Origin of the sequence: Pseudomonas yamanorum, assembly GCF_900105735.1 — a bacterium.
Taxonomy (GTDB): domain Bacteria; phylum Pseudomonadota; class Gammaproteobacteria; order Pseudomonadales; family Pseudomonadaceae; genus Aquipseudomonas; species Aquipseudomonas yamanorum.
Genome location: NZ_LT629793.1, coordinates 2,833,579 through 2,890,491, shown reverse-complemented (window position 1 = coordinate 2,890,491; position 56,913 = coordinate 2,833,579). Strand labels below are relative to the sequence as shown.

Genomic DNA, 56,913 nt, shown 5'->3' with positions numbered 1-56,913 from the left:
CCACCGTGACTGCTACATCTGCCATTTCCTGCTGCACACCGACAAGCCGCTGGTAGCCGATGACTTCAAGCTGTCGGTGATCGACCTGCACCGTGCCCAGGTACGTTCGAAGATTCCGTTGCGCTGGCGCAACAAGGACCTGGCCGCGCTGTACTTCTCGGCCCTGGACATCGGCCTGACCCGCCGCGACAAACTGCGCTTCCTCAAGGGTTACTTCCAGCAGCCACTGCGCCAGATTCTCGCTGAAGAAGCCGCCTTGCTGGGATGGCTGGAACGCAAGGCGGCCAAGCTCTACGACCGCAAGCAACGCTACGGGGATGCGCTCTGATGGCGGGTTGGAACCTGGAACCCGCTTACGCCGCCCTGGCGGATGACTTTGGTAGCCTGGAAGCAGTGTTCGCCCTGCAAGGCGAGCGGCTGACCCGCGATCCACTATCCGAAGTGATTCGCGTGGAGCGCGGTGGGGTCAACTATTACGTCAAGCGCTACGTCGGCGCGGGCAAGGGGTTGCGCCGCTACCTGGGCAAGCCACGGGTCAAGTCTGAATGGCAGAACCTCAAGCGCTTCGCCAAGTGGGGCATTCCCACCGCCGACGTGATCGCCTGGGGCCTGGAACGCAAAGGCCTGGCTTATCACCGTGGGGCGATGATCACGCGCGAGCTGCCCAAGACCGAAGATTTGTCGGCATTGGCCGAGCGCAATGACCCGCAACTGTCCGACCCGGTGTGGGTCAACAAGATCAGTCGCCAGCTCGCTGAATACACGCGGACCATGCACGACCACCGGTTTACCCATAACGATTTGAAGTGGCGCAACTTGTTGGTGGACGACCAGCAAACCCTGTACCTGATCGATTGCCCCAACGGCGATTTCTGGCGCGGGTTCTGGCTCAAATACCGTATCACCAAGGACCTGGCCTGCCTGGACAAGGTCGCCAAGTATCACTTGTCGGCCACCCAGCGCCTGCGCTTCTACATGCAATACCGTCAGCGCAAGCACCTGAGCGCGGCGGACAAACAGCGAATTCGCCACGTGGTGAAGTTTTTCGAGGGGCGAGAATGAGTGATTTCCTGGCGGCCGAAGATCGAGCATTGCTTGAGCGCAACGGCCTCGGCACTTTCGACGCGCTGTGGGCCAAGCAACTGGATGCCGTGGACGAGCCCAATACCAGCCGCGGCGGCTGGAGCAGCGTGTTTCGCCTCGAACTCGAAGGCCAGGGCTACTACCTCAAGCGCCAGAGCAACTACCTGACGCGCACCTTGCACCGCCCGTTTGGCGAGCCGAGTTTTGCCCGCGAGTTTCGTAACATCAGCCGCTATCGGCAGTTGGGTATTCCGGCGTTGCAGGCGGCGTTTTTCGGTGAGCGCAAAGTGGCCGGAGAGCATCGGGCGATGTTGCTGACCCGGGCGCTGGATGGTTGGAATGATCTGGATTCATTGCTGGAGCAATGGTCTGAGTTGAGCGACGTGCAGCAGCGGGCAATCCTGCTGGCCTGCGGTCAGCTTGCTCGTCAGTTGCACAGCGTGGGCCAGGTGCATGGCTGTTTTTATCCCAAGCATATTTTCCTGCAGGCCACCGGCGACGGGTATGCGGCACAATTGATCGACCTGGAGAAAACCCGCCCGCTGCTGTTTGGCTGGCGTGATCGGGTCAAGGACCTGGAACCGCTGTTGCGCCGTGCGCCGCAATGGTCGGACGATCAGGTGCGCCAGCTGTTGGCGGCGTATCTGGATCAGCCTGAGAGCAGCGCGTTGGTCGCCACTTGGCATCAGCGCCTGGCAGCCCGTCGTACTCACAAGGAGAAGCGCTGATGCGTTTGTCCGAACTGAAAAATGCCGGCCGTACACCCAGCCTGCCCTTGAGCATCGAGCTGGCGGACGCTGCCGGGCCTGGGCAGTTGCAATTGCTCAGTTTGCTGCGGGTATTGCCGGGCCAGCGCTATGTCGGCGCAGCCGTGTGGCGCGGGCGCCCGGTGCTGGCCAAACTGCTGGTGGGCAGCAAGGCGGCGCGGCATTTTCAGCGTGAACTCAGGGGCGTGCGGTTGTTGGCTGAGCAAGGCCTGACCACGCCGCTGTTGCTGGCCGATGGTCTGCAAGAAGGTGAGGGCGGTTGGCTGCTGTTCGAGTTTCTGGAAGGCGCCGACAGCCTGGCCGATGCCTGGCATGCCGTCGAAGCCTTGCCGCCGCTGGCTGACGAGCAGCAAGCGGTGCTCGCCGAAGCGCTGGGTGCAATTGCGCAGATGCACGCCAAAGGCTTGTGGCAGGAAGACCTGCACCTGGACAACCTGCTGCGCCAGGACGGCAAGCTGTATCTGATCGATGGTGCCGGGATCTGTGTCGAAGAGGCGGGCAAGCCGCTGTCGCGCAACCGGGTGCTGGAAAACCTCGGGGTGTTTTTCGCACAGTTGCCGAAAAACCTCGAGCCATTTACCGAAGAGCTGCTGGTGCATTATCTGCTGAGCAATGGCGAGCATGCCTTGCCGCTGGAAGCGCTGCAAAAGCAGGTACGTAAAGTCAGTGCCTGGCGCTTGAAGGATTTCCTGAGCAAGGTTGGCCGTGAGTGCACGCTGTTCAGTGTGGTGCGCGGGCCATTCGCTTTGCGCGCGACCCGTCGTGAGGAAGAGGCGTCGATGCTGCCAGTGCTGGAGCAGGCCGACGCGCTACTCGACTTGGGGCACCTGTATAAGACCGGTGGTGCAGCCAGTGTCGCCAAGGTCGAGGTGGGCGGTCGGCCCCTCGTGATCAAACGCTACAACATCAAGGGTTTTGCCCATTGGCTCAAGCGTTTCTGGCGGCCGAGCCGGGCCTGGCATTCGTGGCGCGAAGGCAATCGCCTGGCGTTCCTCGGTATCGCCACGCCCAAGCCGCTGGCGCTGCTGGAAAAGCGTTTCCTGTGGCTGCGCAGCCGGGCGTACCTGGTGACCGAGTACCTGCCGGGGCCGGACATCATCGAGCGGTTTGCACCGTACGTTGAAAGTGGCGAGGCGCCCGAGGCCGAATTGCAGGCCCTGGATTACTTGTTTGCAGAGTTGATCCGCGAGCGCATCAGCCATGGGGATTTCAAGGGGCATAACCTGTTCTGGCACACGGATCGCTGGGCGCTTATCGACCTTGATTCGATGTGTCAGCACACGTCCTTGAGCAGCTTCGCTCCGGCATATGCCAGGGATCGGGCAAGGTTTATGCGTAACTGGCCTGAGAGCAGTGCGTTGTATCGGGTGATTGACCAGCGGTTGCCAAAGGCAGTGGGGTAGGGGTTTTGGGGCCGCTGCGCGGCCCAACGGGAGCAAGCTCCCTCGCCACAAGTTCGATGGTCAGTTTCTAAAATGTGTACTCGGCGCCTGCGCCGGCGTACCACGAGCGTCCCGGCGCTGCTTCGTAATAGCGTCCGTTGCCGTCTCCGACAATCACCGACCCCACATATTGGCGATCCAGCAAGTTATCCAGGCGCAAGGTCTGGTGAAAGGTCCAGTGCTGCACCTTCTGCTCAAACCGCGCCCGCCAGTTGAATACGCTGTAGCCCGGTGCCGCGTGTTGCTGGTTGGTGTCTTCGACGTAGACCTTGCTGCGGTACATGCCTTCCAGGGCGGTGCTGACCCAGTCCCGGGGTTTCCAGTTCAGTTCGGCGAATAACGTGGTTTGCGGGACGCCGGGGAGGTAGTTGCCTTTGTCCACCGGTTTGCCGCCGCCGATGAAGTCGCTGTCGTAGGTGGCTTGCAGGCGGGTGTAGGCGATGTTGGTGCTCCACTGTTCGCTGAGCTGGCTTTCGATGCCCAGCTCGAAGCCGCGACGCAGGGTGCGACCGGCGTTCTGGTAGCTGGTGCGGCCGCCGATCGATTGATCCACCACCAACTCGTCCTCGGTGGTGATCTGGAAGACAGCGGCGTTGATCCGGGTGTCGCTCAGCTGTGCCTTCAAGCCCACTTCATATTGTGTGCTTTCGGACGGCTTCAGGCCGAAGTTAAACCCTTCGATATTGCCTGGCGCATAGGCCAACTCCGCCTGAGTCGGCGTCTCGAAACCCTTGCCGGCACTGATGTAGCCGTGCAGGTCGGGCGTGAAGGCGTACATCACGCTGACGGACGGCGTGTTCTTCTGGTAGGTCTTGTTGCCGCTGGAGTCGCCGTTACTCAGGAACTGGTCGTCGACGTCCAGTTCCATGGTGCTGTGGCGGACTCCGGCTTGCAGGGTCCAGCGGTCGATGGCCCAGTTGGCCTGGATGTAGGGGTCGAGGCTGCGAGCGGTGTCGATTTCATCCCGGCGTAGCTGGCCTTTTACGCCAAGGGTGTTGCCGCTGTAGTTCTGGTAGCCGTGGCGGCTGTCTTCGCTCTGGTCGAAATCCAGGCCGGTGATGATCATCAGCTCGCCCGGCACGCTGTCGATGGGCTGCATCCAGCGCACGGAGCCGCCGTAGAACTTGCGGTCGAATTGGACCACGCCGCCGCCGCGTTCGTTGGCGGGCGTTCCCTTGGGAATCGACAAATACTGAATCACACTCCGCCGCCCGGTATAGGCATTCACCTGCAGCGTTGCCTCACCAAAGTACCGCTCGTAATTCATCCCCACTTGCTGGTGGTCAATGCTCTTGCGGGTGTTGTACAGCTCGGCGGCGCTGCTGACCGAGCGCGGGTCAGCCTTGTATGCATCCCACGCCTGCCCAAGCGGATCCTGGGTGCCGTTTTGCTCCAGGCTGCTATAGATCAGTGCCAGTTTGCTGTCTTCATCCGGCTCGAAATTGAGCTTGGCAAAGGTCTGGTCGCGACGGGCGCTGCTGTGGTCGCGATAGCCATCGGTGTCCATGCGCGAGGCGTCCAGCACAAAACCTGCGCCGTCTGCCGCGCCTTCGGCGGTCAGATGGTTCTTGCTCAGGCCGTCACTGCCCACCAGCGTCTCGGCGCCGATGCGCGGTGGGCCTTCGCCGTTGCGGGAAAACATCTGGATTACGCCGCCCGCATTGCTGCCATAGAGCGTAGCGGCCGGGCCGCGCAGGACTTCGATGCGCTCGGCGGTGTCGAGGTTGAACGTGGCGGCCTGGCCCTGGCCGTCCGGGGTGCTGGCAGGGATGCCGTCGGCGATCAGCTTGATACCGCGCACCCCAAACGCCGAGCGGGCACCGAAGCCACGGGAGGAAATCTGCAAGTCCTGGGCGTAGTTCTGGCGGTTTTGAACCACCAGGCCAGGCACGCGGGACAAGGCTTCGGAGGCATTGATGCCCAGTTGGCCGTCGCTGATTTGCTCACGGCTGATGCTGTCCACGGAATAAGGCAGGTCAAACGACGGGCTGGCGCTACGCGAGCCGGTGACCACGCTGGGGTCGAGGACCAGCGGAGCCTCGTCGGCCAGGGCGCCGTTACACAGTCCCAGAAGGCCGGGAAGCAACAGGGCGAAGCGTTTGGGGGCAGCAACTTTCATGAGTAAACCAGCATCCATGACGCACAAAAGTGCGCGAGTTTAAAGATTCAGCCAGCTTTTACCATTTCGGAATCCTCCTACATGGCGCGGCGGTGCACGGGGTCTGGGGCACGAACAGGGCCAATGTTAGCGTTGCTGACCATTCAGAGGGCTGGCCATGACACTAAAAATGACTGCTGCGCTAAGCATTGGAATCCTTGTGTTGAGCGGCTGTGGAACGGCCAATACGGTATTGCGCGAGGATGCGGCAGCGGCACGTGAACTCAGAAAGCAAAAAACCTATTGTCAGTCGATTCCTCGTGTCTACAGTGGCGTCGCCTTCGATTTCTGCCTGCTGCATGCCGTGCCGGACCCTACTGGAATACTGGTGCCGTTCGTTCTATTGGATATAACGGTCTCGGGCATTGTTGATACAGTAGTCCTGCCCTATACGGTTTATCGCCAAGGTGCCGATGGCAACATCAGTATTTATTGGCGCCCGGGTTCATAAACGGATCCAGTAGGGTTATATGGGCCAGGGATGAACGCCCACACTTATGCCAAATGGAGTTGTCCGTGAGTCTTACAACCAAATGTCTTCTCGCCGCTGTACTGGTATCCACCACCGGTTGCGGCACCATCAACACGGTGTTTCGCCCGGACGCCGTTGCCAGCCAGAACCTCAAGGAATCGCGCAGTTACTGTGAAAACGTGCCGCGTATCTACAGTGGGGTGATCTACGGTTTTTGCACACTGAACGGCGCCCCCGACACCACCAAAGAGCACACGCGCGATGCCTCCGGCTCCCTGCCGATCTTCGCCGCCGAGCTGGTGGGCTCCGGCTTGCTCGACACCCTCGTGCTGCCCTACACGGTTTACCGCCAGAACAGGGACGGCAGCATCGAGATATTCCGCTAGGTCTGCAGTGACAACCGGTCGCCACAATCCCTAGATCATCCCGCGCCGTGTTTACGCTATAATCCCGCCCTTTAGCTGTTTCTCGCCCAGGCGAGAAGCACACTTTTTTCAGGCGTGACGCGCCTGCATGCAGACTAAAAGAGGCTAGACCCCTGTGGCATTGACGATTCTTGGCCTGTCCGGCGCCCTTAGCCATGATCCTTCCGCAGCCTTGTATATCGACGGCAAGCTGATCGCTGCCGCCGAAGAAGAGCGCTTCGTACGCGACAAACATGCAAAGAACCGCATGCCCTACGAGTCGGCGAAGTTCTGCCTGGAACAAGCCGGTATCAAGCCTTCCGACGTTGACGTGGTCGCGATTCCGTTCGCCCCCATCAGCCTGTTCGGCGAGGCCCGCTGGCACTATGCCAAGCGTTACTGGTACGCCCCGGACCGCGCCCTCGATGCGATCCTGATGGGCAACCGTCGCTACAAGCGCTATCGCAACAAGATCGTCTGGTGCCTGGAGCAACTGGGCTTCGATCCGAAGAAAATCAAGATCGAACCGGTTGAACACCACCTGGCCCACGCTTCCAGCGCCTACCACTGCTCGGGTTTCCAGGAGAAGACCGCGATTCTCGGGATCGACGGCAAGGGCGAGTACGCCACCACCTTCTTCGGCTACGGCGAAAACGGCAAGATCCACAAGATCAAGGAATTCTACGATCCGGACTCCCTCGGCGGCCTGTATGGCGCGATCACCGAGTTCCTCGGTTTCGAGATGCTCGACGGTGAGTTCAAGGTCATGGGCATGGCGCCGTATGGCGATGCCAGCAAGTACGATTTCTCGCGCCTGGCCTCCTTTGAAAACGGCGAGCTGGTGATCAACACCGACTACGCCAACGTCATCGGCCTGCGCCGCTACAAAGAGAAGGGCAAGGGGTTCTACTTCTCGCCGAAGCTGATCGAGTGGCTGGGTCCGAAGCGCGAAGGCGATATCGCCGACGAGCCGTACATCCACTACGCGGCCAGCATGCAGGCACTGTTCGAGAAGCTGGCGTTGCAGATGATCGACCATTACCTGGGCGACATCCTCAAAGACACCGGCAAGCTGGCCTTCGCCGGCGGCTGTGCACTGAACGTCAAGCTGAACCAGAAGATCATTGCCCGTGACGACGTCAAGGAGCTGTTTGTGCAGCCGGCGTCCGGCGATGCCGGCACCGCGGTCGGTGCGGCAGCCTACGTGTCCCATGCCCGTGGTGTACCGGTGGAGAAGATGGAACACGTCTATCTCGGCCCGTCCTACAGCAACGAAGACGTGATCGCCGCGTGCGCCAAGCACGAGAGCAAGCCGGTCTGGCGCAAGATCGAAAACATGCCCAAGCGCATCGCCAAGATCATGGTCGACGGCAACCCGGTGGCCTGGTTCCAGGGCCGCATGGAGTTTGGCCCGCGTGCCTTGGGCGGTCGTTCGATCATCGGTTGCCCAAGCGCCACCGGCGTGGCTGACCGGATCAACCACCAGATCAAGTTCCGCGAGCGCTGGAGGCCTTTCTGCCCGTCGATGCTCGACACCGTCGCGCCGCAGATGATCAAGGTCGATCACCCTGCGCCGTTCATGACCTTCACCTTCGAGGTGTCGGAAGAGTGGAAAACCCGCGTGCCGGAAGTGGTCCATGAAGATGGAACCTCCCGTGCCCAGGTGCTCAAGCGCGAATACAACCCGCGCTACTACGACATGATGAAAGAGCTGGAAGTGCTGACCGGCAACGGTGTGTCGCTGAACACCTCGCTCAACCGTCGTGGTGAAGCGATGATCTGCTCGCCGACTGATGCGCTGAACATGTTCTTCGGTTCCGACCTGCAGTACTTGATCATGGAAGACATCCTGGTGGTCAAGGACGGCGTGGACCCTTATGACGCTGTGGTCTAAATGCTGAACCGCTTCCAGGGCTGGCGTGAACGTGGCTGGACGCCTGTCGAGGCCGAGGTTTACTCCCAGGCCTGGCAGCGTTTTGGTGGCAGCGTGGCAACCCATCCGCAGATCGTCGAGCGGCTGGCGCACCTGGCGCAGATTCCGGTGCGTTACCTGGGCTGGGAGCAGGACGGCGAGCTGAAAGGTGCAATTGCTACCTGGGGGCGCGACCTGGCCCTGTCCAAGGACGTGCTCAAGCGCAAAGGCAAAAAAGGCCTGTTTGATCTGGGTAACGCCGAGATCATCCTGCCGATTGCCGCCGATGCGCAGTTGCCGCTGCGCCATCGCGCGCGTTATCTCTCTGCACTGAATGAGGGGCGCGTAAGCACCCTCAAGCCCCAGGCCGAGCAGTTGGCCATGGCGCGCACACCGGAAGAGCTGTCGAAGAAGTTTCGCTACAACCAGCGCCGCGAACTGCGTTTGCTGGAAGAGGCGGGCGGCGTGGTGCGGGCGGTCAGCGAGTTTTCCAGCAGCGAACTGGCGGCGATTTACTGCGACCTGTTCCAGCGGCGCTGGGGTTTCCCGGCCGCAGGGGCCGAACGTCTGGCCGAAGTGCTGGAGCTGCTCAAGGAGTTCCTGTTCGGCTCGGTGCTGTTTCTCAATGACGCTGCGATTGCCGTGCAACTGGTGTATCAGGTGCAGGCGCCGGAATGGGTCAGCGCCGAGTACGTCAACGGCGGTGTCGACCCGGAAACCAAGGCATTCAGCCCTGGCAGCGTGTTGAGCTTCCTGAATACCCAAAGTGCCTGGGAGCAAGCGCGAGCGAGCGACAAGCCGCTGCGTTTCTCCTTCGGGCGTTCCGATCGGGAATACAAGGAGCGCTGGTGCAACCCGGTGCCGGTGTTCAGCGTATGAGTCGCAAACAGCAACTGCTCAAGCAGCATCGGCGCAACAAGCGTATTGCGTTGTTGGTGGGACTTTTGCTGTTGGTGGCCGTCGGTGTGCTGGTGGCCTGGTGGTTGCCGCTGCTGCTGGCGGTGGTGCTGTGGGCCGCGCATGAAGCCTGGTTTGCCGACCATCTGTTCTACTCGCCTAAAGACGACTATGAGTACGCGTTTCCTGAAGGGAGCGAGTGCGCGGGTCTGCGTCTTGAAGCAGGGCGCCTGCTGTTGGACACGCCCTTGGTGGGCGATGAAACCCTGATCGTAGGGGTTGAGCTCAAAAGCTCGTGGCTGGGGCGTTTTCTCGACCCGGCGGTGGAAGTGTTGGGCCTGGATGCGCCAGACCGGCAAGTCTTCGAGCGAGGTGTCGCAGGGCGGCGCTATCTCAACCTGACAGGCATGGGCGAAGCGCTGTCCGGAGGTAAGCTGCGCTTGCGCGGGCGTTTCTGCCGGATCAAGGGGCAGCCGACGCTGTGGTTGTTCCGCCAGCCGGATTACCGTCACCAGCGCGTCATGGTCATTGCGCCCCATGCCGACGATGCCGAGCTGGCCGCCTTCAGCCTCTACAGCCAAGCCGATGAGAGCTGGATCGTCACCCTTACAGCGGGCGAAATCGAAGCCGATCACTATCAGCAAATGGGCATGCCCAAGGCCGATGCCGCACGCCTAAAAGGCCGCCTGCGTGCCTGGGATAGCGTCACCGTGCCGCGTTGGGCGGGCGTACCCGAGGCGCAGTGCGTGCAGTTGGGCTACTTCTGCATGCAACTGCCGGCGATGCAGGCCGCGCCAGATCAGCCCCAGGCTTCCCGGGAAGCCCAGTTGGACGATACGCGGCTGTTTCGCCAGTTCAATGCCCTGGCCTTGCCCGGGGATGTGGACGGTGCCCCAACTTGGAAAAACCTGATTGCCGACCTCCGGGCGTTGCTGCTCAAGGCGCGCCCTCAGGTCATCGTGTTGCCAACGCCGCTGCTGGATCCGCACCCGGATCACATCTGCGCCCACGCCGCGATCCTCGAAGCCTTGCAAGGCCTGGAGTGGCAGCCGGGTACATTGCTCGGCTACGCCAACCACCTGCATGATAATGATCGTTGGCCCATGGGCGACTCGGGCGCTGGCGTGGCCTTGCCGCCACGCTTTGATGCCACGCACGAACTGGTGCCTTGCAGCTTGCCGCTCACGCTGAACCAGCAGCAAGACAAGGCCATGGCCCTGGGCATGATGCACGACTTGCAGCCGCGGGCGCCGTTCAAGCGCCGCGTGCGCAGGTGGTTGCAGCAATTATTGGCGGGCCGTAGTCCATCGCCTTACGGAGAGAATGAATTCTTCCGCAAGGCGGTGCGCCGCCATGAATTGCTCTGGGTTTTAAAGCAGGATTGAGACCTTATTGAAGGCAGGCTTGCAGGGCCTGCCGCCCCTTTTTCGCCGGGCTGCGTGCCCGCAGCCAGATTGCAGCATGGAGAGTTATGAAACCTCGTTTCAAGGTTTTGCAGTTACAGCCGGACTACAACGTCAAGACCCACGACTTCGCCGACCTCGGCGAGCAGATCGTCAAGGCTTTGCCGGCTGAACGTTTCGAGGTCACATCCGGGTTCCTCAGCGGCCGTCCGCTGCCCGGCCAGCCCTTGAGCGTGGCTGAACACTCCCATTACTTCGAGTTGCCGGAAAAATCCCTCAAGGGCATCCGTTTCGGCGCTATGTGGCAGATCTACAAATATTGCCGCGAGCAGAAATTCGATGTGGTCATCTGTAACCGCTTCAAGTCAGTCAACATGATGCTGTCCCTCAACCGCTGGTTGAAGATTCCCCTGTGCATCGGCATCTCCCACGGTTTTGGCGAGTACGCCCGTGGCTACCGTCGGCGCCAGACCCAGAAGTGGGTCAGCCCGGCGTGGCGATTTGTCGGGGTGTCGGCCGCGGTCAGGGATTACCTGGTGGACCTCAACTGTGGGTTCACCCGTGAAAACACGACCTTTGTCACCAATGCTATCGACATCCCCCAGGCCGAGGCCTTGCAGTTGCCGCGGGATGAAGCGCGCAAGGCCCTGGGCCTGCCGCTGGATGCGCGGATGATTGGCGCCTTGGGCCGGCTGGTGCCGATCAAGGGCCACACTCATTTGCTGCAAGCCTTCGCCACCCTCAAGGACAAATACCCTGAGGCTCAGGTGGGCATCATCGGCTCTGGCCGCGCCGAAGCAGACCTGCGCGCCGACATCGAGCGCCTGGGCCTGACCGGCCGTGCGCACCTGCTGGGCTTTCGTGAAGATGGCATGAAGTACGTGCGCGGTTTCGACATCTGGACCATGCCCTCGCTGTTCGAAGGCCTGGGCCTGGCGCTGCTGGAAGGCATGAGCGGCCATTTGCCGGTCATCGCCTCCAACGGCCCGGCAATGTTGCCGTTGGTGGAAGGTGCAGGCGGGCTGTCCCATGACCCGGGCAGCGTCGAGCAACTGGCGGCGGCGCTGGACACTTACCTGGCGTTGAGCGACGAGCAGTTGCGTGCCAAGGGCGAGCAAGTGTTCCGCTATCTGGAAGAAAACCACACCCTGGACGAGTTCCGGCACAAGTATTTGAACCTGATCGAAACCGGTCTGCGTGAAGTAGGTAAAGCATGAGTCTGCAACAACCCCTGGTCACTGTGATCATCGCCTCCTACAACCATGGCCCGTATATCGAGCAGAGTATCCTCAGTGTGCTCGGCCAGACCTACCCCAACATCGAATTACTGGTGGTGGACGACGGTTCCAAGGACGACAGCGTGGAGCGCATCCAGCGCTTGCAGGCCGAGCACGGGTTTGATTTCCAGGTTCAGCAGAACCAGGGCCTGACCAACACTCTGAACGGCGCCATCGCCCGCGCCAAAGGCAGCCTGATCGTGCCATTCGGTTCCGATGACATCATGCTGCCCGAGCGTATTGCCACTCAGGTTGCCTACATGGAAGGCAAGCCGAAGGTGGGCATCTGTGCTGGCAATATCGAGTTGATTGATGGTGACGGCAAGCCGTACCCGGAGAAGAAGCAGCGCCGCGATTTGCCGTTTCGCAGCCTGGACTTCGATGACCTGTTCCTGGACCGCAAGCCTTTTCCGCCGGCACCGACCCTGATGATCCGTCGGCAGCCGCTGGAAGAAGTCGGCGGATTCGATCCACTGATTCCGCTGGAAGACTTGTTGATCGAGTTGAAGATCACCCACGCCGGCTACACCATCGACGTGTTGAGCGTGGTGATGGCGCGCTATCGGCAGCACGCGACCAATACGTACAAGAATCATCGCTACATGATCCAGAACATCCTCAAGACTTACGGGTTGTTCAGCGATCATCCGGCCTACGATCAGGTTCGCTACAACTTCCTGAACTCGATGTTCCTCAAGACCGCCGACCGCGACCGCCCGCTGGCGCGGGAGATCCTCAAGCAGATTCCCTTGAAGTTCTGGGGGCGCAAGACCTTGCGTGGGTTGGTGCGGCTGTATCTGGCGCCGCAGCGCAGCTCATAGGGCTTCGGCCTGGCCAGTGCGTACACCGCAATGGCCAGGGGCTTGGAACCTCAGCGGTTCACACCATCACTTGGCCGGGCTCGTGACCTGCGCGGCCGGACTGTTGAGCTTCAGCACCTGTTCACGAATCTTCGCCGTGGCGCTTGGCGAGGCAACCGACGCATAGCCCTTGGCCAATTGCTCGAAATGGGTTTCGAACAACCAATTGCGATCCTGTGGATAACGCTGCATGTGCCGCAGGTTGCGCTGGCGCAGGGCGTTGCGCAGGGCTGACGGGTAGATGCGCATGTCGGCCACGTCAATCAGGCCGAACTCGCCGTCATCCATCAACAGCACGTTGCCCAAATGCAGGGAGCGGAAGTACACGCCGCGCTCGTGAAGCTGGGCCATGAACCGGCCGAAACGCTCAATCAACGATTCCCGCAGGCTGCTGTCCAGGCTTTGCAGGGCCTGGCGCAGGGTCAGGCCGGGCAGCGGCTGATAACGTACGGCGCTGCTGGCATCCTTTAACTGGTAGAGATTGAGGATGACCGGTGATGGAATCCCCAATGCGCGCAGCTGCTCACTGTTGCTGGCAAAGCGCTCGGAATAGGGATTGAAGCTGCCGGAGGTGTACCAGCGACGAGGGCGGAACAGCTTGAGGAAGCTGCCATCCTCCAGGCGCAGGACCTTGGGCCCCAGTCCATCGGCTTCAATCACGTGGGCGTCGGCGCACAGCTGTTCGAAGTCTTGAGGTTTCAGGCGTTGAACCGGCATGCGCAGCAGGCTGCGGCGACGCTGGGCGATGCTCAGGCCGGCGATCAGCGCCAGCGGGATCCATAGCAGGAACCAGTGTTCTTTTGGCCGCGAGAGAATGCCGCCGCCTTCGGTCAGGCCGGCACCGATGCCGTAGGCCAGCAGGGAGGAGGCCAGGATGAACAACGGCTGCGCACGTTCCTTGAGGCTTTTGTACAGGCCCCAGCCGAGCATGAAGATCCACGGGATGAAGCCGATGATGCCGACGTAATAGAGTACCCCGAGGGCAAAGCTGTGGGGTTCACGCAGCTGATAGCTGTCGGGAAGCGTCAGGTACAGTTCTGAGTCGTAGCTGTGGCCGATCCAGGGGTGTTCGGCGATACGCTCAAGCGACATGCCCCAGATTTCGAAGCGGAACGAGCTGCCACGATTGGTGATCAGTTCGGGATAGAGCAGCAACAGCGCCGCAGCCCCCAGCGTCATACAGGTGATCAGCAGGGCCGCGCGCCGATTGCGAGTGGTGAAACTCATCCAGAGTACGGCGAGGACCAGGGCAACCAGCGGCGTTCTTGAGCCGGTGGCCAGCACTGCAGCGGCCATGATTGCCAGTGCCGGAACGCTGAACCAGAGTACGTGCGCACGCTTGGTGGTCATGCATACGTACAGCCAGTAGACGCAGAAGAATCCGAATACATGAGAGCTCAGTAGCGCATTATCAAGAGCCCCGCGCCCGCCGATCATTCGCGCGCCCTCCGCGAAGTGGGGGGCAAAAGCCACCAGGCTGCAGGCACTGGAGATCAGTGCAATCAGCGCGGCGCAGAAGAAGATCGGCTTGAACAGCTCGTTGCGGTAATGCAGCAACAGTCCCAAACCGGCAAACAACGTGAAGGTATTCGGTGGCCGCTTGAACAAGTCGGAGTCTATCGTGGGCTCAGGGCTCCAGAACAGGCTGATGAGCGCCCAGCCCGAGAAAACCACGAAGGCAATCGCCAGGGGCTCGCGCAATACCTGCTTGAGTTCCGTCGGGCGCAGGCACAGCAGCAACAGTGTCGGCGCGGCGAACAGCAGGTAGTAAAACCTGTGCAGCACATTTCGATTGGTAACGAAGAACAGCGCACTCAGGAGCAGCAACAAGCCAATGGGCAGAATCCACAGACAGAGGAAGTCGAAAACGCGGTTTGAGCCATATGTAAGGCGCTTGGATTGCATACAGAAAAGCCGTTCCAGAATAAAGAAAGCCGACCATACTAAAGTAGTGGCTATACAATGTCGCCCGTTGGGTCCAACGGGGCCGCGGTTGTGCTGCGTGCAAGTACAACAGAGAAGCTGTGCTAAAGTCAGCCTCCTTTTTCAAAACCGCCGCGTGATATGACCGACTCCAGTCCGAGCGCAAGCCCTTCGAGCTTGAAAATATACTTCCGTCTGCTCAGCTACGTTAAGCCTTATGCCGGCTTGTTCGCGCTGAGTATCGTCGGCTTTCTGATTTTCGCGTCGACCCAGCCGATGCTGGGCTACATCCTCAAGTACTTTGTCGATGGCCTGTCCAACCCTGAAGCGGTGTTGTTCCCCACGGTACCTGGCCTGCGGGACCTGCAACTGCTGCAGGCCGTGCCGCTGCTGATCATCCTGATCGCCGCGTGGCAGGGCCTCGGCTCGTTCCTGGGCAACTACCTGCTGGCCAAGGTTTCCCTGGGCCTGGTGCATGACCTGCGGGTGCAACTGTTCAATAACTTGCTGACCTTGCCGAATCGCTATTTCGACAATCACAACTCCGGGCACCTGATTTCCCGCATCACCTTCAACGTGACCATGGTCACCGGTGCGGCGACCGATGCCATCAAGGTGGTGATTCGCGAAGGCATGACGGTGATCTTCCTGTTCGCCTCGCTGCTGTATATGAACTGGCGCCTGACCTTGGTGATGATTGCCATCCTGCCGTTGATTGCAGTGATGGTCAGCACCGCGAGCAAGAAATTCCGCAAGCAGAGCAAGAAGATCCAGGTTGCCATGGGTGACGTCACCCACGTCGCCTCGGAAACCATCCAGGGCTACCGCGTCGTGCGCAGCTTCGGCGGTGAGGTGTATGAGCAGAAGCGCTTCCTCAAGGCCAGCCTGAGCAACACCAACAAGCAACTGCGCATGACCCGTACCGGCGCGATCTACACGCCGGCGCTGCAACTGGTGATCTACAGCGCCATGGCGGTGCTGATGTTCCTGGTTCTGTACCTTCGCGGTGATGCTTCTGCAGGTGACATGGTGGCCTACATCACCTTGGCCGGCCTGTTGCCCAAGCCGATTCGCCAGCTGTCCGAAGTCAGCTCGACCATCCAGAAAGGCGTAGCCGGTGCCGAAAGCATTTTCGAGCAGTTGGACGAGGATGTAGAAATCGATCGCGGCACCATCGAGCGCGACAAGGTCAACGGCCGTCTGGAAGTGCGCAACCTGAACTTCACCTACCCGGGCACCGATCGCCATGTCCTCAAGGACATCACCTTTACCGCAGAGCCCGGGCAGATGGTTGCCCTGGTGGGCCGTTCGGGTAGCGGCAAGTCGACCCTGGCCAGCCTGATCCCGCGTTTCTACCACCACGAGAGCGGTGAGATCCTGCTGGATGGCGTGGAAATCGAAGACTATCGCCTGCTCAACCTGCGTCGGCACATCGCCCAGGTGACCCAGCACGTGACCCTGTTCAGCGACACCGTGACCAACAACATCGCCTACGGTGACCTGGCCGGTGCACCGCGGGCCGATGTCGAGGCGGCGGCGGCCGATGCCTATGCCAAGGACTTCATCGACCAGTTGCCCAAAGGCTTCGATACCCAGGTCGGCGAAAACGGCGTGCTGCTGTCCGGTGGCCAACGCCAGCGCCTGGCCATTGCCCGGGCCCTGCTCAAGAATGCGCCATTGCTGATCCTCGACGAGGCGACCTCGGCGCTGGATACCGAGTCGGAGCGCCATATCCAGGCGGCCCTGGACAAGGTCATGCAAGGCCGCACGACCCTGGTGATCGCCCACCGCCTGTCGACCATCGAGAAAGCCGACCTGATCCTGGTGATGGACGATGGCCGGATTGTCGAGCGCGGTACCCACGGCGAACTGCTGGCGCAAAACGGTTATTACGCCCGCCTGCACGCCATGGGCCTGGACGCGCCGATCCCGGCCGACATCACCTGAAGTGCCGGAGTGAGGGGCCTGGCCCCTCACTCCATTACCCTCGCAACATCTTCTCTGCACACCCCGACAAGCCTTTGACAACCCTGTGGTAATATCGCGCCCCTGTTCATTTTGTATGTGGGTTGCTCCATGAAGTTGTCCATGCCGCGATTCGATCAAGCCCCTGTCTTGGTGGTCGGCGATGTCATGCTCGACCGTTACTGGCATGGCGGTACCTCACGGATTTCCCCTGAGGCACCGGTACCGGTAGTCAAGGTCGAGCAAATCGAAGACCGTCCAGGTGGCGCTGCCAACGTTGCCCTCAATATTGCCGCTCTCGGCGCCCCGGCCTCCCTGGTGGGTGTGACCGGCGACGACGAAGCCGCCGACAGCCTGGCTAACAGCCTGCGGGGTGCTGGTGTGCGTGCGTTGTTCCAGCGCATTCCCCACCAGCCGACCATCGTCAAGCTGCGGGTCATGAGCCGGCACCAGCAATTGCTGCGTATCGATTTTGAAGAACCCTTCGCCACCGACGCCCTGGCCCTAAGCGCCCAGGTTGACGAGTTGCTCGAAGGCATCAAGGTGCTGGTGCTGTCCGACTACGGCAAAGGCGCCTTGAGAAACCACCAGATGCTGATCCAGGCCGCCAAGGCCCGGGGCATTCCGGTACTGGCGGATCCCAAGGGCAAGGACTTCTCGATTTATCGGGGCGCGAGCCTGATCACGCCGAACCTCAGCGAATTTGAAACCATCGTCGGCGGTTGCGTCGATGAGCACGAGTTGGTGACCAAGGGTGCCAAACTCATGGCCGACCTCGACCTGGGCGCCCTGCTGGTGACCCGTGGCGAACACGGCATGACCTTGCTGCGCCCTGATCACCCTGCGATGCACCTGCCAGCGCGCGCCCGTGAAGTGTTCGACGTGACCGGTGCCGGCGACACAGTGATTTCTACCCTGGCGGCCTCCATTGCCGCCGGTGAAGAGTTGCCCCACGCAGTGGCCCTGGCCAATCTTGCAGCGGGCATTGTGGTTGGCAAACTGGGTACGGCTGCCATCAGCGCACCTGAGCTGCGCCGCGCCATCCAGCGTTCCGAGGGTTCGGAGCGTGGTGTGTTGAGTATCGAACAACTGCTGTTGGCAATTGACGATGCCCGTGCCCATAAAGAGAGCATTGTCTTCACCAATGGTTGCTTCGACATCCTTCACGCCGGTCACGTGACCTACCTGGAGCAGGCGCGGGCCCAAGGCGATCGCTTAATCGTGGCGGTCAACGACGATGCGTCAGTCAGCCGCCTGAAAGGGCCTGGTCGCCCGATCAACAGTGTCGACCGTCGCATGGCGGTACTGGCGGGCTTGGGGGCGGTGGACTGGGTGATCAGCTTTGCCGAGGGGACACCGGAAAACTTGTTGGCTCAGGTCAAGCCGGATGTGCTGGTCAAGGGCGGTGATTATTCGATCGACCAGGTGGTCGGTGCCGATATCGTCAGTGCCTACGGTGGCAAGGTCAAAGTGCTGGGGCTGGTGGAAAACAGCTCGACCACCGCGATTGTGGAAAAAATCCGCAGTAACTGATTGTGGGAGCGGGCTTGCTCGCGAAAGCGGTGAATCAGCGGGCAGATGCGGTGACTGACACACCGCATTCGCGAGCAAGCCCGCTCCCACATTTGACTGCCGCGACCTGGCGTCCGGTTACGGGTTGGCTTTTTTCTTCGGCACGATCTTGCGCAAGATCTGCCGCGCCTTACCCGTCAAACGCTTTAATTTCGACTCTTTCTCTGGCGCACTCAATCCTTGCTGGCGTAGCCAATCCTTCCAGCGGATCCGCTCATCACGCACCACCCAGCCTTCCTGTTGGGCAAAGCTCTCTGCCAGATACAACCCTCGCGTACTCGCCGGATACAGCTGATCCTTCTTCAAGGTATACAGCTCTGCACACGGCTGTCCGTCCTTGAGCGGCATCAGGTACAGGTCCGGGCGTTGCCGGTCCAGGCGGGCCACCAGTTGGTCACCCTCCAGGCGCTCGTCCACATGAAACAGGCTCAGGGACTTTGCTTCCTTGGGCACTTCCAGGCGCAAGTCATAAATCAACTGAAGCGAAGCCGTCGGCAGGTGCACGTAAGCCCGTGGCCGTTCAATCAACTGCATGGTGGCGCAGCGCACCGGGCGCGCGGCCCCGGACAGCGGTGAGAGACGAAACGGCAACGCTTCGCGGTAGTGCAGGGCAGACGAGTAGGGGGCCGGAAGCCACGTGTCGTTGAAGCGCCCGCCCAGCCAGCCTTCCGGGGTTTCCAGCAGGCATTCCTCGGCGATTTCCTGGATGGCGGTGTGCAGTGGCAGGTTCAGTTCGTGGGCCGGCACATAACCGGAGATCAGCTTGAGCACAACGTCGCCACGGTCTTGCCGACGCTGGCGCACCAGCACCCAGTAATCACGGTTCTGCCAATGCAGCGTCAGGCGCACCGAGACACCAAGGTTGGCCAGTTCCAGCACGAAACGCTCAGTGTCTTTCACCTCCACCGGCTTGCGCCGCTGCAGGGTCTGGGCGAAGTTGAGCGGCATGCCGACGCTCTGGTAACTCAAGCCTTCGGGCGTGGCTTCGACATGCAGCGGCAGTGTTTTAAAGTTACTCGGGTTTTTTCTAATGAGCGTTCGCGCCATGTCGGCTCCTTCTTGCGTCGGGGTCGGCCGCGTCGGCGGCATCAGAGTTGGCGAATGACCTTGGCAGCGGTCGCTACGTTATGGGCGAGGTGCAGCGGATTAATGGTCCCGACAATAGCACTGGCGACGCCGGTTTGCGCAAACAACAACATGAAACTGGCGTAAATTGGATCCACTCCTGATTCCAGGCAGACATGGCCACTGGCTAGTGCCTTTTTCACCAGGATGCCTTTGCCGTGGGCGGCCGCATAATCAATGACGGCTTTTTCGGCCTGTTCGTTCAGATTGTAGGTGACCATGGCGCAATCGCCTTGTTCCAGAGCCTTTACGCCGCCCTCTACGGTTTTGCCGGAGAAGCCGAAACCACGGATCTTGCCCTCACGCTTGAGGACCGCCAGGGTCTGGTAAACCTCGCAGTCGTTGAGGATGTGCAGGTCGTTGCCGTCGGAGTGCACCAGCACCAGGTCGATAAAATCCGTTTCAAGTCGTTTCAGACTGCGCTCCACTGAAAGCCGGGTGTGGGCCGCGCTGAAATCGTGATGGGACACTCCCTCGGCGAACTCCTCACCCACCTTGCTGACGATCACCCATTCCTGGCGCTGGCCGCGCAACAGCGGGCCCAGGCGTTCTTCGCTGCGGCCGTAGGCGGGGGCGGTGTCGATCAGGTTGATGCCCAATTGCCGGGCCTGGCGCAGCAGCATCCGCGCGGCATCGTCATCGGGAATCTGGAAGCCGCTGGGGTATTTCACCCCTTGGTCACGCCCCAGCTTGACGGTGCCCAAACCCAGCGGCGAAACCAGCAGGCCGGTACTGCCCAGCGGGCGATGAAGGTCATGCAGGGTCGGCAGGGTCATGGCAGCAGTTGCTCCCAGGCAGGTTGGGCGATGGCGGGTTTTGGCAGTTCGGGGAGCGTTTCCGTGGCACTTGGCTTGATGCCGTCACGTTCCAGTGCGTTGATCACCCGATCAGCGAAGTCCGGCGCCAATGCCAGCTTGGTCGGCCATCCCACCAACAGGCGATCCTGCTCGGCGAGGAAGGCGTTGTCCGGGCGGGTCAGGCCAGATTGCAACGGTTCGGCGCGGTCTACGCGCAGGGTTGCCCACTGTGTTTGGCTCATGTCGATCCAGGGCAGCAGCTGCGCCAACTCCTTTTGTGCGGTGGCGATCTGCTGTTCCGGGGTACGGGCGACACCTTCGGCCTCGGCGATATCACCGCCCAGGTACCACACCCAATTGCCATCGGCGGCGGGGTGCGTGGTCACGGTGATGCGTGGCTTGGTGCCGCCACCCAGGCAATGGGCATAGAGCGGCTTCAGGCCGGGGCCCTTGGCGATGATCATGTGCAGCGGTCGGCGTTGCATGGCGGGTTGGCTCAGGCCCAGGGCGCTGAGCAAATCCGCGGTGCCGCCACCGGCGCTGAGTACGATACGCTGGGCGCGGATCTCGCGGCCATCGACCTTCAAGCCTGCCAGCGTGCCGTCTTCCATTAACGGCTCGATCTTCTCCCCGGCGAGCAAGCCGTCACCGGCCAGTTGCGCCAGGCGTTCGATCAGGCTCGGGACATCGATCACCAGTTCGGCCAGGCGGTAGACCTTGCCCTTGAAGCGGCGGTCTTGCAGGGCCGGTGGCAGGTCATCGCCCTTCACTTGATCCACGCGGCCGCGCACGGCCTTGCTCGCGAAGAAGCTGGTGAGGTTGCCGGCGATGGTGCCCGGCGACCACAAATAGTGGGCTTCGGACAGCAAGCGAACACCGGAAAGATCCAGCTCGCCGTTGCCCGCCAAGGCTTCGCGCCAGCGGCGGGGCATGTCGGCGATGGCTTCGGAGGCGCCGGTCAGGGCACCATGCAATGCGTATTTCGCACCGCCGTGGATGATCCCCTGGGACTTCACGCTTTGCCCGCCACCGAGGGTGGCGCTTTCCACCAGTATTGTGGAAAACCCCTGGCGGCGCAGGCGCGCATTGAGCCAGAGGCCGGCAACTCCGGCGCCGACAATCAGAACGTCGGTGGAAATAACGGATGGCATGCAGCGACCTCAGTGTTCAAGACAGGCTGCGCAGTATACAGGCTCATGAAGTGAATCTTCGCCCCAACGCTCCCTAATGACAGGCGCACCGTAGGAGCTGTCGAGTGAAACGAGGCTGCGAGTTTCAGCCTCAGTTGAGCCTCATGTGAACGCTCAGTGCCCGGCCGTTTTCGAGAACAACTGAATCACCACCACCCCAAGCACAATCAGGCCCATCCCCAGCATCGCCGGGATATCCAGTTTCTGCCCATAGATAAACAATGCAGCGATGCTAACCATGACAATGCCCATCCCGGCCCACACCGCATATGCCACGCCCACCGGTACGGTGCGCACCACCAGCGTGAGCATCCAGAAGGCCACGCCGTAGCCGACGATCACCAGCAATAGCGGGATCGGCGTGCTGAACCCCTTGATCGCTTTCATGGAAACGGTAGCGATCACTTCCGAGCAGATGGCAATGGCCAGGTAATAGTAGGCGGCGTTCATGGGTAAATCCTCGGTACAGGGTCGCTTGATTAGGTCGGCATTCTAGAGATTTACCAGATGCGGTAAAGTCATTACCTATCCGATTTAAAGATGGGTTGAGCCATGAGCGTGCAGTGGAATCTTGAGCAAATGCGCCTGTTTGTCAGTGTCGCCGAGCAGCGTTCGTTTTCGGCGGCGGCGCGAGACCAGCGCAGGGCGCAGTCGGCGGTCAGCAGCGGAATTGCCCTGTTGGAGGCAGACCTGGGTGTGTGTCTGTTCGATCGCAGCAGTGGCCGTCAGCCCCGATTGACCGAGGCCGGCACGGTATTGCTCGAAGAGGCGCGGGAGGTCTTGCGCCAGTGCGAGCGCCTGAATGGCCGCGCCTTGTCGTTGATGCGTGGGGAGGAAGCCTGCCTGCGCCTGGCCCAGGATGAAGCCATGCTCTATCAGCCGGTGCTTAATAGCCTGGAAAGATTGGCGGGAAAATTTCCGAATCTGGAGGTGCAGCTTTCCAGCAGTGCTCAAGGCGATGTCGCGCGCAAGCTGGTGGAGCGCAAGGCGGACTTGGGGATGTTGTTCTATCACGATCAAATCCCCGAAGCTCTGGAGCGTCGGGTGGTGGGCAGCGTTGAAATGGTCACCGTGTGCGGCGTCGGGCATCCCATGGCCAAGGAAGCGTTCGTCGATTGCCAGCGGCTGGCGCAGTATCGCCAACTGTTGATGTCCACGCAGACCAGCGTTTACCCCGGCAGCGAGGCCGCGAGCCCGCAGGTATGGCGCGCCGACAGTTTCTACGTGTTGGCGGAATGGCTGGCCCGCGGCCTGGGTTGGGCGTGGTTGCCGCGGCATGTGGTGCAGTACCCGACCTACCAGAACCAGATGGTTGAACTGAACAGCGAATGGACCCCGCCGGCGCTGGTGGTGGAACTGGTGTGGCGCCGCGATGAGCCCCTCGGCCCGGCCGCGCGTTTCTTCGCCGAACGTTTTGCCGAGTGCTTGCAGGCGATCGACTGAAAAAGCCGATAAACTCCGCCGCCATGAATAGAACTCTCTACAGCTGTCTGTTTTACCTGGCGCTGCCGTTGGTGGCTTTACGTCTGTGGCTGCGCTCACGCAAGGCGCCGGCTTATGCCAAGCGCGTGGGTGAGCGCTTTTCCTACGGCTTGCCGGTGATGCAGCCTGGCGGGATCTGGGTGCACGCCGTGTCAGTCGGCGAAAGCATCGCCGCCGCACCGATGATTCGTGGCCTGCTGGAGCGTTATCCACAGCTGCCGATCACCGTCACCTGCATGACGCCCACCGGTTCCGAGCGCATCCAGGCGTTGTTCGCCAACGAACCGCGCATCCAGCACTGCTACCTGCCGTACGATTTGCCCTGTGCGGCCCAGCGTTTTCTCGATCGTGTGCAGCCGAAACTGGCGGTGATCATGGAGACCGAGCTGTGGCCCAACCATATACACCAATGCGCCAAGCGCGGGATCCCCGTGGCATTGGCCAATGCGCGCTTGTCGGCCCGTTCGGCCAGGGGTTACGGACGTTTCGCCAAGCTGACCGCGCCGATGTTGGCGGAAATGAGCCTGTTCGCCGTCCAGACCGAAACCGAGGCCGAGCGTTTTCGCAGCCTGGGTGCACGGCCCGAGACGGTCGAGGTCACCGGCTCGATCAAGTTCGACCTGACCATCGACCCGCAACTGCTGGAGCGCGCCGCCGCCTTGCGTGAGCAATGGCAAGCCAGCGAACGCCCGGTATGGATCGCCGCCAGCACCCACGAAGGCGAAGATGAAGTGGTACTCGCTGCCCATCGCCAGTTGCTCGCCAGTTATCCCAATGCCTTGCTGATTCTGGTGCCACGCCATCAAGAGCGTTTCAACCCGATGTTCGAGCTGTGCCAGCAGCAGGGTTTCGCCACGGTGCGTCGCTCCAGTGGCGAGGCGGTAACGGCGCAGACTTCCGTGTTGCTGGGCGACACCATGGGCGAGTTGCTGTTCCTGTATGCCTTGGCCGACAGCGCCTTTGTCGGCGGCAGCCTGGTCGCCACGGGCGGGCATAACCCGCTGGAGCCGGCGGCGCTGGCCAAACCGGTGATTTGCGGGCCCCACGTGTTCAACTTCCTGGAAATCAGCGCAATGATGCGCGACGCCGGCGCGTTGCAGGAAGTGGACGATGCCGAGGGGTTGGCGGTGGCGGTGCAGCGCTTGTTCGAGCTGCCGCAGGACGCGCAGAAGATGGGGCAGGCGGGGCTGGCGGTGATGCGCGCCAATCAGGGGGCGTTGAAGCGTTTGCTGGATGGGTTGGGCAGACTGCTTAACCCCTGACAACACAAAATCAAATGTGGGAGCTGGCTTGCCTGCGATACAGGCACCTCGGTACATCAGTCGAACCGAGGTGATGCAATCGCAGGCAAGCCAGCTCCCACATTGTTTATGTGTTGTCTTTAATAACCCGGGTTAGCCTTCAACTGCTCCGCAGCCGCCTTGGCCAGGTCCGGTGGCAGGAAGTCCTTGTCCGGGTTGTAGTCTGCCTTCAAATACCGCGCCAAATCCTGCAAGTCCCCGGGGTTCAATGTGCCCGCCGCCTGCTTCAACCGCAGGTTGTCGAGGATGTAGTCGTAGCGGCTGTTGTTGTAATTGCGCACCGAGGTGTACAGCTGGCGCTGAGCGTCCAGCACATCGACGATGTTGCGCGTACCCACCTGGTAACCGATTTCCGTGGCTTCCACCGCGCTCTGGTTGGAGATGATCGACTGACGGCGCGCCTGCACCTGCTCCACATCGGTGTTCACCGCGCGGTGCAGGTTACGGGTGTTTTCCACCACCTGGCGACGCAGGCCTTCGCGCTGCTGCTCGGTCTGGCCCAGACGGGAATAGGACTCGCGAACCTGCGAGCTGGTAAGGCCGCCGCTGTACAGCGGGATCCTCAACTGCAAGCCTACGGTGCGTTGCGACACGTCACCGTGATACGGCTGGCCGAAAGCGCTCGGGTTACTGAAGCCCAGGGCGTCGTTGTCACCTTTTTCATATTGCGCCACGGCATCCAGGGTCGGCGCGTGGCCGGCCTTGCGTTGCTTGAGGGTTTCCTCGGCGGCGGTGACCGCGTAGTTGCTGGCCAGCAGGTTCAGGTTCTGGCGGCCGGCGGTTTCGACCCAGGCCTTGGCGTCGTTCGGCGACGGCGGCAGCACCGGCAGCGTGTGAACGATGCCCTGGATCGAGTTGTACTGGCGGTTGGTCAGGGTGATCAGCGCTTCGAAGGCGTCGTCCACCTGGCGCTGGGCCAGGATCCGGTTGGCGCGGGCGGTGTCGTAGCTGGCCTGGGATTGCAGCACGTCGGTCTTGTCCGACAGGCCAACGTCAAAGCGTTCATTGGACTGGTCCAGTTGGCGCTTGAATGCGGCTTCTTCGGCCTTGGTCGAGGCCAGGTTGTCCTGGGCACGGAGTACGGCAAAGTAGTTTTCGGCGCTTTGCAGGATCAGGTTCTGTTCGGTGGCCGAGAGTTGCAGTGCAGCCTGTTCATTGACTGCTTCGGCGGCTTGCAGCTGGAACCACCGATCAGCGCGGAACAGCGGCTGGCTCAAGGTCGCACGCCAGGAATGGGCGTCGCGGTTGACCGTGGCGGCGGGTTGGTCCAGCTGGGTGCGCACATTATTGATGTCGGCACCGGCCGAGAGGTTCGGCAGCAAGCCGGCGCGGGCCTGGGGCACCACTTCTTTCTGCGCGCCGTATTGGGCGCGGGCAGCGGCCAGGTCGGCGTTGTTGTCCACCGCTTCCTGGTAGACGCTGACCAGGTCGGTTTTGGTCGTCAGGGGCGCTTCAGCTGCCCAGACCAGTCCGTTGGTCGCACAAGACACGGCGAGAGCCAGTGAAAGTTTGCGCAGCATGAGGCGATCCCTAGAGTAAATATTACGGCGATAATTTGGAGCCCAAGGCTAAGGCGGCCCATTCCTGGCGTCAAGACCTTGAGCAGTCACCGAGTGTAGTGGCGCTATCACGGCACAACAATCCTGTAATTACGCCATTCATCACGATGAATACACCGCCGTTGGCAATTTGCCTGCTCCATGGTCTAGACTGGCCGCGTTCTTGTCGGGGTGCCTTGTTGGAAGGCTGAGATCGGTAAATACCGGATCCCGTTGAACCTGATCAGGTTAGCGCCTGCGTAGGGAACAAGATTTCTCGTCACCCGGCGAGTCCTCTTGTGCTTCGTCCGGGATGTTGTTCGACAATCGAACAGCCCGTGCGCCGAGCACAGCACTGTCACAGTGCGTCCATCCGTCACAGGTTCGCTCCGACAAAAATCCACCACCTGGATAGTTGGAGAGCCCGTGATGAGCATCGAATTAAAAAGCCAAAAATCAAAAAACACCGTGCACTTGAGCGAATCGGCCAAGGTCGACTCCGGTTCCGTGCAGCCGTTTACCCGCTCGCAAAAAATCTACGTCCAGGGCACCCGTCCGGATATCCGCGTGCCGATGCGTGAAGTCAGCCTTGATGTGACCCCCACCGACTTTGGCGGCGAAATCAACGCGCCCGTGGTGGTCTACGACACCTCAGGCCCCTACACCGACCCGAATGTGATCATCGACGTGCGCAAGGGCCTGGGCGATGTGCGTTCGCCGTGGATCGAATCCCGTGGCGACACTGAGCGCCTGTCGGGCTTGAGCTCGCACTTCGGCCAACAGCGCCTGAGCGATGCCGAGCTGACCGCGCTGCGCTTCGCCCACGTGAAGAACCCGCGCCGCGCCAAGGCCGGGGCCAACGTCACCCAAATGCACTACGCCCGCAAAGGCATCATCACCGCCGAGATGGAATACGTTGCCATCCGCGAAAACATGAAGCTGGAAGAAGCCCGTGCCGCCGGCCTGCTGGACCAGCAACACGCCGGCCACAGCTTCGGCGCCAGCGTGCCGAAAATCATCACCCCGGAATTTGTGCGCGAAGAAATCGCCCGTGGCCGCGCGATCATCCCGGCCAACATCAACCACACCGAGCTGGAACCGATGATCATCGGCCGTAACTTCCTGGTGAAGATCAACGGCAACATCGGCAACAGCGCCCTGGGGTCGTCCATCGAAGAAGAAGTGGCGAAACTGACCTGGGGTATTCGCTGGGGTTCGGACACGGTGATGGACCTGTCCACCGGCAAGCACATCCATGAAACCCGCGAGTGGATCATCCGCAACTCGCCGGTGCCGATCGGTACCGTACCGATCTACCAGGCCCTGGAAAAAGTCGGCGGCGCCGCTGAAGACCTGACCTGGGAGCTGTTCCGCGACACCCTGATCGAACAGGCCGAGCAGGGCGTCGACTACTTCACCATCCACGCCGGCGTGTTGCTGCGCTATGTGCCGCTGACCGCCAAGCGCGTGACTGGCATTGTCTCCCGTGGCGGCTCGATCATGGCCAAGTGGTGCCTGGCGCACCACAAAGAGAACTTCACCTACACCCATTTCGACGAAATCTGCGAAATCATGAAGGCCTACGACGTCAGCTTCTCCCTGGGAGATGGCCTGCGGCCGGGTTCGATTGCCGACGCCAACGACGCCGCACAATTCGGTGAACTGGAAACCCTCGGCGAACTGACCAAGATCGCCTGGAAGCACGACGTGCAAACCATGATCGAAGGCCCGGGCCACGTGCCGATGCAGCTGATCAAGGAGAACATGGACAAGCAGCTGGAGTGCTGCGACGAGGCGCCGTTCTACACCCTCGGCCCGCTGACCACCGACATCGCGCCGGGTTATGACCACATCACCTCGGGCATCGGGGCGGCGATGATCGGCTGGTTCGGTTGCGCCATGCTCTGCTACGTCACGCCGAAGGAACACTTGGGCCTGCCGAACAAGGATGACGTAAAGACCGGGATCATCACCTACAAGATCGCAGCGCATGCGGCGGACTTGGCCAAGGGGCATCCGGGGGCGCAGATTCGTGACAACGCATTGAGCAAGGCGCGCTTCGAATTCCGCTGGGAGGACCAGTTCAACCTGGGCCTGGACCCGGACACGGCGCGTTCGTACCACGACGAAACCTTGCCGAAGGACTCGGCCAAGGTCGCGCATTTCTGCTCGATGTGCGGGCCGAAATTCTGCTCGATGAAAATCACCCAGGAAGTGCGTGAGTACGCGGCCAACCAGCGCATTGAAGCGGTGGATGTGGACGTGGCCAAGGGACTGGCAGAGCAGGCGGAGCGGTTCAAGCAGGAAGGTAGTCAGCTGTACAAAAAGGTCTGAACCCGATGATCGTTCCCACGCTCCGCGTGGGAATGCATCCCGTGACGCTGCGCGTCACAAAAGCGGACGCAGAGCGTCCAAAGCGGCATTCCCACGCAGAGCGTGGGAACGATCATGTCCCTCTGAGATAGCACCCTTGAGCATTCAACCCAGCACCTATTCCCCAGACATCGCAGTCCCCTTGGACAAACGCGTCTTCGGCGCCCGCGATCTCTTTTCCCTGTGGTTCTCCCTGGGCATCGGCCTGATGGTCCTGCAAACCGGCGCGCTGTTGGCGCCGGGACTGGGCCTGTCCGGCTCGTTGCTGGCGATCTTCCTCGGCACCCTGGTCGGCGTACTGCTGCTGGCCGCCGTCGGCGTGATTGGCAGCGACACCGGCCTGTCGTCCATGGCCGCTCTGAAACTCAGCCTCGGCACCAAGGGCGCAAGCCTGCCGGCGCTGCTGAACCTGCTGCAACTGATCGGCTGGGGCTCGTTCGAAATCATCGTGATGCGCGACGCCGCCAGCCTGTTGGGCGCCCGCGCGTTCAGCGAAGGCAGCCTGCTGACCAGCCCATTGTTCTGGACCCTGGTATTCGGCGCCCTCGCGACCTTGCTCGCCGTCAGCGGTCCGCTGACTTTTGTGCGGCAGATCCTGCGTAAATGGGGCATCTGGCTGCTGATGGCCGCCTGCCTGTGGCTGACCTGGAACCTGTTCGCCAAAGCCGACCTGGCTGCACTCTGGGCTCAGGCCGGTGACGGTTCGATGCCATTCGCCGTGGGCTTCGATATCGCCATCGCCATGCCGCTGTCCTGGCTGCCACTGATTGCCGACTACTCACGCTTCGGCAAACGCGCGAAAAACGTGTTCGGCGGCACGGCGCTGGGTTTCTTTATCGGTAACTTCTGGCTGATGAGCCTGGGCGTGGCCTACACCCTGGCGTTTGCGCCGAGCGGTGAAGTGAATGCGTTACTGCTGGCATTGGCCGGGGCTGGCCTGGGGATTCCGCTGCTGCTGATCCTGCTGGATGAATCAGAAAACGCCTTCGCCGATATTCACTCGGCGGCGGTGTCCAGCGGGATTCTGTTGCGCTTGAAAGTCGAGCACCTGGCGTTGGCCATCGGCGTTATCTGCACGCTGATCGCCTGCTTCGCGCCGTTGGCGCAGTACCAGAACTTCCTGCTGCTGATCGGCTCGGTGTTCGCGCCGCTGTTTGGCGTGGTGCTGGTGGATCACTTCATCCTGCGCCGCCGTGGCCATGGGGTTGCCGCCAACCTGCGCTGGCCAGCATTGCTGGCGTGGCTTGGAGGGATCAGCACCTATCACCTGCTGGCGAATCTGTACCCGGATGTCGGCGCGACCCTGCCGGCGCTGGTGCTGGCAGGGCTGTTGCACTTCATCCTGGGCCGGGCCTTCAGTGGCGTGCGGGCACCAGCTCAGGCTTGATCACACCGGTCAGGCGCGCATAGGGGATGGTCATCTCGATCAGCCCCAATGCGTAGGGCGCGATGGTGGTCACGTTGTACTTGAGCACCACGCCATTGCTGGTCAGCGCCACATTCGGGGTTTTCTGGAACGGCCAGTTCTTCACGAACTCCGGGTCGCGGTCCATCTGCGAGTTGATCAGCCAGTTGTTGTGGGCGACTTTGGCGGTCTTCCAGAATGCATCTTCCTGGCCCGGCAACAGCATGTCGGTCAGGCTCAGCTCTTTGTGCAGCAGGCGTGAATAGTTGATGAAGCCGCGGCCCGGCTCGCCGTGGGCGGTGCCGGTGTCCAGATAGCTGGACACTTCGATGATCACCAGTCCGTCATGCTGCTCACGTACCTTGGCCTGCAAGTACATGCTGTTGCGGTCAGGGGACTCACGCAAGAACTTGTCGCGGTAGGCGTTCAGGGTGGCGGGCATGCTCTGGCCTGGCGAGGTGCGGGCCATCTGCAGCAGGCGCTGCTCGATGATCTGGTCCAGCTGCGGCTCGGACGGGAAGTGCACGGTGTCGATATTGACCAGCGGGCAATCCGGGCTGCTGCAGCCGGGTTTGATCTGCTCGGAGGCGTCGGCGGTGGTGTCCAGCGGCTTGAGATAGCTCGGTTGGAGCAGGCTCTGGCAAGCACCCAGGGTCAAGGCGATACAGGCCACGGAGGCGATTTTTAAAAGCGACATGTGTGTCCTTCATAAATCGAGGAAAGGTGAAAATGTGGAGCTTCGACTCCCGACAAGGCAGTCAGTTCGCCACTAAGCTGATTAGAGTGAGTTTGACGCCCGCCGTCTATCCCGGCAACCGGAAAGGGGCTGCATCAAGGGGCTCGAGCGCGTTAGGATGGCGCGATGTCGAGGCCGCCTCGATACCGCAAGGCAATAAACGAGGGTTGATATGACGGACACAGCGAAATCGACGCCGAGCAAGGTCGAGATTGTTCAGCGCGACAATGCCTACAAGGGCTTCTACAAACTGGATCGGCTGAAGCTGCGGCACGAGAAGTTTGATGGTGGCATGAGTCGTGAGCTCAATCGCGAAGTCTTTGTTCGTCATGACGCCGTGTGTGTGCTGCCCTATGACCCGCAGCGCGATGAAGTGGTGCTGATCGAGCAGTTTCGCATAGGCGCCATGGGCCGTACCGACAACCCGTGGCTGATCGAAATGGTTGCCGGCCTGATCGACAAGGATGAGCAACCGGAGGAGGTTGCACACCGCGAAGCCGAAGAGGAAGCTGGCCTTACATTCTCCGCACTCTGGCCGATCACGAAGTACTTTCCGTCGCCGGGTGGCAGCACCGAATTTGTCCACTTGTTCCTGGGCCGTTGCGAAAGCGCCGGGGCCGGTGGCGTCCATGGACTGGAAGAGGAAGCTGAAGATATCCGCGTCACCGTCTGGGCCTTTGAAGACGCCCTGCAAGCGGTACGTGACGGTAAAATTTCCAACGCAGCGAGCATTATTGCCCTGCAATGGCTTGCGCTTAATCGCGCGGAAGTGAGGGGGTTATGGCAGTAAAGGCACGGGAGCGATATCGGGTTGACCTGATCGGGCTGCAAGCAGCCTGCGAGGCCAACTATGCACGGCTCATGCGGCTGCTGCCGGATATGCGCCACACCCCCGAGGCGCGGCGTATTGCCGTGACCCACGGCGATCAGATGCTCGGCGTGCTGACCCTGGAAGTGATCGTGAACTGCCCGTACACCACCACCCTGCGGGTGCGCCAGGAGCACAGCCTGCCGTGGCTGCCGGTGCCGCAGCTGGAAGTGCAGGTGTACCACGACGCGCGCATGGCCGAAGTGATCAGCGCCGAACATGCACGACGCTTTCGCAGCATCTATCCTTACCCCAATGTGTTCATGCACCAGCCCGATGAGAAAGCACAGCTCAATGTGTTCCTCGGTGAATGGTTGAGCCACTGCCTGGCCCTGGGCCACGAGTTCGAAGTCGTTCGATAGATGTGAACTGTGTCCGCTTCACGGGTTTCCTCTTTGTGTCCTGCCCCAGCATAATCGCCTCAAATGTCCATTCCTGTGATCACGCCCTGGGAGAACGCCTTGCCGAGCGTATCCGCCTTGAACCCTGACGCTTCGGCGTTGCTGGTGCAGTTGTCCGATAGCCACCTGTTTGCCGAGGCGGACGGCGGGCTGCTGGGCATGAAAACCCGCGAGAGCCTGCAACGGGTGATCGACACGGTGCTGGTGCAGCAGCCGCAGATTGATCTGGTGCTGGCCACCGGGGATTTGTCCCAGGACGGCACGCTGGAGTCCTACCAGGCGTTTCGTGACATGACCCGGCAGATTGAAGCGCCAGCGCGCTGGATTCCGGGGAATCACGATGAGCCGCAGGTGATGCTGCAAGCGGCGATCAACAGTGCCTTGCTGGAGCCGGTGGTGGATGTGGGCAACTGGCGCATCACCCTGCTGGACTCGGCGGTGCCCGGCTCGGTGCCGGGGTATTTGCAGGACCAGCAACTGCAGCTGTTGGCGCAATCGTTGAGTGAGGCGCCGACTCGGCATCATCTGGTGTGTTTTCACCATCATCCGGTGTCGATTGGGTGTGCTTGGATGGAGCCCATCGGTTTGCGTAATCCTGAGGCGTTGTTTGCGGTACTGGATCGGTTCCCGCAGGTGCGGGCGGTGCTTTGGGGGCATGTGCATCAGGAAATTGACCGGGAGCGTAATGGGGTGCGTTTGTTGGCTTCGCCTTCTACCTGTATTCAGTTCGCTCCAGGGAGTGAGGATTTCAAGGTGAGCGAGCAGGCGCCTGGGTATCGTTGGCTGCGGTTGCATGCCGACGGGCGGTTGGAAACCGGCGTGGAGCGGGTGCAGGGCTTTGCGTTTCAGGTGGATTACGGTAGCAACGGCTATTGAGATTTCCCTGTAAACTGCGCCTCTTTGGCTGACCCACAGAGGACCCGGAATGTCCGCATCGATCTTGTATATCCATGGCTTCAACAGCGCTCCCGCCTCCAACAAGGCCAGCCAGTTGATCACCGTGATGGACAGCCTCGGTCTGGCCGACCAGTTGCGCGTGCCGGCCCTGCATCATCACCCCCGCCAGGCGATCCCCCAGTTGGAGGCGGCTATCCGTGAGCTCGGAAGGCCACTGCTGGTAGGCAGCTCCCTCGGCGGCTACTATGCAACCCATCTTGCCGAACGCCATGGCCTCAACGCCTTGCTGGTCAACCCGGCAGTCAGCCCTCATCGGATGTTCGGCGGATACCTGGGCACCCAGAAGAACCTCTACACCGATGAGACCTGGGAACTGACCCACGATCACGTTGCAGCCTTGGCCGAGCTGGAAGTACCGGCGCCTCAGGACCCCCAGCGTTATCAGGTGTGGTTGCAGACCGGCGATGAAACACTGGATTATCGGCTCGCCCAGCAGTATTACCGGGCCTGTGCCTTGCGCATCCAGGCCGGTGGCGACCACGGTTACCAAGGCTTTGCCCAGCAGTTACCGGCGCTGTTGAGTTTTGCCGGCATTGGCGCAGATCAGTACCAATCCTTCGATTTCACCGCATTGTGAAACCGCAGGTTACTTTTTAATCGAACGACTCACGACGAGACCCCATGGCCACTCCCAGCGCTAGCTCTTATAACGCCGACGCCATCGAAGTCCTCTCGGGCCTCGACCCGGTGCGCAAACGCCCCGGCATGTACACCGACACCAGTCGGCCGAACCACCTTGCCCAGGAAGTCATCGACAACAGTGTCGACGAAGCCTTGGCCGGGTACGCCAAGTCGGTACAAGTCATCCTTCACGCCGACCATTCCCTGGAAGTGTCCGACGACGGTCGCGGCATGCCGGTGGACATTCACCCGGAAGAGGGTGTGTCGGGCGTCGAACTGATCCTCACCAAGCTGCACGCCGGCGGCAAGTTCTCCAACAAGAACTACCAGTTCTCCGGTGGCTTGCACGGTGTGGGTATTTCCGTGGTCAACGCCCTTTCGAACCATGTGCGGGTCAAGGTCAAGCGCGACGGCAACGAGTACCAGATGACCTTCGCCGATGGCTACAAGGCCACCGACCTGGAAGTGATCGGCACCGTCGGCAAGCGCAACACCGGCACCAGCGTGTACTTCGCGCCGGACCCGAAATACTTCGATTCACCCAAATTCTCCATCAGCCGCCTCAAGCACGTGCTCAAGGCCAAGGCTGTCCTGTGCCCGGGCCTGCTGGTCAGCTTTGAAGACAAAGGCACCGGCGAAAAGGTCGAGTGGCATTACGAAGACGGACTGCGCTCCTACCTGGAAGACTCCGTCAGCGAATTCGAACGCCTGCCGAACGAGCCGTTCTGCGGCAGCCTGGCGGGTAATAAAGAAGCGGTGGACTGGGCCTTGCTGTGGCTGCCGGAAGGCGGAGACAGCGTTCAGGAAAGCTACGTCAACCTGATCCCGACCGCCCAAGGCGGTACCCACGTCAACGGTTTGCGCCAGGGCTTGCTGGATGCCATGCGCGAATTCTGCGAATACCGCAGCCTGCTGCCCCGCGGCGTGAAGCTGGCGCCGGAAGACGTCTGGGAGCGAATCGCGTTCGTCCTGTCGATGAAGATGCAGGAGCCGCAATTCTCCGGCCAGACCAAGGAACGCCTGTCGTCCCGTGAGGCTGCGGCGTTTGTTTCCGGTGTGGTCAAGGACGCTTTCAGCCTGTGGCTCAACGAACACCCTGAATTGGGCCTGGCCCTGGCAGAGCTGGCGATCAACAACGCCGGCCGCCGCTTGAAGGCCAGCAAGAAAGTCGAACGCAAGCGCATCACCCAGGGCCCGGCACTGCCGGGCAAGCTGGCGGACTGCGCCGGGCAAGACCCGATGCGTTCCGAACTGTTCCTGGTGGAAGGTGATTCCGCCGGTGGCTCCGCCAAGCAAGCGCGGGACAAGGAATTCCAGGCGATCCTGCCCCTGCGCGGGAAGATCCTCAACACCTGGGAAGTCGACGGCAGCGAAGTGCTGGCCAGCCAGGAAGTGCACAACATCGCCGTGGCCATCGGTGTCGACCCGGGTGCGGCAGACATGAGCCAGTTGCGCTACGGCAAAATCTGCATCCTCGCCGACGCCGACTCGGACGGTTTGCACATTGCGACCTTGCTCTGTGCGCTGTTCGTCCAGCACTTCCGCCCTTTGGTGGATGCCGGTCACGTCTATGTCGCCATGCCGCCGCTGTACCGTATTGACCTGGGCAAAGAGATTTTCTACGCCCTGGACGAAGCCGAGCGCGATGGCATCCTCGATCGCCTGGTGGCCGAGAAGAAACGCGGCAAGCCTCAGGTCACCCGATTCAAAGGCCTGGGTGAGATGAACCCGCCGCAATTGCGGGAAACCACCATGGACCCGAACACCCGGCGCCTGGTGCAATTGACCCTGGAAGATTTCGCCGCTACCTCGGAAATGATGGACATGTTGCTGGCGAAGAAACGCGCGCCGGATCGCAAGAACTGGCTGGAGTCCAAGGGCAACCTGGCCGAGGTTCTGGGCTGATGCGCAGCGGTTTCGCCCTGGCGATACTGTTGTTGAGCGGGTTGGCGGCCACCTCGGTGGCCGCAGCGCCTGCGGCTGAGCTGAAGCTGTTGTCGGAACACCCGGTGGAAGGCATGCGCGGCGGTAACCTGTCGGGCCTGGCTGTATGCGGTAAGGCGTTGTGGACGGTATCCGACCGCGACGACGACCAGATCTACCGGCTCGATATCAGTGCCGATACCTGGCAGGCCGAAACGGTGAAGATCAATGTGCCGCCGGTGCCGGAATCCGGCTTGCCCTTTGGCTTGCGCTCACGCACCAAGGCGGCGTCGTTGATTCGCGGTGGCGACCTGGATTTTGAAGGCATCAGCTGCGATGCGGCGGGTAACCGTTACATCGTCAGCGAAGCCCACGCGGCGGTGCTGCAAGTGCCGGTGACCGGTGAGCCTGAGTGGTTGAAGATCGCCCCGGGCATGGTGCGTGAGGCGCGGGCCAGTGGCATGTTGCTGCACTTCAACGCGTTGTTCGAAGGGTTGGCGGTGAACCCTGAAGGCACTCAAATCTGGCTTGCGGCCGAACGTGAGCGGCGCGGGCTGATTTCCATCAAGCGTCCGCAAACCCTCTGGGATTGCGACGGCCCTTGTGTATTGCTGAGTGAGGCCGGCCAGGAAATGCAGCCGGCTCAATTCCCGGGGGCCAAGGCGGTGTCGAAGGACTTTGCCGACTTGGCACTGTTCAATGGCAAGCTGTTTACCCTGGAACGCAATGCGTTTCAGGTGTGTCGCCGGGACGCGGTCACGGCCAAGGTGGAGTTGTGCTGGTCGTTTGCCGATGAAGCGCTGACGCCGAATCGGCGTTACGCCCAGGCGTATGGCTTGGCTGAAGCCCTGGTGGTAGACGCAGACGGTGCCTGGATCGGCATCGACAATAATTTCAAGCCGCGCGCCGATGGTGAAAAACGGCCGATGGTCTATCGTTTCGCCGCCCCTGCCGGTGGCTGGAGCTCCAAGCCATGAGCGCCCAGCCACCCGGCAAGCGCGCCGGACGGGTGTTGATGTTCGTGGCCTGGGGCGCCGGCCTGTTTTTGGCCACACGATTTTTTGGGCAGTGGGAAGCACGTCAGGAAAATCCCAATGCCGTAGTCACCTCGGAGCAACACGAGGGTTACATCGAAGTAAAACTGCTGGGCAACGGCCAAGGGCATTTCGTCGCCACTGGCCAGATCAACGGTCAGCCGGTGCAGTTCATGCTCGACACCGGGGCGACCGACGTGGCGGTTCCGGCCGAAGTGGCCGACCGTCTCGGGCTTAAACGCGGCATGCCGGTTGGCGTGAGTACGGCCAACGGGCGAACCCAAGGCTTCCGGACCGAGCTGGGCCGTTTGCAACTGGGCGATATCGTCCTTCAGGACGTGCGCGCCATAGTGGTACCGGGATTGGGCGACGAACAGGTATTGCTGGGCATGAGTGCTTTGAAACAACTTGAATTTACCCAGCGCAGCGGCACCTTGCTGCTGCGCCAGACCAAACAATGATGAGGCCCGCATGAGTGACATCCTTGCAGACAGCTTAGACGGCGTTGAACGCCGGTCGCTGGCTGACTTCACCGAAAATGCCTACCTCAACTACTCCATGTACGTGATCATGGACCGTGCCTTGCCGCATATCGGCGACGGCCTGAAGCCCGTACAGCGGCGCATTATCTATGCGATGAGTGAGTTGGGCCTGGACGCTGACTCCAAGCACAAGAAGTCGGCGCGTACCGTCGGTGACGTGCTCGGTAAATTCCACCCCCATGGCGACTCGGCGTGCTACGAGGCCATGGTGCTGATGGCCCAGCCGTTCAGCTATCGCTACACGCTGGTGGATGGCCAGGGTAACTGGGGTGCGCCGGATGATCCCAAGTCCTTCGCCGCCATGCGTTATACCGAGGCGCGCTTGTCGCGGTATTCGGAAGTGCTGCTCAGCGAACTGGGCCAAGGCACGGCCAACTGGGGCCCGAACTTTGACGGCACCCTCGACGAGCCGTTGGTGTTGCCGGCACGTTTGCCGAATATCCTGCTCAATGGCACCACCGGCATCGCCGTGGGCATGGCCACTGACGTACCGCCCCACAACCTGCGGGAAGTGGCCAGCGCGTGCGTGCGCTTGCTGGATGAGCCGAAGGCTACGGTCGAGCAGTTGTGCGAGCACATTCAGGGCCCGGACTATCCGACCGAAGCGGAAATCATCACGCCTCGCGCCGATCTGCTGAAAATCTACCAGACCGGTAAAGGCTCGGTGCGCATGCGCGCCGTGTACCACATCGAAGACGGCGACATCATCGTCACCGCGCTGCCGCACCAGGTGTCCGGCGCCAAGGTGCTGGAGCAGATTGCCGCGTTGATGCAGGCCAAGCCGTCGAAGCTGCCGCAAGTCGCCGACTTGCGTGACGAGTCCGACCACGAGAACCCGTGCCGCATCGTGATCATCCCGACCAACAGCCGGGTCGACCACGAAGTGCTGATGCAGCATCTGTTCGCCAGCACCGAGCTGGAGTCCAGCTACCGGGTCAACATCAACATCATTGGCCTGGACGGCAAGCCGCAGTTGAAGAACCTGCGGGCACTGCTGGTGGAATGGCTGGAGTTCCGGGTACAGACCGTGCGTCGCCGCCTGCAATTCCGCCTGGATAAGGTCGAGCGCCGCCTGCACCTGTTGGACGGTTTGTTGATCGCCTACCTCAACCTGGATGAAGTGATCCACATCATCCGTACCGCCGAGCACCCGAAGGCCGAGCTGATCGCGCGCTTCGAGCTCAGCGAAATCCAGGCTGACTACATCCTCGACACCCGTCTGCGTCAGTTGGCGCGTCTGGAAGAGATGAAGCTGCGGGACGAGCAGGACGCGCTGCTCAAAGAGCAAGCCAAGCTCCAGGCCCTGCTGGGCAGCGAAGCCAAGCTGAAGAAGCTGGTGCGCACGGAGCTGATCAAAGATGCCGAAACCTATGGCGATGATCGCCGTTCGCCGATTGTCGAGCGTGCCGAAGCCAAGGCCCTGACCGAAACCGAGCTGCTGCCCAACGAGAAAATTACCGTCGTTCTGTCGGAAAAGGGTTGGGTTCGCTCGGCCAAGGGGCATGATATTGACGCCACCGGCCTGTCGTACAAGGCTGGTGACGGTTTCAAAACCGCTGCGGCGGGGCGTTCCAACCAGTTTGCGGTGTTTATCGACTCCACCGGTCGCAGTTATTCAGTGCCGGCGCATACGTTGCCGTCGGCGCGGGGGCAGGGCGAGCCGTTGACCGGGCGCCTGACACCGCCACCGGGTGCGAATTTTGAATGCGTGCTGCTGCCGGACGATGATTCGCTGTACGTCATCGCCTCCGATGCGGGCTACGGGTTCGTGGTCAAGGGTGAAGACCTGCAGGCCAAGAACAAGGCGGGCAAGGCGTTGTTGAGCCTGCCGAACAACGCCAAGGTGATCCTGCCGCGTCCGGTGGAAGACCGTGAAGGCAATTGGCTGGCATCGGTTACCACCGAAGGGCGCCTGCTGGTGTTCAAGATCAGCGATTTGCCGCAGTTGGGCAAAGGCAAGGGCAACAAGATCATTGGTATTCCCGGGGAGCGGGTGGCCAGTCGCGAAGAGTACGTGACCGACATCGCGGTGATTCCGGAAGGCTCGACCCTGGTGTTGCAGGCCGGCAAGCGCACGTTGTCACTGCGCCCTGACGACCTTGAGCACTACAAGGGTGAGCGGGGTCGTCGCGGTAATAAACTGCCGCGCGGCTTCCAGCGGGTGGACGCTTTACTGGTGGAAACGCCGGTTTAACGCGATATAGAGCGCCCGATCTACGATTTAACCCGTAGATCGACGCTTTCGCGCTGGAGTCATGGCGCATATTCACGGATGATATGGCCTTTCCAGCGCCGGCGTGGCTGAGCGCGTTTAGGTTATTTTTGAGTATTACATTGTGGTTCGCCTTGTGGCAGCCACCTGGATGGGATGATGACTGCTCCGCGCCTTCCTTTATTTTTGTTGCTCGCTGGCGTTTTGGGCCTGGCGGGTTGCAGCACACATCAACCTGTGTCGCTGTATCAGCTGGACAGTGGAAGTCCGGCTCAGCCTGCACAAAGTGCCGGCATGGCAGTATTGCTTGGCCCGGTTGTGGTGGCCGACTACCTGCAACGTGAAACCCTGCTGCAACGTCAGAACGACGGCAGCCTGCAAGGTTCCACCGATGGCCGCTGGGCCGGTAGCTTGTCGTCCGACATCAATCAGTTGATGTTGCGCCAGGTGGCGGGCCATCTGGACAGCCAACGTGTGGTATTGGCCCCGGCGCCGTTGGGTTTTGCCCCGGACGTACAGGTACTGCTGACCATTACGCGGCTGGACTCGGGCGTTTCGCAGCCCGCTATCCTCGACGCGCAGTGGCGCTTGATCGACCGCCGTGGCCAGGTGCGGGATAACCGCATCGTGCACTTGCAGGAAGAACACGCCGGCAGCACCGCGTCCCAGGTCCAGGCCCAGGGTGTGTTGTTGCAACGTTTGGCTGAGCAGCTGTCCGTCGCTCTCAAGCCACTGGCCAATCAGCCGGCGGTTGCAGAGGCACCACGCAAACAGGCCCCGGCGCAGCCCAAGGCTGCGGCACCGGAAAAGCCGAAGATGCCGATGGCCGTGCCAATTCGTACGGATATGGAAGTGTTCAGGTTCTGACCTGAATACAGACCAACAAAAAGGCCCGCTGATGAGCGGGCCTTTTTGTTTATGCGGGATCTGAGTCGTTCGCAGATCAAGTGTGGGAGCGGGCTTGCTCGCGAAAGCGGAGTGTCAGTCACCAAATGTGTTTCTGATACACCGCTTTCGCGAGCAAGCCCGCTCCCACAGAAGTTCAGCGTTGTTCTTTAGTTCTTTGCCCGCGTCTCATGCATTCGCGCCAGCTGGCGCTCAAGCATCGACGGGTAAGGCTCCATCAACCGCTCCACACAGCACGCACCTTCAGGGCTGGCAATCGGGCGGATCCGCGCACGCTGGCGAATCAGCACGTCGTCACTGATCTTGCGTTCCACCAGCAGCAGGTTGCGGCTGTGTTGCGACAAGGCCAGGGCGTCCTGGGCAATCTCGGTCAGCAGCAGATCAATCTGGCTCATGCCATACAGATCGTCGCCTACCGTAAGGCCCAATTGCAGCTGCAAGGTGATGCCGCTGTCGGCCACTTCGATCTGCAGCGCATGGCCCAGGGCCCGCAGCAGCTCACCGCAGCAGATGGCGTTGGTCAGGTAGTCTTCGCCGCTGTCTTCGCTGTGGAACAGCATCAGCGTGCTGCCATCGTTCAGGGTGTGCAGCTCGCTCTGATACAGCGAGGCCGCCTGGTCGAGGCAATCACGATAGCGCTCCAGCAACTCGGTCAGGCGTGCCCGCGGCAAGCGGCGCAGCTGGTCCTGTGCACCCAACTGCACGGCCAATACGGCGCTGTGCTGGGGCTGGGTGCTGCGCACAGGAGCCGGCTGCGGCACGGTGGTCGTTGGGGCTGAGTTGTCGCGAAGATCGGCGAATGGGTCTTCTTCGTCCAGTTCGTCTTCTTCGGCCTTGATCACATGACGGGCTGCCGGCTTGAGACCCGCCACCGGTGCGGACTCGTCGAAGCTCGGGTCGCGCAGGTTGCGCACTTCAAACTCGGGCTCGTCGTCTTCGTACTCGGTGTCGTCGAACTCGGGCTCGGGTTCAACCTCGGGCACCACGGGCTCCGGCGCGAAGCTGGTGTGCAACTGGCGGGCGAGGTCGCCGATTTCGTCCTGGCGGTCGGTGGCCGGGGTGTGCTCGTCGATATCCCGCAGCCAGATGCGCAGTTGCATCAGTGGCGTGGAGATATGCCGGCCCAGGCGCAGGCTCAAGGCCAGGGACAGTGCCAGCAGGATCGCACTCAAGATACCCATGCTTTGCAGGCTGATGGTCATCGGCTGCTGGAACTGTTGCATGTCCAGGCTGATGCGCAGTTGGCCGGCCTTCACGTCCTGAAACGTGATATTGCTCTGGTACAGACCCTCGGCTTCACCCAGCAGGCCGTTTTTCGGGCGTTGCCCGGCTTCGGCCATGATCCGGTTGTCCACGCTATAGATAGCGGCGTGGGCCACCAGCGGGTTCTTGGTCAGGTTGTTGAGCAGCACGTTGAGGCTGAGGATGTCGTTGGACACCAACAACTCAGTCGCCGAGGTGGCGGTCTGGGTGGTCAGGCTCTCGCCCAGGGCGTCGGCTTGCTCGTGCATGGCCTGCTTGAACTGCAAACCCATCACGCAGGCGTAGATGACCAGGGCCAGGGCGACCAGGATCACGTTATGGCTGGCAATGCGTAATGCGATCGGTACACGGCGGTGGCGCAGTGCCCGGAAGATCAGCAGGAAGAAGTTATCGGTTTTTACTGGCGTGGGCCGGTTCACTTAAGCTCGGCTCTTTAGTCCGTGAAGTTGACGCGCAGTATAGCGACAGGCCCAAGACCGGCAAAGCGCTGGCTGTGCCCGATGGTCACTGAAAGTGGGTAGAATGCGGTTTTTTTCCAGCTCGGGGGTGCGCTTTGCGCGAAATTGTCCTGATTAACATCACCGGTGAGGACCGTCCGGGTCTCACCGCAGCCATTACCGGTGTTCTGGCCCAGGGTGGTGTGAACATTCTCGACATCGGCCAGGCGGTGATTCACGACACGCTGTCGTTCGGCATCCTGGTGGAAATTCCCAGCACCGAGCAGGCGTCGTCTGTGCTCAAGGACATCCTGTTTACGGCGTATAAGCTGGATCAGCAGGTGCGTTTCACGCCGGTGTCCGAAGAGGATTACCAGAGCTGGGTGGCCGGCCAGGGCAAGAAGCGCCACATCGTGACGCTGTTGACCCGCAAGGTGACGGCGGAGCAATTGCAGCGTGTCAGTTCGATCACGGCTCAGTACGGTTTGAATATCGACCATATTGACCGTCTGTCGGGTCGCATGCCATTGGACACGCCAGCGGACAAGGGCAAGGGCTGCATCGAGTTCTCCGTACGCGGTGAGCCGGCAGATCCTCAGGCCCTGCGTGCCGAATTCCTGAGTGTTGCCCAGGAGCTGAACGTCGATATCGCCTTCCAGGAAGACTCGCTGTTCCGCCGCAATCGCCGCCTGGCGGTGTTCGACATGGACTCGACGCTGATCGAAGCCGAAGTCATCGACGAATTGGCCAAGGCTGCGGGTGTGGGCGAGCAAGTCTCGGAAATCACCGAGCGCGCCATGGCCGGTGAGCTGGATTTCCGTGCCAGCTTCAAGGAGCGCCTGGCGCTGCTCAAGGGCCTGGATGTGAGCGTGCTGGACTCCATCGGCGCCTCCCTGCGCCTGACCGAAGGCGCCGAAACCCTGTTCGCCGAACTCAAGCGCCTGGGCTACAAGACTGCGATCCTGTCGGGCGGCTTCACCTACTTCGCCAAGCAACTGCAAGCCAAGCTGGGTATCGACTACGTGTTCGCCAACGAGCTGGAAGTGGTGGACGGCAAGGTGACGGGCGTGGCGGTGGAGCCGATTGTCGACGCACAGCGTAAGGCTGATCTGCTGCGGGAATTGGCACACAAGGAAGGGTTGCGTCTGGAGCAGACCATTGCGGTCGGCGACGGGGCGAATGACTTGCCGATGCTGGCGATTGCCGGGTTGGGTGTGGCGTTTCGCGCCAAGCCTCTGGTCAAGCAATCGGCCAAGCAGGCGATTTCGACCCTGGGGCTCGATGGGGTGTTGTACCTGCTGGGCTTCCGCGACCGCGACGGTCAGCTCTGAAGATCGTTCCCACGCTCTGCGTGGGAACGCCGCCCTGGACGCTCCGCGTCCGATTTTGAGGTTGGGACGCGGAGCGTCCCGGGATGCATTCCCACGCGGAGCGTGGGAATGATCGCTAGGTCAGGCTTTCGGCAAACCCATGCCCTGGCCCATCTGCACCGGCGTTCCCGCCTGCAGTTCTTCCGACCAGTTCACCTGGTTCGGCCCAAACAGCACGATCGCCGTCGAACCCAGCTTGAAGCGTCCCAGCTCCGCGCCTTTTTCCAGGTGGATCGGCCCGCGGGCAGCCTCGTCGTAACGGAAGGTTTTCAGCTCGCGCTTCGGCGGCGTAACCAAGCCGGCCCATACCGTCTCGATCGACGCTACGATCATCGCGCCCACCAGCACCACGGCCATCGGGCCGCGTTCGGTGTCGAAAATGCAGGCAACACGCTCGTTACGTGCAAACAGCTCCGGCACGTTTTCGGCGGTGGTCTGGTTTACCGAGAAGATGCGGCCGGGGATGTAGACCATCTCCCGCAGGGTACCGGCCAGTGGCATGTGCACCCGGTGGTAGTCCTTCGGCGACAGGTAGACCGTGGCGAAATCACCGCCCATGAACGGCGCAGCCACGGCCGAATCGCCACCGAGCAATTCCAGCACACTGAAGCTGTGGCCCTTGGCTTGGAACACCCGGCCATGTTCAATCGGGCCCAACTGGCTGACAGCACCGTCGGCCGGGCTCAGCACCGCGCCTGGCGTTTGATCCAGCGGGCGGGCACCGTCTTTCAGGGCGCGGGTGAAGAAGGCGTTGAAGTGCTCGTAAGCGGTCACGTCTTCAACCAGGGCCTGGGACATGTCCACTTGATAGCGCTTGGCGAACCAGGTGGTGAACGCATTCTTGAACCAGCGCACGCGGCATTCGGCAATGCAGCCGGCCAGACGCGACAGCAGGTGGTGGGGCAGCAAGTACTGGCTGAGGATGAACAACTGCTTTTTCATTAACTGTCCTTAAACCTTAAATCTCAACGGGGGTGTCGGGGTGGTTGCCCCATTCGCCCCAGGAACCGGCATAACCTTTGACTCGCGGATAACCGAGCGCCTTGGCCACCAGGTAGGTGAAGCCAGAACGGTGGTGAGTCTGGCAGTGGGTGATGATTTCTTTGTCGCGGGTCAGCCCGAGGTCTTCGAGGATCTGCGGCATGTCGCGGCGGATGCGCAGCTGGCGCGCCTTGTCCATGCCGGCGGTCCATTCGAAGTTCACCGCGCCCGGGATGTGTCCGCCCTTGGCCGCGAGGACTTTCTCCCCGGAGTATTCCAGCGGGCCGCGGGCATCCCAGATGCCCAGGTCGGCAGCGCCGAGGCGGCTTTGCAGGTACTCGCGGGTGGCGGTGGGTTCTTCATGCAACGTCAGGCTGACCGGGCCGCCGGCGCTGGCCGGTACCTCGGTGGACAGCGGGTATTTTTCATCCAGCCACGCCAGCAGGCCGCCGTCGAGGTAGTGGTATTTCTTGTGGCCGATGACGTCGAGCATCCAGATGAATCGCCCGGCCCAGCCACCGCCTTCGTCGTCGTACACCACGTAGGTGGCATCCGGGGTGTGGCCCAGTTCACCGAACAGTTTTTCAAGATCAGCCTTGCCTGGCAGCAGGCCCGGCGCCGGTGGCTGGCCCAGTTGGGTGCGCTTGGGGTCGACAAAGCGTGCGCCGGGGATATGCCCTTCGGCGTAACGCGCGGCGCTGGTGAGGTCCACCAGGATCAGGTGTTCGGCATCAAGGCGACCGAGCAGGTCACTGGGCTCGATGACCAGCGGCAAGCCAGAGAAGTCAGGCATGTGAGGTCTCCTGGGCATAAAAGTTGGGCGCTAAAGGAGGGCGATTGTAGCGCAAGCTTCAGGCGCTGCGGTTGGTAAAGCTGTGCAGGGCCTTTTCGATGCATTGGGCGGTTTTGCCGAAGGCTTGCACGGTGGTTTCCGAGAACGGCCCGCCACCCTGGTCGGCCACCATCAGCATCACCACCCGGCCATTGCAGCTCAGGGAGCGCAGCAGCAGGTGTTCGCCTTTGAACAGGCGGCGCAGTTCCGGCGGCAAGAGTGCCGAGAACTGGGCGTGATTTTCAGGGTTGAGGCGCACCTGGGCGGACTTGGCCAGCAGGCGTTGCAGCAGGGTGCTGTGTGTCGCGTCGAGGCTCAGGTGGTCGGCGTCCTTGGGCAGGCCGTCGACTTGATGCACGCGCAAGGTGCTCAGGGTTTTGTCCGCCATCAGCAGCATCACCCGTTGCATGCCGCAGGCCACCAGGGCCTCCTTGGCGCAGGTGGTCAGGTGCATGGCGTTGGCAAAGCGGCTCGGCTCCACCAGCAATTCGGTGCAGCGCTTGCGCCAGATCGCCAGGGATTCGGCGGTGGGCGGCGGTGCCGGCAGCAAGCCGTGGTGAACACGCTGCACATCCCAGGGCCAGATCAGCGACAGCGCCGGGTGCCAAAGATCGCGCATCAGGGTAGTGCGGGCGCTGATCGCTGCGTGTTGGTGAGACTGCTGCTGCACTTCGGCCAACGGTTGCTGTAGATAAAGCGCAGTGAGGTATTGCCAGCGTTGGGTGTGCGGGCAGGTCCACGACTCCTGTGCCGCCAACGCCAGGCCGTTGGCCAACAGCACGGTGTTGGCCGGCTGGTTCAGCCAGCGGCGCAGGTTCGGGTCGGCATCCAGCAACTGCTGTTGGCGCAACGGCTCGTCTTCGCGGGCAATGCGCAGCGCCTTGGCCAGCAACCGCTGTTCCGTCAGCAGCAACGTATAACCCTGGGACACCCAGATCGGCAGGCGCCAGGCTTCGGTCAACCCCAGGCACAGGTCCAGCAGGCGCACGCCGAACAGTTCCTGTTCGACTATGCGGGCCGATTCACCCTTGTGGATCACCCGCAGTTCCCATGCTTCCAGCAGTTTGGGATAGGCAATCGCCATCGGCCACAGCGGCGAAAGGAGCAGCAGGCTGCCCCAATGAATGTCTTGCCACAGGCGCGCCAGGCGGCTGGCGAACAGGCCGCTGGCTTGTTGCGAGGCGTGCTGGCTGATCATCTGCAATTGGCGCAGGGCCACGGGGATTTCATTCAGCGGCACGGAAGGCAGGCGCCGCAGCAGTTCTTCGGTGCGCTTGAGGCCGAGGCGATTGATCGCCACTTCGAGGTTTTCTGCGGGCTCCGCGAGGCTGCCGTGGGCCTGGTTGTTGGCCTCGCGCATCACGCTGAGCACCAGCGCGGGGCTGTTCTGCATCAACTCTGCAATATCGCGCAACGAACTGCGGTTGTCGCCGATGGCCTTGCAGACCCGGTCGTGACTCGCCTGTGGAACAGGCAAGAGCACATCGTCCAGACGCTTTATCCAAGCGGCCAGGGTCGTGGGTTTTTGAGTTGGGACTGTCGTTTCATTTGCCATGATTGGGGCGCGATCATCACTTACGGTCAACACGCCCGGGACGGGCCGAACTGGTTTTTCGCCATAACGGGCTATAGTCTGGCGCAGATTTGCCGATAAGTAGAACAAGAGTTTTCAACTCTGGCGAATATGACCCTGAACCCGACGGCGCAAGTACTCATCCCCTATGGCTAAAATTATCGGCATCATCGTCGTCATCGCGAGCGTGCTCGGCGGATACGTCCTTTCCCACGGCAAGATTGCGGCGCTGATCCAGCCCTTCGAAGTGCTGATTATCGGTGGTGCGGCGTTCGGCGCATTCCTGCAGGCCAACCCTGGCTACATGACCATGCACGTGATCAAGAAGTCGCTGGGCATGTTCAGCTCGCGCTTCTCCCACACCTTCTACCTGGAAGTGCTGGGGCTGATCTACGAGATCCTCAACAAGAGCCGCCGCGAAGGCATGATGGCCATTGAAGGTGACATCGAGGACGCCGCGGCGAGCCCGATTTTTGCCAAGTACCCGGCAGTGCTCAAAGACGAGCGCATGACCGCCTACATCTGCGATTACCTGCGCATCATGTCGTCCGGCAACATGGCGCCACATGAGCTGGAAGGCCTGTTCGACATGGAACTGTTCAGCCTCAAGGAAGAGCTGGAGCACCCATCCCACGCCGTGACCGGCATCGCCGACGGCATGCCCGGTTTCGGTATTGTTGCTGCGGTGCTCGGGATCGTGGTCACCATGGCCTCCCTCGGTGAAGGCGACCAGAAAGCCATCGGCATGCACGTAGGTGCGGCACTTGTGGGTACCTTCTTCGGTATTCTCGCGGCCTACGGCTTCTTCGGCCCGCTGGCCACGTCCCTGGCCCACGATGCCAAGGAAGAAGTGAATCTGTACGAAGCCATCAAGGCGTGCCTGGTGGCATCGGCTTCCGGCATGCCGCCATCGCTGGCGGTAGAGTTCGGGCGCAAGGTGCTGTATCCGAAGCACCGTCCAAGCTTCGCTGAGCTCGAACAAGCGGTTCGCGGTCGCTAAGCCATGGAAAACAACCAGCCGATCATCATCAAGCGCGTCAAGCGCTTCGCTGCGGGGCACCATGGCGGCGCCTGGAAAATTGCCTTCGCCGACTTTGCGACGGCGATGATGGCGTTCTTCCTGGTGCTGTGGCTGATGTCCACCGCCACGCCGGAACAGAAGATCGCCATCGCCGGGTACTTCAAGGACCCCATCGGTTTCTCCGAGAGTGGCACGCCTTTTGTGATCGACCTCGGTGGTTCGCCGCAACTGGCGCCCGAGCGCACCATCAACCCGGAAATCAAGACCGACTCGCCTCAGGAAAAAATCCCGATCGAGCGCGATACCGTCGAGAGCATGGCCGAACAGGTCGAGCAGGAGCGCCTGGAATTGCTGCTGCAAGAGCTGCAAACCAAGGTTGAGGAAAACCCGCAACTGCTGAAGTTCAAGGATCAGATTTCCTTCGAGATCACGCCCGATGGCTTGCGCATCCAGATCACGGACGCCGCCAACCGGCCGATGTTCGACTCTGGCAGCGCGCGGTTGAAGCCGTACTTTGAAGACATCCTGCTGGCCATGGCCGACACCATCAAGGCCGTGCCGAACAAGATCAGCATCAGCGGCCACACCGACGCCAAGCCGTATGCCGGGCAGGGCGACTTTGGCAACTGGGAGCTCTCGGCCAACCGGGCCAATGCCGCGCGACGTGCACTGGTCGCAGGTAGCTATCCGGACCCACAAGTGGCACGGGTGGTGGGGTTTGCTTCCTCGCAGCTGTTTGATCCCAAGGACCCGTTCAACCCGATCAACCGACGCATCGATATCGTCGTGCTGACCAAAAAAGCCCAGCGTGCGATTGAAGGTGACCGGCCTGCGACGCCACCGGTACCGACCCAGGGTGAGGGCGCGCCGGGCGAAGTGCCGGCAGACCCGAACGCACTGCCGCCCGAGCAGGAGCCGCTGCCAGCCCATGAGCTGCGGCAGAAGCTGAACCTGTTTGATGACGGTGGAATGAAGGACCCGACTCAGCCAGCCACTGGTTCATGAGTGTTGTTTCGACAATTAAAAAATGCCCCGAACTCTCGGGGCATTTTTTTGATCGATGTATCAGAGGGGGAGATAAGCTTTCACACCGTCAATCACGCCTCGCATATCCTCTGCGCCCAGACGCGGTACAAAATACTCTCGCCCTGTGGTCCGGGTCTTTCTGTGCAGCTTGTCCAGTCGTTCGAAACTGACGGTGTAGATCATGTCGCATTTCACCCATAGCGCTTTATAGCCATCGGTGTGCAGTGGATTGATCCGCAATAAATGGTGCCAGTCGTACTGAATGTCGGGAGCAGTGGAGGAGATCGGGACCACTGTGCACAGTTTGCGCTTGTGTGTGGCAGTAGGCGATATGACGACGACTTTGCGGATCTTCAGCATTTCAGGAGCCACAAAGCCCCGTGTGAAGTCGCATAGAAGAACATCGCCTTGTTTAGGATGGTAGTAGAGAGGCAATCGTCGATTCCCCGGAAAAAGCAAAGCCGCCCGAAGGCGGCTTCATTCGACACGCAGTGGAGCTTGCTTCGCCCCTTCTGCGCCGCTGGATCAACCCCGAGAAGGATCCAGACTCCTGCCAGCTTGCGCTGGTGACGGAGCGAGTATGAGCATTGGGAAAATCGAATTCAAGCTGGCTTGCATCATGGGCCGCCCAGTTGCAGCGGATTCTTGATGGCTGACTTGATTTAATCAATGGGGACGGGGGGGCCGTGCCATGCTTTATGTGTGTCAAGGCATGGCACGACCCCGATTCGCAGCTTAGTAAGTGGTCTCAGGCAAGCTGGCGATGATCGAGCGATAGCTGTTCATTCGCTGCTGCTGCACGCGGCCGTCTTCCAGGGCCTTGAGCAGGGCGCAACCTGGCTCGCGGTCATGTTTGCAGTCGCGGAAGCGGCAGGTGCCGATCAAGTCGTTGAACTCGATAAAGCCCGCTTCCACATCGGCACGGCTCACATGGCCCAGGCCGAATTCACGAATGCCCGGGGAGTCGATCAGCTCGCCGCCGCCCGGGAAGTGGAACAACCGTGCAGTGGTGGTGGTGTGCGTGCCTTGACCGGACAATTCCGACAACGGGCCCACACGGGTTTCGACTTCCGGCAACAGGCTGTTGACCAGGGACGACTTGCCCACGCCCGACTGGCCGACGAACACGCTGATGCGTCCATCCAGTTCAGTCTGCAATTGTTCCATGCCATTGCCGTGATGCGCCGAGACTTCCAGCACCGGGTAGCCGAGGGTGCGGTACACCGCCAGCAGCGCGTTGAGCGCCGGGGCGTTCTGCTCGTCGATCAGGTCGAACTTGTTCAGCAGCAACAGCGGGCGAATGCCGGCGTGCTCGGCGGCTACCAGGTAGCGGTCGATCAGGTTGGCATGGGGCTCGGGCAGTGGCGCGAAGACGATGACGATCATGTCGACGTTGGCCGCCACCGGCTTGAGCTGGCCACGGCTGTCGGGGCGACGCAGTTCGGTGGTACGCGGCAACTGGGCGACGATGACGCCGATGCCCTGGTTGCCGGCACGCCATACCACTCGGTCGCCGGTCACCAGCGCAGGCAGGTTGGCGCGCAGGTGGCAACGGAACACCTGGCCGGCGTGATCGCCTTCTGTGGCCTCGACTTCGACCTGCACACCGAAGTGCGCGATCACCAGGCCCGTTTGCTCGGGGCCCAGGTCGCCGCCCTCAAGCGCTTCTACGGCGGAGGATTCACGTTTGGCGGCGCGGGCAGCGCGTTCACCCTGAATCTTTTCGATGCGCCAGTTTTGGCGACGGTTAAGCTGGCGTTTGGCCATTGGTGTTCCGTGTCGATAATGCAAAGGTTAGGTAAAACGGTCGCGAGTCTAGCACGCCCTGCCTGCTAAACTGCGCAGCTACGCCAAGGTGCCAAGGAACCACGACATGCAAAACCCACAGAACCTGATTTGGATCGATCTGGAAATGACCGGTCTGAACCCTGACACCGACGTCATCATCGAGATGGCGACCATTGTCACCGACAGCAACCTCAACACCTTGGCCGAAGGTCCGGTGATTGCCATTCACCACAGCGATGCGGTGTTGGCCACCATGGACGAGTGGAACACCCGCACCCACGGCAACTCGGGCCTGACCCAGCGTGTGCGCGACAGCCGGGTGAGCATGGTCGAGGCTGAAGCTGAAACCATCGCCTTCCTGGAAAAGTGGGTGCCCAAGGGCAAGTCGCCGATCTGCGGCAACAGCATCTGCCAGGACCGCCGCTTTCTCTATACCCACATGAAAGCGCTGGAAAGCTACTTCCACTACCGCAACCTGGATGTGTCGACCTTGAAGGAGTTGGCCGCGCGCTGGGCGCCGGAAGTCAAAGACAGCTTCCACAAGGGCAGCACCCACCTGGCGCTGGACGATATCCGCGAGTCGATTGCCGAGCTGCAGCATTACCGCAAGCATTTCATCAAGTTCTGACTTGAGTCTTGGTGAAGAGCTGTTGTGGCGAGGGAGCTTGCTCCCGCTGGGCTGCGAAGCGGCCCTGAAAAAATGGGATTGCTGCGCAGTCCAACGGGAGCAAGCTCCCTCGCCACATTAGGAAGAGCTTTAAGCTCTTAACGGCTCGCCCCCTTTTGGTGCCATCACCAAATGATTAGACTGCGCGCCTCTTTGCAAGGATCGCCATCATGCTGTTGATGCTCTACCTCATCGCCATCACCGCCGAAGCCATGACCGGCGCCTTGTCAGCCGGGCGGCGCGGGATGGATTGGTTTGGTGTGGTGCTGATCGCCTGCGTGACGGCGCTGGGCGGCGGTTCGGTGCGTGACGTGTTGCTCGGCCACTACCCGCTGACCTGGGTCAAACACCCGGAATACCTGGTGCTGACCTCTGTGGCGGCCCTGGTGACGATCTTCATCGCTCCATTGATGCGCCACCTTCGCTCGCTGTTCCTGGCGCTGGACGCCGTGGGCCTGGTGGCCTTCACCCTGATCGGCAGCATGACCGCCCTGGAAATGGGCCACGGTATGCTGGTGGCTTCAGTCAGCGGGGTGATCACCGGAGTATTCGGCGGCATCCTGCGGGACATCTTCTGCAACGACATTCCGCTGATTTTCCGCCGCGAGCTGTACGCCAGCGTGTCGTTCCTCGCCGCCTGGTTCTACATGCTGTGCATCTATCTGGAACTGCCCAGCGAGCAATCGATCCTGCTGACACTGTTCAGCGGCTTTCTATTGCGCCTGTTGGCGATCCGCTTCCATTGGGAAATGCCCAAGTTCGTTTACAACGACGACGTGCACTGACGTTCGGCGTGCTGGTTCAGCGCCCATTCCACGTGTTCGCGCACCAGTTCCGACGGATATTCCCGACGTGCCTTCAACGCTTCCAACACCGGAATGCTTGATGGCGCATTGCCCAGGCCTACCGCCAGGTTGCGCAGCCAGCGCTCATAGCCGGCGCGGCGCAGGGGCGAGCCTTCGGTGTTGCTGAGGAATTTGTCCTCGTCCCACATGAACAATTCGGCCAGTTCTGCGTTATCCAGATTGTGCCGTGGCTTGAAATCGCCTTCGTCGGTAGGCCGGGCGAAACGATTCCACGGGCAAACGATCTGACAGTCATCGCAACCGAATACCCGATTGCCAATCAGGGGGCGCAGTTCTTCGGGGATCGCGCTTTTCAGCTCGATGGTCAGGTAGGAAATACAGCGCCGGGCGTCCAGTACGTAGGGCCCGACGAAGGCGTTGGTAGGGCAGATGTCGAGGCAGGCGGTGCAGCGGCCACAGTGTTCGGTGGTGTGCGGTGGGTCGACCGGCAATGGCAGGTCGACAAACAGCTCGCTCAGGAAAAAGTAACTGCCCGCTTTGCGGTTGAGCACCAGGGTGTTTTTGCCGATCCAGCCCAGCCCGGCTTGTTCGGCGATAGCTTTTTCCAGCACCGGGGCGCTGTCGACAAACGCGCGGAAGCCGAACGGGCCGATCTGTGCCTGAATCCGGTCGGCCAGTTGCTGCACGCGCTTGCGGATCAGCTTGTGATAGTCGCGGCCGAGGGCATAACGGGAGATGTAGGCTTTTTCGGGTTTGGCCAGCAATTGGGCCATTTGTGTGTCGCCGGGCAGGTAGTCCATGCGAAGGGAGACCACGCGCAAAGTACCGGGTACCAGTTCTTCCGGGTGTGAACGCTTGCTGCCGTGGGCGCCCATGTAGTCCATTTCGCCGTGGTAGCCGGCGTCGAGCCAGCGTTGCAGGTGCTGCTCATGCTCGGCGAGGTCCAGGCCGCTGATGCCCACTTGTTGAAAGCCCAGCTCGCGGCCCCAGTCTTTGATCGATTGGGCGAGGGCGGGCAGGTCGTAGGTAATAGCAGGCATGAACAAGAGAAACCGCAGGTTAGATGCGTATAATTCTGCCAGACATCGGAGCTTGAAGACGCATGCCGCAGACAAAACACGAAATACCCGACGTTCAGCACCTGTTGCCCGGCCAATTGCCGCAACTCGCTGCGCGTTCTCCGGACGCCCATAAAGGCCAGTTCGGCCATCTATTGCTGATCGGTGGCGACCGTGGTTTTGGCGGCGCCGCCTTGCTCAGCGCCGAAAGTGCCCTGCGCAGCGGCGCCGGCATGGTTTCCCTGGCGACCCGCAGTGAGCATGTTGCAGCGGCGCTGGCGCGGCTGCCGGAAGTCATGACCGTGGGCGTACACTCGGCCAATCAGTTGATGGGCTTGCTGGAAAAGATCTCCGTGATCGTCATCGGTCCGGGCCTGGGCGAGGCGTCCTGGGGCAAAAGCCTGCTGTCGGTAGCGGCCAGCGCCAAGCAGCCGCAAGTCTGGGACGCCGATGCCTTGAACCTGCTGGCGACGGGCAGCGTCAGCTTGCCGGCCAACTGCGTGATCACTCCGCATCCTGGCGAAGCGGCCCGCTTGATGGGTATTTCGACAGCCGAGGTTCAGGCCGACCGCCTTAACGTGGCGCGCGCCTTGAGTCAGAAATTCAATGCAGTAGCGATCCTCAAGGGCGCGGGCAGCTTGATCGCCCGCCCGGACGGTCGCGTTGCCCGTTGTGATCAGGGTCATCCTGCGATGGCAACCGCTGGCCTGGGTGACGTGTTGGCCGGCCTGGTTGGTGCTTTACTGGCGCAAGGCATGTCGGCATTTGATGCCGCTTGCCTGGCGGTCTGGCTGCATGCCACTGCCGGTGATCGCCAAGGTACCTACGGTCGCGGGCTGGCCGCCAGTGATCTGATTCCTGCCATTCGTCAGTTGCTGGAGGAGCAATCGCCGTGTCTGAAGTAATCCTTTTCCTGGCCGATGAAGTTGCAATGGTCGCCCTCGGCAACCGTATTGCCCAGGTAACGAAAGGCTCGGGCCTGATCTTTCTGGAAGGTGATCTGGGGGCCGGGAAAACCACCCTGTCACGGGGCATCATTCGCGGGTTGGGGCATGCAGGTGCTGTGAAAAGCCCGACGTTTACCTTGGTTGAGCCCTACGAAATCGGCGAGCTGCGCGCCTTCCATTTCGACTTGTATCGCCTGGTGGATCCAGAAGAGTTGGAATTCATGGGCATCCGCGATTACTTCGATGAGGACGCTCTGTGCCTGATCGAGTGGCCAGATAAAGGCACAGGCTTTTTGCCAAAGCCGGACCTGACCATTACCATTACCCCGCATAAGCACGGACGTCAGCTGAAGTTGTTGTCCCAGAGCGCGCGCGGCGAGTCGTGGTGCGCCGCCTTGGCATTGGAATTCAAATAATTGATGGGGTTAGGTATGCGCTTTCGCGCGTTGGTTACTGTCGTAGGGGTGTTGCTTGCGGCAATGACTTTCAATGCACTGGCGGCCTCACAGGTGAAAAGTGTTCGCCTGTGGCGGGCTCCGGATAACACGCGACTGGTATTCGACCTGTCTGGCCCGGTTCAGCACAGCGTCTTCACCCTTACGGCGCCCGATCGCCTGGTGATTGATATCAACGGTGCGACCCTGGCCGCGCCGTTGAAAGTCGCCATGGCCAATACCCCGATTACCGCGATGCGTTCGGCCCAACGTACGCCGACCGATCTGCGGGTGGTCATCGACCTGAAAAAGGCCGTGACCCCGAAAAGCTTCGTGCTGGCGCCCAACGCACAGTATGGCAACCGGCTGGTAGTCGACCTGTTCGACAACGCCGCCGATGCCGCGCCGCCGCCTGCGCCAACCCCAAGCGTCGCGACGATACCGGCGGTGCCGGTCAACCAGTCGCAACCTCAGGTCAAATTGCCGCCACCACCACCTGCACCCGCGGGCAAGCGTGACATTATTGTGGTTATCGATGCCGGGCACGGCGGCGAAGACCCGGGAGCCTCCGGTTCGCGCGGCCAGCATGAAAAAGACGTGGTACTGGCCATCGCTCGCGAACTGCAGCGCCAGATCAATGGCATGAAAGGCTATCGCGCCGAGCTGACCCGTACCGGCGATTACTTTATTCCGCTGCGTGGCCGTACCGAAATCGCCCGCAAGAAGGGCGCCGACCTGTTCGTCTCGATCCACGCCGACGCCGCCCCTTCGGCGGCTGCGTTTGGTGCTTCGGTGTTTGCCCTGTCTGATCGGGGTGCCACTTCCGAGACCGCTCGCTGGTTGGCGGACAGTGAAAACCGTTCTGACTTGATCGGTGGGGCTGGCAACGTGTCCCTCGACGACAAGGACAAGATGCTCGCCGGCGTATTGCTCGACCTGTCGATGACCGCCTCGCTGACCTCCAGCCTGAACGTCGGGCAGAAAGTCCTGAGCAATATCGGTCGCGTCACCTCGCTGCACAAACAGCGGGTGGAACAGGCCGGGTTCATGGTGCTCAAGTCGCCGGATATTCCATCGATTCTGGTGGAAACCGGGTTTATCTCCAACTCCAACGAAGCCTCGAAACTGGCCTCTTCCAGCCACCAGCAGGCGCTGGCGCGTTCCATCAGCGCCGGTGTTCGCCAGTTCTTCCAGCAGAACCCGCCGCCGGGCACCTACATCGCCTGGCTGCGTGATTCCGGGAAGATCGCCCAAGGCCCGCGTGACCATCGCGTCCAGCCGGGCGACACCCTGGCGATGCTGGCGGTGCGCTTCCAGGTATCGGCGGCAACCTTGCGCAGCGCCAATAACCTGAAGACCGATGAATTGAAGGTCGGCCAGGTGTTGACCATCCCGGGCACTGAACTGGCGGCGCAATAATGAGCGAAACAGTCTTGAGCAACACCTCGCGCATTGAGCTGCTAAGTCCGCGCCTCGCCAACCAGATCGCGGCGGGTGAGGTGGTCGAGCGGCCAGCGTCGGTGATCAAGGAGTTGCTGGAAAACAGCATCGACTCCGGCGCCAGGCGCATCGACGTCGATGTTGAGCAGGGCGGCGTCAAGCTGCTGCGGGTACGCGACGACGGCAGCGGGATTTCCTCCGATGACCTGCCGCTGGCCCTGGCCCGTCACGCCACCAGCAAGATTCGTGACCTGGAAGACCTTGAACGGGTGATGAGCCTCGGGTTTCGCGGTGAGGCCTTGGCTTCCATCAGCTCCGTGGCCCGCCTGACCCTGACGTCCCGCACCCGCGATGCTGACCAGGCCTGGCAGGTGGAAACCGAAGGCCGCGACATGGCGCCTCGGGTCCAGCCGGCCGCACATCCGGTGGGCACCTCGGTGGAAGTGCGCGACCTGTTCTTCAACACCCCGGCCCGGCGCAAATTTCTCAAGGCCGAAAAAACCGAATTCGACCACCTGCAGGAAGTCATCAAGCGCTTGGCACTGGCCCGGTTTGATGTGGCTTTCCACCTGCGCCACAACGGCAAGACCATCCTCAGCCTGCACGAGGCCCATGATGATGCGGCCCGTGCCCGGCGCGTCTCGGCTATCTGCGGCGCGGGGTTCCTGGAGCAGGCGCTGCCGATCGAGATCGAGCGCAATGGCTTGCGGTTGTGGGGTTGGGTGGGGTTGCCGACGTTCTCTCGCAGCCAGGCTGACTTGCAGTACTTCTTTGTGAACGGCCGGGCGGTGCGCGACAAACTGGTGGCCCATGCGGTGCGCCAGGCGTATCGCGACGTGCTGTTCAACGGGCGGCATCCGACGTTCGTGCTGTTTTTTGAGGTCGACCCGTCGGTGGTGGACGTTAACGTGCACCCGACCAAGCACGAAGTGCGCTTCCGTGACGGTCGCATGGTCCACGATTTCCTCTATGGCACCTTGCACCGCGCCCTGGGCGATGTGCGCCCGGATGATCAACTGGCGGCGCCGATCGTCACGGCCATCGTCCGTCCTACGGGGCCGGAAGCCGGTGAGTTCGGACCCCAGGGCGAAATGAGCCTGGCCGCCAACCTGCTGCAATCGCCGCAAGCCCAGCCGAGCTATACCGCGCCTGGCTCAGGCGCTGGCGCCGGTTATCAATACCAATACACGCCGCGCCCGCAATCAGCGTTGCCGGTGGCCGAAGCCCAGGCAGCCTATCGCGAGTTTTTCGCGCCGCTGCCCGGTGCCGAGTCGGGTGCTGCCGCCTTGCCGGAAGGCCAGGGTGACGTGCCGCCGCTGGGTTACGCACTGGCTCAGCTCAAGGGCATCTACATCCTTGCGGAAAACGCACATGGCCTGGTGCTGGTGGACATGCACGCTGCTCACGAGCGGATCATGTACGAGCGTTTGAAGATCGCCATGGCCAGCGAAGGCCTCAGCGGCCAGCCGCTGCTGGTGCCGGAATCCCTGGCGGTCAGCCAGCGCGAGGCCGATTGTGCCGAAGAGCACGTCAGCGTGTTCCAGAAACTGGGCTTTGAGTTGCAACGCCTGGGCCCGGAAACCCTGGCTATCCGCCAGATCCCGGCTTTGCTCAAGCAGGCCGAGGCTAATCGGCTAGTGGCCGACGTACTGGCAGACCTGATGGAGTACGGCACCAGCGATCGTATCCAGGCCCATATCAATGAACTGCTCGGCACCATGGCC

General features: G+C 61.4%; 50 protein-coding genes and 1 riboswitch (2 of these 51 cut by a window edge). Of the genes, 35 read left to right on the top strand and 15 right to left on the bottom strand.

Features of this window, described 5'->3' with window-relative positions:
• The 4 genes in view from rfaP to BLU46_RS13740 are tightly spaced (each overlapping or abutting the next) and all read left to right on the top strand, a layout consistent with a single transcriptional unit that may run on beyond the window.
• Positions 1-328, top strand: partial view of a lipopolysaccharide core heptose(I) kinase RfaP gene (gene rfaP, locus BLU46_RS13755; RefSeq protein WP_063033425.1) — the 3' portion only. It extends 479 nt beyond the left edge of the window; only the last 328 of its 807 coding nucleotides appear in the window; its start codon lies off the left edge, out of view; the stop codon is at positions 326-328.
• Positions 328-1,062 carry a lipopolysaccharide kinase InaA family protein gene (locus tag BLU46_RS13750; RefSeq protein WP_003209451.1) on the top strand — a complete coding sequence of 245 codons (735 nt, stop codon included), beginning with the start codon at positions 328-330 and terminating at the stop codon, positions 1,060-1,062. The genes rfaP and BLU46_RS13750 overlap by 1 nt, the downstream gene beginning before the upstream one ends.
• A complete protein-coding gene (locus BLU46_RS13745; protein ID WP_063033424.1) occupies positions 1,059-1,811 on the top strand; it encodes a lipopolysaccharide kinase InaA family protein in 753 nt (250 codons plus the stop codon). Before BLU46_RS13750 ends, BLU46_RS13745 begins: the two co-directional genes overlap by 4 nt.
• Positions 1,811-3,253 carry a lipopolysaccharide kinase InaA family protein gene (locus BLU46_RS13740; RefSeq protein ID WP_093202450.1) on the top strand — a complete coding sequence of 481 codons (1,443 nt, stop codon included), beginning with the start codon at positions 1,811-1,813 and terminating at the stop codon, positions 3,251-3,253. Before BLU46_RS13745 ends, BLU46_RS13740 begins: the two co-directional genes overlap by 1 nt.
• 67 nt (positions 3,254-3,320) lie before the next feature.
• On the opposite strand, the gene BLU46_RS13735 is transcribed toward BLU46_RS13740, so the two are convergent.
• Complete coding sequence (locus BLU46_RS13735) at positions 3,321-5,411, bottom strand: TonB-dependent receptor family protein (RefSeq protein ID WP_093202445.1); 2,091 nt, start codon at positions 5,409-5,411, stop codon at positions 3,321-3,323.
• Positions 5,412-5,568: 157 nt separating this feature from the next.
• On the opposite strand from BLU46_RS13735, the gene BLU46_RS13730 reads away from it, so the two are divergent.
• The 7 genes from BLU46_RS13730 to BLU46_RS13700 all read left to right on the top strand — a co-directional run bounded on the left by BLU46_RS13730 (position 5,569) and on the right by BLU46_RS13700 (position 12,636).
• Positions 5,569-5,901 (top strand): YceK/YidQ family lipoprotein, encoded by a 333-nt coding sequence (locus BLU46_RS13730; protein ID WP_081253223.1) that lies wholly within the window; start codon positions 5,569-5,571, stop codon positions 5,899-5,901.
• Between the two features lie 53 nt (positions 5,902-5,954).
• The gene (locus tag BLU46_RS13725) at positions 5,955-6,308 is read left to right on the top strand and encodes a YceK/YidQ family lipoprotein (RefSeq protein WP_093202441.1); all 354 of its coding nucleotides are present in this window, start codon (positions 5,955-5,957) and stop codon (positions 6,306-6,308) included.
• Positions 6,309-6,462: 154 nt separating this feature from the next.
• Positions 6,463-8,220 (top strand): carbamoyltransferase family protein, encoded by a 1,758-nt coding sequence (locus tag BLU46_RS13720; protein WP_063033420.1) that lies wholly within the window; start codon positions 6,463-6,465, stop codon positions 8,218-8,220.
• Positions 8,221-9,117 (top strand): GNAT family N-acetyltransferase, encoded by an 897-nt coding sequence (locus tag BLU46_RS13715; RefSeq protein ID WP_093202436.1) that lies wholly within the window; start codon positions 8,221-8,223, stop codon positions 9,115-9,117.
• Positions 9,114-10,520, top strand: coding sequence for a PIG-L deacetylase family protein (locus BLU46_RS13710; protein ID WP_093202431.1), 1,407 nt, complete (start codon positions 9,114-9,116; stop codon positions 10,518-10,520). The genes BLU46_RS13715 and BLU46_RS13710 overlap by 4 nt, the downstream gene beginning before the upstream one ends.
• A gap of 86 nt (positions 10,521-10,606) precedes the next feature.
• Complete coding sequence (locus BLU46_RS13705; protein ID WP_093202426.1) at positions 10,607-11,755, top strand: glycosyltransferase family 4 protein; 1,149 nt, start codon at positions 10,607-10,609, stop codon at positions 11,753-11,755.
• Positions 11,752-12,636 carry a glycosyltransferase gene (locus BLU46_RS13700; RefSeq protein ID WP_093202421.1) on the top strand — a complete coding sequence of 295 codons (885 nt, stop codon included), beginning with the start codon at positions 11,752-11,754 and terminating at the stop codon, positions 12,634-12,636. The genes BLU46_RS13705 and BLU46_RS13700 overlap by 4 nt, the downstream gene beginning before the upstream one ends.
• A gap of 66 nt (positions 12,637-12,702) precedes the next feature.
• Here the strand turns inward: BLU46_RS13700 and BLU46_RS13695 are convergent, their stop codons facing one another.
• Positions 12,703-14,580 carry an O-antigen ligase family protein gene (locus tag BLU46_RS13695; RefSeq protein WP_093202417.1) on the bottom strand — a complete coding sequence of 626 codons (1,878 nt, stop codon included), beginning with the start codon at positions 14,578-14,580 and terminating at the stop codon, positions 12,703-12,705.
• A 159-nt stretch (positions 14,581-14,739) separates the two neighbouring features.
• Here BLU46_RS13695 and msbA point away from each other — a divergent pair, with 159 nt between their 5' ends.
• Together msbA and hldE are read left to right on the top strand one after the other, a co-directional pair.
• Positions 14,740-16,545, top strand: coding sequence for a lipid A export permease/ATP-binding protein MsbA (gene msbA / locus BLU46_RS13690; RefSeq protein ID WP_093202412.1), 1,806 nt, complete (start codon positions 14,740-14,742; stop codon positions 16,543-16,545).
• Positions 16,546-16,674: 129 nt separating this feature from the next.
• Positions 16,675-18,096: a bifunctional D-glycero-beta-D-manno-heptose-7-phosphate kinase/D-glycero-beta-D-manno-heptose 1-phosphate adenylyltransferase HldE gene (hldE, locus tag BLU46_RS13685; protein WP_093202409.1), complete on the top strand. Its 1,422-nt coding sequence runs from the start codon at positions 16,675-16,677 to the stop codon at positions 18,094-18,096.
• A 117-nt stretch (positions 18,097-18,213) separates the two neighbouring features.
• Here hldE and BLU46_RS13680 read toward each other — a convergent pair whose 3' ends face one another.
• From BLU46_RS13680 to BLU46_RS13665, 4 genes are all read right to left on the bottom strand, one after another.
• Complete coding sequence (locus tag BLU46_RS13680) at positions 18,214-19,182, bottom strand: hypothetical protein (protein ID WP_063033413.1); 969 nt, start codon at positions 19,180-19,182, stop codon at positions 18,214-18,216.
• Positions 19,183-19,223: 41 nt separating this feature from the next.
• Positions 19,224-20,036 (bottom strand): aldo/keto reductase, encoded by an 813-nt coding sequence (locus tag BLU46_RS13675; RefSeq protein ID WP_093202406.1) that lies wholly within the window; start codon positions 20,034-20,036, stop codon positions 19,224-19,226.
• Positions 20,033-21,208, bottom strand: coding sequence for an NAD(P)/FAD-dependent oxidoreductase (locus BLU46_RS13670; protein ID WP_063033411.1), 1,176 nt, complete (start codon positions 21,206-21,208; stop codon positions 20,033-20,035). Before BLU46_RS13670 ends, BLU46_RS13675 begins: the two co-directional genes overlap by 4 nt.
• Positions 21,209-21,361: 153 nt before the next feature.
• Positions 21,362-21,697 carry a DMT family transporter gene (locus BLU46_RS13665; RefSeq protein WP_003209492.1) on the bottom strand — a complete coding sequence of 112 codons (336 nt, stop codon included), beginning with the start codon at positions 21,695-21,697 and terminating at the stop codon, positions 21,362-21,364.
• Positions 21,698-21,799: 102 nt separating this feature from the next.
• Between BLU46_RS13665 and BLU46_RS13660 the strand changes: the two genes are divergently transcribed.
• Together BLU46_RS13660 and waaA are read left to right on the top strand one after the other, a co-directional pair.
• Entirely contained in the window at positions 21,800-22,690 is an 891-nt protein-coding gene (locus BLU46_RS13660) for a LysR family transcriptional regulator (RefSeq protein WP_017478316.1), read from the top strand.
• Between the two features lie 23 nt (positions 22,691-22,713).
• Complete coding sequence (waaA, locus tag BLU46_RS13655; RefSeq protein WP_093202401.1) at positions 22,714-23,991, top strand: lipid IV(A) 3-deoxy-D-manno-octulosonic acid transferase; 1,278 nt, start codon at positions 22,714-22,716, stop codon at positions 23,989-23,991.
• A gap of 119 nt (positions 23,992-24,110) precedes the next feature.
• On the opposite strand, the gene BLU46_RS13650 is transcribed toward waaA, so the two are convergent.
• Positions 24,111-25,550, bottom strand: coding sequence for a TolC family outer membrane protein (locus BLU46_RS13650; RefSeq protein ID WP_063033408.1), 1,440 nt, complete (start codon positions 25,548-25,550; stop codon positions 24,111-24,113).
• A gap of 196 nt (positions 25,551-25,746) precedes the next feature.
• A riboswitch (TPP riboswitch) is annotated at positions 25,747-25,852 on the top strand.
• A gap of 145 nt (positions 25,853-25,997) precedes the next feature.
• On the opposite strand from BLU46_RS13650, the gene thiC reads away from it, so the two are divergent.
• Together thiC and cytX are read left to right on the top strand one after the other, a co-directional pair.
• Positions 25,998-27,902 carry a phosphomethylpyrimidine synthase ThiC gene (gene thiC, locus BLU46_RS13645; protein WP_008439122.1) on the top strand — a complete coding sequence of 635 codons (1,905 nt, stop codon included), beginning with the start codon at positions 25,998-26,000 and terminating at the stop codon, positions 27,900-27,902.
• Positions 27,903-28,038: 136 nt separating this feature from the next.
• Positions 28,039-29,328 carry a putative hydroxymethylpyrimidine transporter CytX gene (gene cytX / locus BLU46_RS13640; protein WP_093202397.1) on the top strand — a complete coding sequence of 430 codons (1,290 nt, stop codon included), beginning with the start codon at positions 28,039-28,041 and terminating at the stop codon, positions 29,326-29,328.
• Here cytX and BLU46_RS13635 read toward each other — a convergent pair.
• Complete coding sequence (locus BLU46_RS13635; RefSeq protein WP_093202392.1) at positions 29,297-30,043, bottom strand: RsiV family protein; 747 nt, start codon at positions 30,041-30,043, stop codon at positions 29,297-29,299. The genes cytX and BLU46_RS13635 overlap by 32 nt on opposite strands.
• A 211-nt stretch (positions 30,044-30,254) precedes the next feature.
• On the opposite strand from BLU46_RS13635, the gene BLU46_RS13630 reads away from it, so the two are divergent.
• The 9 genes from BLU46_RS13630 (at position 30,255) to BLU46_RS13590 (ending at position 39,507) form a co-directional block, all read left to right on the top strand.
• Positions 30,255-30,872 (top strand): NUDIX domain-containing protein, encoded by a 618-nt coding sequence (locus BLU46_RS13630; RefSeq protein ID WP_063033405.1) that lies wholly within the window; start codon positions 30,255-30,257, stop codon positions 30,870-30,872.
• The gene (locus BLU46_RS13625) at positions 30,863-31,312 is read left to right on the top strand and encodes a DUF1249 domain-containing protein (RefSeq protein ID WP_003209507.1); all 450 of its coding nucleotides are present in this window, start codon (positions 30,863-30,865) and stop codon (positions 31,310-31,312) included. The genes BLU46_RS13630 and BLU46_RS13625 overlap by 10 nt, the downstream gene beginning before the upstream one ends.
• A 99-nt stretch (positions 31,313-31,411) precedes the next feature.
• On the top strand, positions 31,412-32,227 hold the full coding sequence (cpdA, locus tag BLU46_RS13620) for a 3',5'-cyclic-AMP phosphodiesterase (RefSeq protein WP_093210156.1): 816 nt from the start codon (positions 31,412-31,414) through the stop codon (positions 32,225-32,227).
• Between the two features lie 49 nt (positions 32,228-32,276).
• Positions 32,277-32,885, top strand: a complete 609-nt coding sequence (locus BLU46_RS13615) for a YqiA/YcfP family alpha/beta fold hydrolase (protein ID WP_093202387.1) — start codon at positions 32,277-32,279, stop codon at positions 32,883-32,885.
• A 44-nt stretch (positions 32,886-32,929) separates the two neighbouring features.
• A complete protein-coding gene (gene parE, locus BLU46_RS13610; RefSeq protein WP_093202382.1) occupies positions 32,930-34,834 on the top strand; it encodes a DNA topoisomerase IV subunit B in 1,905 nt (634 codons plus the stop codon).
• The gene (locus tag BLU46_RS13605) at positions 34,834-35,829 is read left to right on the top strand and encodes an esterase-like activity of phytase family protein (RefSeq protein WP_093202379.1); all 996 of its coding nucleotides are present in this window, start codon (positions 34,834-34,836) and stop codon (positions 35,827-35,829) included. Before parE ends, BLU46_RS13605 begins: the two co-directional genes overlap by 1 nt.
• Positions 35,826-36,347: a retropepsin-like aspartic protease family protein gene (locus BLU46_RS13600; protein WP_063033402.1), complete on the top strand. Its 522-nt coding sequence runs from the start codon at positions 35,826-35,828 to the stop codon at positions 36,345-36,347. The genes BLU46_RS13605 and BLU46_RS13600 overlap by 4 nt, the downstream gene beginning before the upstream one ends.
• 10 nt (positions 36,348-36,357) lie before the next feature.
• On the top strand, positions 36,358-38,622 hold the full coding sequence (gene parC, locus BLU46_RS13595) for a DNA topoisomerase IV subunit A (protein WP_003217539.1): 2,265 nt from the start codon (positions 36,358-36,360) through the stop codon (positions 38,620-38,622).
• A 177-nt stretch (positions 38,623-38,799) separates the two neighbouring features.
• Complete coding sequence (locus BLU46_RS13590) at positions 38,800-39,507, top strand: PqiC family protein (protein ID WP_026078082.1); 708 nt, start codon at positions 38,800-38,802, stop codon at positions 39,505-39,507.
• A gap of 188 nt (positions 39,508-39,695) precedes the next feature.
• On the opposite strand, the gene BLU46_RS13585 is transcribed toward BLU46_RS13590, so the two are convergent.
• Entirely contained in the window at positions 39,696-41,228 is a 1,533-nt protein-coding gene (locus tag BLU46_RS13585) for an AhpA/YtjB family protein (protein ID WP_063033400.1), read from the bottom strand.
• 134 nt (positions 41,229-41,362) lie between these two features.
• Here BLU46_RS13585 and serB point away from each other — a divergent pair, with 134 nt between their 5' ends.
• Positions 41,363-42,577, top strand: a complete 1,215-nt coding sequence (gene serB / locus BLU46_RS13580; RefSeq protein ID WP_003217536.1) for a phosphoserine phosphatase SerB — start codon at positions 41,363-41,365, stop codon at positions 42,575-42,577.
• 120 nt (positions 42,578-42,697) lie between these two features.
• Here serB and asd read toward each other — a convergent pair whose 3' ends face one another.
• From asd to BLU46_RS13565, 3 genes are read right to left on the bottom strand one after another with little or no spacing between them, the layout of a single operon-like run.
• Positions 42,698-43,558: an archaetidylserine decarboxylase gene (gene asd / locus BLU46_RS13575; protein ID WP_063033398.1), complete on the bottom strand. Its 861-nt coding sequence runs from the start codon at positions 43,556-43,558 to the stop codon at positions 42,698-42,700.
• A gap of 16 nt (positions 43,559-43,574) precedes the next feature.
• Positions 43,575-44,390, bottom strand: a complete 816-nt coding sequence (gene rhdA / locus BLU46_RS13570; RefSeq protein ID WP_093202375.1) for a thiosulfate sulfurtransferase — start codon at positions 44,388-44,390, stop codon at positions 43,575-43,577.
• Between the two features lie 58 nt (positions 44,391-44,448).
• Positions 44,449-45,984 (bottom strand): HDOD domain-containing protein, encoded by a 1,536-nt coding sequence (locus BLU46_RS13565; protein ID WP_093202371.1) that lies wholly within the window; start codon positions 45,982-45,984, stop codon positions 44,449-44,451.
• Positions 45,985-46,150: 166 nt separating this feature from the next.
• On the opposite strand from BLU46_RS13565, the gene motA reads away from it, so the two are divergent.
• Positions 46,151-47,002, top strand: a complete 852-nt coding sequence (gene motA, locus BLU46_RS13560; protein WP_003217532.1) for a flagellar motor stator protein MotA — start codon at positions 46,151-46,153, stop codon at positions 47,000-47,002.
• Positions 47,003-47,005: 3 nt separating this feature from the next.
• Positions 47,006-48,028 carry a flagellar motor protein MotB gene (motB, locus tag BLU46_RS13555; RefSeq protein ID WP_063033395.1) on the top strand — a complete coding sequence of 341 codons (1,023 nt, stop codon included), beginning with the start codon at positions 47,006-47,008 and terminating at the stop codon, positions 48,026-48,028.
• A 60-nt stretch (positions 48,029-48,088) separates the two neighbouring features.
• Here motB and BLU46_RS13550 read toward each other — a convergent pair whose 3' ends face one another.
• Positions 48,089-48,484 (bottom strand): type II toxin-antitoxin system PemK/MazF family toxin, encoded by a 396-nt coding sequence (locus BLU46_RS13550; RefSeq protein ID WP_026078084.1) that lies wholly within the window; start codon positions 48,482-48,484, stop codon positions 48,089-48,091.
• A 300-nt stretch (positions 48,485-48,784) separates the two neighbouring features.
• Positions 48,785-49,816, bottom strand: coding sequence for a small ribosomal subunit biogenesis GTPase RsgA (gene rsgA, locus BLU46_RS13545; RefSeq protein ID WP_093202366.1), 1,032 nt, complete (start codon positions 49,814-49,816; stop codon positions 48,785-48,787).
• Between the two features lie 106 nt (positions 49,817-49,922).
• Here rsgA and orn point away from each other — a divergent pair, with 106 nt between their 5' ends.
• Together orn and BLU46_RS13535 are read left to right on the top strand one after the other, a co-directional pair.
• Entirely contained in the window at positions 49,923-50,465 is a 543-nt protein-coding gene (orn, locus tag BLU46_RS13540; RefSeq protein ID WP_063033393.1) for an oligoribonuclease, read from the top strand.
• A 206-nt stretch (positions 50,466-50,671) separates the two neighbouring features.
• Positions 50,672-51,289: a trimeric intracellular cation channel family protein gene (locus tag BLU46_RS13535; protein WP_172834585.1), complete on the top strand. Its 618-nt coding sequence runs from the start codon at positions 50,672-50,674 to the stop codon at positions 51,287-51,289.
• On the opposite strand, the gene queG is transcribed toward BLU46_RS13535, so the two are convergent.
• Positions 51,268-52,350, bottom strand: a complete 1,083-nt coding sequence (gene queG, locus BLU46_RS13530; protein ID WP_063033392.1) for a tRNA epoxyqueuosine(34) reductase QueG — start codon at positions 52,348-52,350, stop codon at positions 51,268-51,270. The two genes, BLU46_RS13535 and queG, sit on opposite strands and share 22 nt — an antisense overlap.
• 62 nt (positions 52,351-52,412) lie before the next feature.
• Here queG and BLU46_RS13525 point away from each other — a divergent pair, with 62 nt between their 5' ends.
• The 4 genes in view from BLU46_RS13525 to mutL are tightly spaced (at most 14 nt apart) and all read left to right on the top strand, a layout consistent with a single transcriptional unit that may run on beyond the window.
• Entirely contained in the window at positions 52,413-53,273 is an 861-nt protein-coding gene (locus BLU46_RS13525; protein ID WP_017478336.1) for an NAD(P)H-hydrate dehydratase, read from the top strand.
• Positions 53,261-53,731 carry a tRNA (adenosine(37)-N6)-threonylcarbamoyltransferase complex ATPase subunit type 1 TsaE gene (gene tsaE, locus BLU46_RS13520; RefSeq protein WP_093202362.1) on the top strand — a complete coding sequence of 157 codons (471 nt, stop codon included), beginning with the start codon at positions 53,261-53,263 and terminating at the stop codon, positions 53,729-53,731. Before BLU46_RS13525 ends, tsaE begins: the two co-directional genes overlap by 13 nt.
• A gap of 3 nt (positions 53,732-53,734) precedes the next feature.
• Positions 53,735-55,168 (top strand): N-acetylmuramoyl-L-alanine amidase, encoded by a 1,434-nt coding sequence (locus BLU46_RS13515; RefSeq protein ID WP_197680881.1) that lies wholly within the window; start codon positions 53,735-53,737, stop codon positions 55,166-55,168.
• 14 nt (positions 55,169-55,182) lie between these two features.
• Positions 55,183-56,913, top strand: partial view of a DNA mismatch repair endonuclease MutL gene (mutL, locus tag BLU46_RS13510; RefSeq protein WP_167410191.1) — the 5' portion only. The gene runs 168 nt beyond the window's last position; the window shows 1,731 of its 1,899 coding nt (coding positions 1-1,731); it begins with the start codon at positions 55,183-55,185; its stop codon lies off the right edge, out of view.

Excerpts from the sequence above, each read along its gene's own strand:
- BLU46_RS13705 (WP_093202426.1), top strand. The coding sequence starts at position 10,607 with ATGAAACCTCGTTTCAAGGTTTTGCAGTTACAGCCGGACTACAACGTC.
- orn (WP_063033393.1), top strand. The coding sequence starts at position 49,923 with ATGCAAAACCCACAGAACCTGATTTGGATCGATCTGGAAATGACCGGT.
- BLU46_RS13695 (WP_093202417.1), bottom strand. The coding sequence starts at position 14,580 with ATGCAATCCAAGCGCCTTACATATGGCTCAAACCGCGTTTTCGACTTC.
- asd (WP_063033398.1), bottom strand. The coding sequence starts at position 43,558 with ATGAAAAAGCAGTTGTTCATCCTCAGCCAGTACTTGCTGCCCCACCAC.
- BLU46_RS13565 (WP_093202371.1), bottom strand. The coding sequence starts at position 45,984 with ATGGCAAATGAAACGACAGTCCCAACTCAAAAACCCACGACCCTGGCC.
- hldE (WP_093202409.1), top strand. The coding sequence starts at position 16,675 with ATGAAGTTGTCCATGCCGCGATTCGATCAAGCCCCTGTCTTGGTGGTC.
- BLU46_RS13715 (WP_093202436.1), top strand. The coding sequence starts at position 8,221 with ATGCTGAACCGCTTCCAGGGCTGGCGTGAACGTGGCTGGACGCCTGTC.
- BLU46_RS13600 (WP_063033402.1), top strand. The coding sequence starts at position 35,826 with ATGAGCGCCCAGCCACCCGGCAAGCGCGCCGGACGGGTGTTGATGTTC.
- BLU46_RS13745 (WP_063033424.1), top strand. The coding sequence starts at position 1,059 with ATGAGTGATTTCCTGGCGGCCGAAGATCGAGCATTGCTTGAGCGCAAC.
- BLU46_RS13525 (WP_017478336.1), top strand. The coding sequence starts at position 52,413 with ATGCCGCAGACAAAACACGAAATACCCGACGTTCAGCACCTGTTGCCC.
- thiC (WP_008439122.1), top strand. The coding sequence starts at position 25,998 with ATGAGCATCGAATTAAAAAGCCAAAAATCAAAAAACACCGTGCACTTG.
- BLU46_RS13735 (WP_093202445.1), bottom strand. The coding sequence starts at position 5,411 with ATGAAAGTTGCTGCCCCCAAACGCTTCGCCCTGTTGCTTCCCGGCCTT.
- BLU46_RS13665 (WP_003209492.1), bottom strand. The coding sequence starts at position 21,697 with ATGAACGCCGCCTACTATTACCTGGCCATTGCCATCTGCTCGGAAGTG.
- BLU46_RS13730 (WP_081253223.1), top strand. The coding sequence starts at position 5,569 with ATGACACTAAAAATGACTGCTGCGCTAAGCATTGGAATCCTTGTGTTG.
- parE (WP_093202382.1), top strand. The coding sequence starts at position 32,930 with ATGGCCACTCCCAGCGCTAGCTCTTATAACGCCGACGCCATCGAAGTC.
- BLU46_RS13605 (WP_093202379.1), top strand. The coding sequence starts at position 34,834 with ATGCGCAGCGGTTTCGCCCTGGCGATACTGTTGTTGAGCGGGTTGGCG.
- BLU46_RS13635 (WP_093202392.1), bottom strand. The coding sequence starts at position 30,043 with ATGTCGCTTTTAAAAATCGCCTCCGTGGCCTGTATCGCCTTGACCCTG.
- rhdA (WP_093202375.1), bottom strand. The coding sequence starts at position 44,390 with ATGCCTGACTTCTCTGGCTTGCCGCTGGTCATCGAGCCCAGTGACCTG.
- waaA (WP_093202401.1), top strand. The coding sequence starts at position 22,714 with ATGAATAGAACTCTCTACAGCTGTCTGTTTTACCTGGCGCTGCCGTTG.
- parC (WP_003217539.1), top strand. The coding sequence starts at position 36,358 with ATGAGTGACATCCTTGCAGACAGCTTAGACGGCGTTGAACGCCGGTCG.
- BLU46_RS13750 (WP_003209451.1), top strand. The coding sequence starts at position 328 with ATGGCGGGTTGGAACCTGGAACCCGCTTACGCCGCCCTGGCGGATGAC.
- rsgA (WP_093202366.1), bottom strand. The coding sequence starts at position 49,816 with ATGGCCAAACGCCAGCTTAACCGTCGCCAAAACTGGCGCATCGAAAAG.
- BLU46_RS13630 (WP_063033405.1), top strand. The coding sequence starts at position 30,255 with ATGACGGACACAGCGAAATCGACGCCGAGCAAGGTCGAGATTGTTCAG.
- BLU46_RS13670 (WP_063033411.1), bottom strand. The coding sequence starts at position 21,208 with ATGCCATCCGTTATTTCCACCGACGTTCTGATTGTCGGCGCCGGAGTT.
- BLU46_RS13700 (WP_093202421.1), top strand. The coding sequence starts at position 11,752 with ATGAGTCTGCAACAACCCCTGGTCACTGTGATCATCGCCTCCTACAAC.
- BLU46_RS13515 (WP_197680881.1), top strand. The coding sequence starts at position 53,735 with ATGGGGTTAGGTATGCGCTTTCGCGCGTTGGTTACTGTCGTAGGGGTG.
- motB (WP_063033395.1), top strand. The coding sequence starts at position 47,006 with ATGGAAAACAACCAGCCGATCATCATCAAGCGCGTCAAGCGCTTCGCT.
- queG (WP_063033392.1), bottom strand. The coding sequence starts at position 52,350 with ATGCCTGCTATTACCTACGACCTGCCCGCCCTCGCCCAATCGATCAAA.
- BLU46_RS13590 (WP_026078082.1), top strand. The coding sequence starts at position 38,800 with ATGACTGCTCCGCGCCTTCCTTTATTTTTGTTGCTCGCTGGCGTTTTG.
- BLU46_RS13710 (WP_093202431.1), top strand. The coding sequence starts at position 9,114 with ATGAGTCGCAAACAGCAACTGCTCAAGCAGCATCGGCGCAACAAGCGT.
- BLU46_RS13660 (WP_017478316.1), top strand. The coding sequence starts at position 21,800 with ATGAGCGTGCAGTGGAATCTTGAGCAAATGCGCCTGTTTGTCAGTGTC.
- BLU46_RS13625 (WP_003209507.1), top strand. The coding sequence starts at position 30,863 with ATGGCAGTAAAGGCACGGGAGCGATATCGGGTTGACCTGATCGGGCTG.
- BLU46_RS13725 (WP_093202441.1), top strand. The coding sequence starts at position 5,955 with ATGGAGTTGTCCGTGAGTCTTACAACCAAATGTCTTCTCGCCGCTGTA.
- BLU46_RS13680 (WP_063033413.1), bottom strand. The coding sequence starts at position 19,182 with ATGGCGCGAACGCTCATTAGAAAAAACCCGAGTAACTTTAAAACACTG.
- BLU46_RS13675 (WP_093202406.1), bottom strand. The coding sequence starts at position 20,036 with ATGACCCTGCCGACCCTGCATGACCTTCATCGCCCGCTGGGCAGTACC.
- BLU46_RS13615 (WP_093202387.1), top strand. The coding sequence starts at position 32,277 with ATGTCCGCATCGATCTTGTATATCCATGGCTTCAACAGCGCTCCCGCC.
- msbA (WP_093202412.1), top strand. The coding sequence starts at position 14,740 with ATGACCGACTCCAGTCCGAGCGCAAGCCCTTCGAGCTTGAAAATATAC.
- BLU46_RS13740 (WP_093202450.1), top strand. The coding sequence starts at position 1,811 with ATGCGTTTGTCCGAACTGAAAAATGCCGGCCGTACACCCAGCCTGCCC.
- BLU46_RS13650 (WP_063033408.1), bottom strand. The coding sequence starts at position 25,550 with ATGCTGCGCAAACTTTCACTGGCTCTCGCCGTGTCTTGTGCGACCAAC.
- motA (WP_003217532.1), top strand. The coding sequence starts at position 46,151 with ATGGCTAAAATTATCGGCATCATCGTCGTCATCGCGAGCGTGCTCGGC.